Annotated in this window: 57 protein-coding genes and 1 tRNA gene (1 of these 58 running past the window's edge); 12 read left to right on the top strand and 46 right to left on the bottom strand. The window is 63.3% G+C overall.

The features are described from left to right. Positions 1-174: 174 nt before the first annotated feature. From trxA to GX515_11980, 4 genes are all read right to left on the bottom strand, one after another. Complete coding sequence (gene trxA / locus GX515_11965; protein ID HHY33710.1) at positions 175-501, bottom strand: thioredoxin; 327 nt, start codon at positions 499-501, stop codon at positions 175-177. A gap of 183 nt (positions 502-684) precedes the next feature. Further along, positions 685-1107, bottom strand: a complete 423-nt coding sequence (locus tag GX515_11970; GenBank protein ID HHY33711.1) for a metal-sensitive transcriptional regulator — start codon at positions 1105-1107, stop codon at positions 685-687. 353 nt (positions 1108-1460) lie between these two features. Further along, complete coding sequence (locus tag GX515_11975) at positions 1461-1796, bottom strand: cell wall hydrolase (protein ID HHY33712.1); 336 nt, start codon at positions 1794-1796, stop codon at positions 1461-1463. Positions 1797-2254: 458 nt separating this feature from the next. Continuing rightward, positions 2255-3892, bottom strand: a complete 1638-nt coding sequence (locus GX515_11980) for a carboxypeptidase regulatory-like domain-containing protein (protein HHY33713.1) — start codon at positions 3890-3892, stop codon at positions 2255-2257. 336 nt (positions 3893-4228) lie between these two features. Here GX515_11980 and GX515_11985 point away from each other — a divergent pair, with 336 nt between their 5' ends. From GX515_11985 to GX515_12030, 10 genes are all read left to right on the top strand, one after another. Next, a complete protein-coding gene (locus GX515_11985; protein HHY33714.1) occupies positions 4229-6514 on the top strand; it encodes an ATP-binding protein in 2286 nt (761 codons plus the stop codon). Between the two features lie 143 nt (positions 6515-6657). Continuing rightward, positions 6658-7827 carry an acyl-CoA dehydrogenase gene (locus tag GX515_11990; GenBank protein HHY33715.1) on the top strand — a complete coding sequence of 390 codons (1170 nt, stop codon included), beginning with the start codon at positions 6658-6660 and terminating at the stop codon, positions 7825-7827. Continuing rightward, positions 7824-8732 (top strand): electron transfer flavoprotein subunit beta/FixA family protein, encoded by a 909-nt coding sequence (locus tag GX515_11995; protein ID HHY33716.1) that lies wholly within the window; start codon positions 7824-7826, stop codon positions 8730-8732. The genes GX515_11990 and GX515_11995 overlap by 4 nt, the downstream gene beginning before the upstream one ends. A 198-nt stretch (positions 8733-8930) precedes the next feature. Then, positions 8931-10184 carry an electron transfer flavoprotein subunit alpha gene (locus tag GX515_12000; protein HHY33717.1) on the top strand — a complete coding sequence of 418 codons (1254 nt, stop codon included), beginning with the start codon at positions 8931-8933 and terminating at the stop codon, positions 10182-10184. Between the two features lie 672 nt (positions 10185-10856). Beyond that, the gene (locus tag GX515_12005) at positions 10857-12545 is read left to right on the top strand and encodes a twin-arginine translocation pathway signal protein (GenBank protein HHY33718.1); all 1689 of its coding nucleotides are present in this window, start codon (positions 10857-10859) and stop codon (positions 12543-12545) included. A gap of 336 nt (positions 12546-12881) precedes the next feature. Further along, positions 12882-13880, top strand: coding sequence for an ABC transporter permease (locus tag GX515_12010; GenBank protein HHY33719.1), 999 nt, complete (start codon positions 12882-12884; stop codon positions 13878-13880). Positions 13881-13954: 74 nt separating this feature from the next. Beyond that, positions 13955-14764, top strand: a complete 810-nt coding sequence (locus GX515_12015) for an ABC transporter permease (protein ID HHY33720.1) — start codon at positions 13955-13957, stop codon at positions 14762-14764. 40 nt (positions 14765-14804) lie between these two features. Next, positions 14805-15821, top strand: coding sequence for an ABC transporter ATP-binding protein (locus tag GX515_12020; GenBank protein ID HHY33721.1), 1017 nt, complete (start codon positions 14805-14807; stop codon positions 15819-15821). Further along, positions 15797-16813, top strand: coding sequence for an ABC transporter ATP-binding protein (locus tag GX515_12025; GenBank protein ID HHY33722.1), 1017 nt, complete (start codon positions 15797-15799; stop codon positions 16811-16813). Before GX515_12020 ends, GX515_12025 begins: the two co-directional genes overlap by 25 nt. Before the next feature lie 162 nt (positions 16814-16975). After that, a complete protein-coding gene (locus GX515_12030; protein ID HHY33723.1) occupies positions 16976-17728 on the top strand; it encodes a hydrogenase expression protein HupH in 753 nt (250 codons plus the stop codon). 59 nt (positions 17729-17787) lie between these two features. Here GX515_12030 and GX515_12035 read toward each other — a convergent pair whose 3' ends face one another. From GX515_12035 to flgB, 30 genes are all read right to left on the bottom strand, one after another. Further along, positions 17788-18654 (bottom strand): DUF2802 domain-containing protein, encoded by an 867-nt coding sequence (locus GX515_12035; protein HHY33724.1) that lies wholly within the window; start codon positions 18652-18654, stop codon positions 17788-17790. 3 nt (positions 18655-18657) lie between these two features. Further along, complete coding sequence (locus GX515_12040) at positions 18658-19062, bottom strand: hypothetical protein (protein ID HHY33725.1); 405 nt, start codon at positions 19060-19062, stop codon at positions 18658-18660. Positions 19063-19071: 9 nt separating this feature from the next. Continuing rightward, entirely contained in the window at positions 19072-19884 is an 813-nt protein-coding gene (locus tag GX515_12045) for a FliA/WhiG family RNA polymerase sigma factor (protein ID HHY33726.1), read from the bottom strand. After that, positions 19838-20509: a hypothetical protein gene (locus GX515_12050; GenBank protein HHY33727.1), complete on the bottom strand. Its 672-nt coding sequence runs from the start codon at positions 20507-20509 to the stop codon at positions 19838-19840. Before GX515_12050 ends, GX515_12045 begins: the two co-directional genes overlap by 47 nt. Before the next feature lie 150 nt (positions 20510-20659). Further along, a complete protein-coding gene (locus GX515_12055) occupies positions 20660-21586 on the bottom strand; it encodes a MinD/ParA family protein (protein ID HHY33728.1) in 927 nt (308 codons plus the stop codon). A gap of 1 nt (position 21587) precedes the next feature. Further along, the gene (gene flhF, locus GX515_12060; GenBank protein ID HHY33729.1) at positions 21588-22958 is read right to left on the bottom strand and encodes a flagellar biosynthesis protein FlhF; all 1371 of its coding nucleotides are present in this window, start codon (positions 22956-22958) and stop codon (positions 21588-21590) included. After that, on the bottom strand, positions 22948-25029 hold the full coding sequence (flhA, locus tag GX515_12065; GenBank protein HHY33730.1) for a flagellar biosynthesis protein FlhA: 2082 nt from the start codon (positions 25027-25029) through the stop codon (positions 22948-22950). Before flhA ends, flhF begins: the two co-directional genes overlap by 11 nt. Positions 25030-25068: 39 nt before the next feature. Next, a complete protein-coding gene (gene flhB / locus GX515_12070) occupies positions 25069-26148 on the bottom strand; it encodes a flagellar biosynthesis protein FlhB (GenBank protein ID HHY33731.1) in 1080 nt (359 codons plus the stop codon). A gap of 3 nt (positions 26149-26151) precedes the next feature. Further along, on the bottom strand, positions 26152-26931 hold the full coding sequence (gene fliR, locus GX515_12075; protein HHY33732.1) for a flagellar type III secretion system protein FliR: 780 nt from the start codon (positions 26929-26931) through the stop codon (positions 26152-26154). 111 nt (positions 26932-27042) lie between these two features. After that, the gene (gene fliQ, locus GX515_12080; protein ID HHY33733.1) at positions 27043-27312 is read right to left on the bottom strand and encodes a flagellar biosynthesis protein FliQ; all 270 of its coding nucleotides are present in this window, start codon (positions 27310-27312) and stop codon (positions 27043-27045) included. A 35-nt stretch (positions 27313-27347) separates the two neighbouring features. Beyond that, positions 27348-28157 carry a flagellar type III secretion system pore protein FliP gene (fliP, locus tag GX515_12085; GenBank protein HHY33734.1) on the bottom strand — a complete coding sequence of 270 codons (810 nt, stop codon included), beginning with the start codon at positions 28155-28157 and terminating at the stop codon, positions 27348-27350. Positions 28158-28326: 169 nt separating this feature from the next. Continuing rightward, positions 28327-28746, bottom strand: coding sequence for a FliO/MopB family protein (locus GX515_12090; GenBank protein HHY33735.1), 420 nt, complete (start codon positions 28744-28746; stop codon positions 28327-28329). A gap of 40 nt (positions 28747-28786) precedes the next feature. Then, positions 28787-29329, bottom strand: a complete 543-nt coding sequence (fliN, locus tag GX515_12095; protein ID HHY33736.1) for a flagellar motor switch protein FliN — start codon at positions 29327-29329, stop codon at positions 28787-28789. Next, a complete protein-coding gene (gene fliM, locus GX515_12100; GenBank protein HHY33737.1) occupies positions 29329-30324 on the bottom strand; it encodes a flagellar motor switch protein FliM in 996 nt (331 codons plus the stop codon). The genes fliN and fliM overlap by 1 nt, the downstream gene beginning before the upstream one ends. 31 nt (positions 30325-30355) lie before the next feature. After that, positions 30356-31105, bottom strand: coding sequence for a flagellar basal body-associated FliL family protein (locus tag GX515_12105; GenBank protein ID HHY33738.1), 750 nt, complete (start codon positions 31103-31105; stop codon positions 30356-30358). A gap of 2 nt (positions 31106-31107) precedes the next feature. Beyond that, entirely contained in the window at positions 31108-31869 is a 762-nt protein-coding gene (locus GX515_12110; protein HHY33739.1) for an OmpA family protein, read from the bottom strand. Next, entirely contained in the window at positions 31866-32714 is an 849-nt protein-coding gene (locus GX515_12115; GenBank protein HHY33740.1) for a motility protein A, read from the bottom strand. Before GX515_12115 ends, GX515_12110 begins: the two co-directional genes overlap by 4 nt. Positions 32715-32883: 169 nt before the next feature. Further along, complete coding sequence (locus tag GX515_12120; protein HHY33741.1) at positions 32884-33105, bottom strand: flagellar FlbD family protein; 222 nt, start codon at positions 33103-33105, stop codon at positions 32884-32886. Between the two features lie 212 nt (positions 33106-33317). After that, positions 33318-34712, bottom strand: a complete 1395-nt coding sequence (locus GX515_12125) for a flagellar hook protein FlgE (GenBank protein HHY33742.1) — start codon at positions 34710-34712, stop codon at positions 33318-33320. A 97-nt stretch (positions 34713-34809) separates the two neighbouring features. Next, positions 34810-35196: a flagellar protein gene (locus tag GX515_12130; protein HHY33743.1), complete on the bottom strand. Its 387-nt coding sequence runs from the start codon at positions 35194-35196 to the stop codon at positions 34810-34812. A 63-nt stretch (positions 35197-35259) separates the two neighbouring features. Further along, positions 35260-35670, bottom strand: coding sequence for a flagellar hook capping protein (locus GX515_12135; protein ID HHY33744.1), 411 nt, complete (start codon positions 35668-35670; stop codon positions 35260-35262). Positions 35671-35762: 92 nt separating this feature from the next. Next, the gene (locus tag GX515_12140; protein ID HHY33745.1) at positions 35763-38576 is read right to left on the bottom strand and encodes a hypothetical protein; all 2814 of its coding nucleotides are present in this window, start codon (positions 38574-38576) and stop codon (positions 35763-35765) included. Further along, positions 38524-39030 (bottom strand): flagellar export protein FliJ, encoded by a 507-nt coding sequence (gene fliJ, locus GX515_12145; GenBank protein HHY33746.1) that lies wholly within the window; start codon positions 39028-39030, stop codon positions 38524-38526. The genes GX515_12140 and fliJ overlap by 53 nt, the downstream gene beginning before the upstream one ends. Next, on the bottom strand, positions 39027-40400 hold the full coding sequence (fliI, locus tag GX515_12150) for a flagellar protein export ATPase FliI (GenBank protein HHY33747.1): 1374 nt from the start codon (positions 40398-40400) through the stop codon (positions 39027-39029). Before fliI ends, fliJ begins: the two co-directional genes overlap by 4 nt. Then, positions 40384-41127 carry a hypothetical protein gene (locus GX515_12155; protein HHY33748.1) on the bottom strand — a complete coding sequence of 248 codons (744 nt, stop codon included), beginning with the start codon at positions 41125-41127 and terminating at the stop codon, positions 40384-40386. The genes fliI and GX515_12155 overlap by 17 nt, the downstream gene beginning before the upstream one ends. Then, a complete protein-coding gene (fliG, locus tag GX515_12160) occupies positions 41120-42127 on the bottom strand; it encodes a flagellar motor switch protein FliG (protein ID HHY33749.1) in 1008 nt (335 codons plus the stop codon). Before fliG ends, GX515_12155 begins: the two co-directional genes overlap by 8 nt. A gap of 6 nt (positions 42128-42133) precedes the next feature. Beyond that, a complete protein-coding gene (gene fliF, locus GX515_12165) occupies positions 42134-43957 on the bottom strand; it encodes a flagellar M-ring protein FliF (protein ID HHY33750.1) in 1824 nt (607 codons plus the stop codon). A 3-nt stretch (positions 43958-43960) separates the two neighbouring features. Next, complete coding sequence (fliE, locus tag GX515_12170) at positions 43961-44263, bottom strand: flagellar hook-basal body complex protein FliE (protein HHY33751.1); 303 nt, start codon at positions 44261-44263, stop codon at positions 43961-43963. Positions 44264-44306: 43 nt separating this feature from the next. Next, on the bottom strand, positions 44307-44777 hold the full coding sequence (flgC, locus tag GX515_12175) for a flagellar basal body rod protein FlgC (GenBank protein ID HHY33752.1): 471 nt from the start codon (positions 44775-44777) through the stop codon (positions 44307-44309). Positions 44778-44780: 3 nt separating this feature from the next. Next, a complete protein-coding gene (gene flgB, locus GX515_12180; protein ID HHY33753.1) occupies positions 44781-45131 on the bottom strand; it encodes a flagellar basal body rod protein FlgB in 351 nt (116 codons plus the stop codon). Between the two features lie 467 nt (positions 45132-45598). Between flgB and GX515_12185 the strand changes: the two genes are divergently transcribed. Continuing rightward, positions 45599-45793: a small, acid-soluble spore protein, alpha/beta type gene (locus GX515_12185; protein ID HHY33754.1), complete on the top strand. Its 195-nt coding sequence runs from the start codon at positions 45599-45601 to the stop codon at positions 45791-45793. A 145-nt stretch (positions 45794-45938) separates the two neighbouring features. On the opposite strand, the gene GX515_12190 is transcribed toward GX515_12185, so the two are convergent. From GX515_12190 to GX515_12220, 7 genes are all read right to left on the bottom strand, one after another. Further along, positions 45939-46316, bottom strand: coding sequence for a hypothetical protein (locus GX515_12190; GenBank protein ID HHY33755.1), 378 nt, complete (start codon positions 46314-46316; stop codon positions 45939-45941). Between the two features lie 69 nt (positions 46317-46385). Further along, the gene (locus GX515_12195; protein ID HHY33756.1) at positions 46386-46949 is read right to left on the bottom strand and encodes an aminoacyl-tRNA hydrolase; all 564 of its coding nucleotides are present in this window, start codon (positions 46947-46949) and stop codon (positions 46386-46388) included. 35 nt (positions 46950-46984) lie between these two features. Then, complete coding sequence (locus GX515_12200) at positions 46985-47656, bottom strand: 50S ribosomal protein L25 (GenBank protein HHY33757.1); 672 nt, start codon at positions 47654-47656, stop codon at positions 46985-46987. Between the two features lie 33 nt (positions 47657-47689). After that, positions 47690-48637, bottom strand: a complete 948-nt coding sequence (locus GX515_12205; protein HHY33758.1) for a ribose-phosphate pyrophosphokinase — start codon at positions 48635-48637, stop codon at positions 47690-47692. Between the two features lie 19 nt (positions 48638-48656). Beyond that, entirely contained in the window at positions 48657-50072 is a 1416-nt protein-coding gene (glmU, locus tag GX515_12210) for a bifunctional UDP-N-acetylglucosamine diphosphorylase/glucosamine-1-phosphate N-acetyltransferase GlmU (GenBank protein ID HHY33759.1), read from the bottom strand. 182 nt (positions 50073-50254) lie between these two features. Then, positions 50255-50440 (bottom strand): AbrB/MazE/SpoVT family DNA-binding domain-containing protein, encoded by a 186-nt coding sequence (locus GX515_12215; protein HHY33760.1) that lies wholly within the window; start codon positions 50438-50440, stop codon positions 50255-50257. 241 nt (positions 50441-50681) lie between these two features. Further along, a complete protein-coding gene (locus GX515_12220; GenBank protein HHY33761.1) occupies positions 50682-51740 on the bottom strand; it encodes a L,D-transpeptidase family protein in 1059 nt (352 codons plus the stop codon). Between the two features lie 400 nt (positions 51741-52140). Here GX515_12220 and GX515_12225 point away from each other — a divergent pair, with 400 nt between their 5' ends. Next, complete coding sequence (locus tag GX515_12225) at positions 52141-53640, top strand: HD domain-containing protein (GenBank protein HHY33762.1); 1500 nt, start codon at positions 52141-52143, stop codon at positions 53638-53640. 2 nt (positions 53641-53642) lie between these two features. Here GX515_12225 and GX515_12230 read toward each other — a convergent pair. The 5 genes from GX515_12230 to GX515_12250 form a co-directional block, all read right to left on the bottom strand. Next, positions 53643-53717: transfer RNA gene (locus GX515_12230), tRNA-Gln, on the bottom strand. A gap of 149 nt (positions 53718-53866) precedes the next feature. Beyond that, positions 53867-54142 (bottom strand): septation regulator SpoVG, encoded by a 276-nt coding sequence (spoVG, locus tag GX515_12235; GenBank protein HHY33763.1) that lies wholly within the window; start codon positions 54140-54142, stop codon positions 53867-53869. 197 nt (positions 54143-54339) lie between these two features. Then, positions 54340-55146: an NTP transferase domain-containing protein gene (locus GX515_12240; protein ID HHY33764.1), complete on the bottom strand. Its 807-nt coding sequence runs from the start codon at positions 55144-55146 to the stop codon at positions 54340-54342. 174 nt (positions 55147-55320) lie between these two features. Beyond that, positions 55321-56316 (bottom strand): 4-(cytidine 5'-diphospho)-2-C-methyl-D-erythritol kinase, encoded by a 996-nt coding sequence (gene ispE / locus GX515_12245; protein ID HHY33765.1) that lies wholly within the window; start codon positions 56314-56316, stop codon positions 55321-55323. A 220-nt stretch (positions 56317-56536) separates the two neighbouring features. Next, positions 56537-57671, bottom strand: the 3' portion of a protein-coding gene (locus GX515_12250) for a D-alanyl-D-alanine carboxypeptidase (protein ID HHY33766.1). Its footprint extends 92 nt past the window's final position; the window shows 1135 of its 1227 coding nt (coding positions 93-1227); its start codon lies off the right edge, out of view; its stop codon occupies positions 56537-56539.

Consider the following 57671-nt stretch of genomic DNA (forward strand, 5'->3'; position numbering starts at 1 on the left):
CTCGCGCGAGCCGGGTACGACCGGGGTGCGACCCGTGCCGGCCGCGGCCGGCCGCGGCCGGCACGGGTCGCACCCCGGTCGTACCCGGCTCGCGCGAGCCGCGCGGGTCAGACGAGTCACCGCAACACAGGCCGAGACAAGTCAGGCGCGTCTGGAGCGCCCCAGTCATGCGGTCTACAGGACCGCGTCTATCCTCCGCGCAAGCTCATGCTTGGGCATGAATCCCACGAACTTCTGGACGAGCTGACCTCCTTTGAACAGCCCCAGCGTGGGGATGCTCATTATGCCATAAGTGGTCGCGGATATCCTGTTTTCATCCACGTTCAGCTTCGCGACCTTCATCCTGCCCGCATAGTCCGCGGCGATATCCTCGACCACAGGCGCCATCATCCTGCACGGGCCGCACCATTCCGCCCAGAAGTCGACGAGCACAGGCTCCTCCGATTTGAGCACTTCCTGAGCAAAAGTGGCATCGCTGACCTCAATGACTCCCTTTGCCATGTCGAACCCTTCCTTTCTGTGATTTGCCGTGTGGCATCTATGATCCGGCCCTAGCGAGCACGAGTCGAGTATATCTGGAGGATCCGCTGTGTATATGGTCGCAGGGGAAACTCAAACCTATGCCTCGAATTTTGCAACCACCACCGTGGCGCAAGTCACGAGCCGCGAGCCCACGGCCAAAGGTCATGACAGCTTGCTGAAGATCTTGACGAACCTCGCAAGCGCAGCACGGCTCGCCGGGCTTGCTCCCATGTCCCGTGCCACGCAGTCCACGAGGTGGGATCCGGCTATCGCTATGCCGACTTGCGTCACCGCCGCTTTGAGCGCGGCCACCTGGATGACCACCTCGTCACAGCTCCTGCCGTCTTCGATCATCTTTCGGATGCCCCTCGCCTGGCCCTCTATACGCTTCAACCGCGACAAGATGTCGTTGCGAGCGCTCTCGCTGAGCGTGAGAGCATCGAGGTCAAGTGCGTCGACCTCCCTGTTCTCCCAACCAGCAGGGGCTCCGAGGCCTCTTTCACCAAGCCCATCAGGCCCACCGGACTCGCCCGCGTCGGGCTCACCGCGCGGACCTGGGCTCGTCAGCTTGGTTCCCCGGTCCATTGACTTCTCGGGCACGTCCTCTGCCATCCGGCACACCTCGCATCGGTCCATATTACCCTGCCGGGTATAGTATACGGCGTCCGTCTGTGGTGTGTCAAGAAGAACCAGCAAGGTTTTCGAGGCGGGTTCCAATTCATCCTCCGAGAGGTCATACACATGCATAGGCGAGCTGGAAGTCAGACCGCGCATAGCAAAATGAGCCGGCGCCATACGAAGGCATTGAGAAAGCGCCAGATGCTCGTTTGATTTCCAGGTTGGCATCTATAAAGAGCCAACGTCAAAAAGGGCGCGGCTGCCCCTGCCCGAGGCCCCTGGTGGGCGTGCCAAGCGGTGGTGCACGTGTCAATCATTCTTCATTTGAAGAAAACGTGGTTGCCGATGATGGCGGTCACGGGCCGCGTCCGAACCCACGGATCATAGCTCTTGGACGGGTTATAGAAGCCGATCGCGCCCAGCGACGGATCCTCACCGGCCAGCGCCCGGTCGGCGGCCTCGATCGCCTGCTCCGTAGGAGGCAGGTTGATGGTTCCGTTCGCAACAGGCGTGAACTGCACGTAGCCCTGATCGACCTGGTAGATCACGTCCGTGATGGTGTTTGGGTACTCCGGGCTCTCCACGCGGTTGAGCACCACGGCACCCACAGCCACCTGCCCCTCGAACGGCTCGGCTTCCGCCTCCGCGCGGATCAGCCGCGCGAGGAGAAGGCGTTCCTCGGGACTGGCATCGTAACCCTGCCCAGGCGGCGATGGCTCGGCAGGTGACGGTTCTGGAGATGGTGACGGCTGGGGCGACGGAGACGGAGACGGAGACGGGGACGGGCTGGGCTCGGACGGGGCAGGCGACGCGCCCCCCGGGCCAGGATCAGGCGCGGGTGCCGGTTCCGGTGCGAGGCCTGGCTCGTTCCCCGGGGCCGTGACGGGCCTTCCGGTCGCGCTCACCGCAGCGAAGACCAAGACTAGAAGCAGAATCAGCGAAACCGTGTTCGTGCTCATGCCTGGTCATTCGACAACACGCGCCCGATCCATTCAAGTAAATGTTGGCTCGCTTGCCACGCCTGCCTGCCTTGCCCAGCCTCCCCTCTTACCTGGGCTCCGCTTTCTTCTGCTTTAATGGAATCACCGTGAGACTCCTGGGCTCTGCCACGTTCTCAGTCTGTGGACACGGTGAAACCCCACACCGCCGACGCAGATACGGACAAGACTTGGGGCTCATACCCCTCCAGGTTGAGCGTGCCCGAGGCGGGCAGGTTCGGCTCGAGGCTCAAGGCCATGACTCCCCATACGTATTCGCCCGGTTCCAATGGCGGCGAGGGTGGCTGACCTATGAGGCTGTTGTCCCCATACGTGGTCGAAGTCGTAGTGCCCCCGCGGACAAGGCCTACCCACACGAGCTCACGGGTCAAACCAATAACGGGATCCGACTTAACAGCAGCCACGAAGACAACGTACGCCTCCGCCCCAGACACCGGTTCCCAGTCAAAGACCGGCGTGGCACCGACTTGCTTGACATCGGCAGCAATCACCGTCTCATCAGCCGGACTCGTCAGCGACCCCCCCCTCAGCGGCGCTATGGGGGTACGCGACACTGGTGCGCTCTTCGGCCCCTCGCCGGCGCGGTTGTACGCAGACACGGCGTACTCCACTCGCTGTCCCGGGGTGAGCACGGGCGAGCCGTCCATCCACTCCTCCCATTCGCCCCTCAGGACGTCGGCAACGAACCGGCCGTTCCGATACACCTTGAATCCCATCGCGTCTGCTGTCTCATACCGCCAATAAGCGCTTGCGAGTATCACAGCATCGGAACCTGAAGGCGTCCCACGCGCTTTTGGACCGGAACCCTCCCGGAACGCTTTGGCCGTCCCGGCGGGCGCAAGCACCCTGGCGAGCTCGTCGCTCGAAGCCGAGCCGATGTCCCCGGGGCTCCAGGGGAACGTGAACAAGGAATAGTGCATCGTAGTCACCGTGCAGCGGAGGTCTGACGGAGCCACGGGCAACGTGCCTTGAACGGTCTCGTTTTGCACGGTGACCGGGACTATCCTGTATGCCATGTTATAGTTGGAATCGATGACCATGGCCACGAGCTTGTGCTCGCCGTTGTTCCATCCGGTTTCGTTAGGCGAGCCGCTCACCGTGTTCCACTCCCAGACAAGGGGCTGTCCGGACTCCACGACTTGGCTCCCGAACCCCCAGGAGCACTCCGGCTCCGAGTCCTCGTCCAGGAAGAGCAGTACTCCAAATATGCCGCCTTCGTCGCTGGGCGTGACAGTGACTTGGACGGTGCCCGAGACCATCGAGGGGCAGTCGACCGTCACGGTCGGCGGCTCCTTGTCCTGCAGGCGAGCCGTGGCCTGAGACGCGGGTCTCCTCACCATGCGCAGCGCAACTTCGCTGGTGCGGTTGGCCTCCACTTTCAAGCCGTATACTATAGTGGAAGGCCAGTCGGTCTTCGCGACCAGGAGGTCATACGTCCCCGGGCTCACGCTGGTCATAGAGAACTTGCCCACAGTCGAGGTCGTGGCCTGCCTGCTCGTGCCGACCAGCGTCGCTTGCGCGCCTGCCACGCCTGGAGAGGAGGCCAAGAATGTGGCTTCTATCCTCATTTCGTCAGACATGTCGATCTCCGAGACGTACCCTACAATCGTTCCCTTGGACGAGGTGGTGCCTCCGCCACCGCCTAAGCCCCCGAAGCAACCCGCCGTCGCCGTGGCAAGCAAGACGCACAACACCACTAGTCCGCACAGAGCCACCGTCCTCCTCGTCATGCCCCACACAATGTCATGGTGCATCCCTCTTCCCCTCCTATCCGTAATGATGCTGCTGGGTTCCGGAGGGCACGCGGTCCCTTCGGCGACTCGACTCCGTATGCCTAAGCCCAACGCGGAACGTGGCACACCGGGGAGCCCCGAGGCGCTCAAAGACCCCGACGGCGCGTATCCGGTAAACCGTACAGATCTCTCAAGGGTATGTTAAGGGGCCGGAAGTACCGGATACAGTACCGGAAACGGTACCAAGTACGCCTGAGACTGACCGAGACTTTGCAGGTTTCTGCAAACAAACGCAGAATTATGTAACGTAGGAACTGCCAACGGGATCGAAGCCAGGGGGGCGTTGGGGGGAGCCGTATGCCGCCGGGCGATGGTAGCTTCGCTGGCAACGCGTTCATGTTCGTCGGTCGCACCAAGGAGCTTGCCGCTCTCAGAAAGGCCGCCTCCTCCGTTTCAGACTGCCAGGTGTTGAACATTTATGGTCCGGGAGGAATTGGTAAGACACACCTATTGTACCGTTTTGCTGAGGAACTTAGAGCCCAGGGCGCGTGCGTCATCTGGCTCAACGCCGGCGAGATCGAGCCTTCCACTAAAGGCTTCGCCAACGCACTGCGCCTGTCGCTCACGAGGACGGCCGCACACATCTCCCCACCCTCAGTGCCGCGCGCGGGAGGAACCGCAGCGCGCGGGTCGCCTCCACCGGCCCTACCCGCCGTTCCCGCGCAGGCCCCTCCCGAAGAGGAGGAAGGTAACTTGTTGCGAAAGGCGCGGACCGCCGCAAGCGGCACGAGCCTTCAGGGCGCCCTCGGCCTGCTCAATGTAGTGGCAGACGCCAGGCCGACCGTGGTTGTCATCGACGACTACGAGACCTCTCCTCTCCTCGATGGTCTCTTTCGGCGGTCGGTTCTGCCCTCGCTGGACACGCGAATCCTCGTTGTCATCGCGTCTTGGCACCCTCTCAGCCGGCTCTGGGAAGGTGACCCCGCAAGCCTCGCGAGGACCCGGTGCTTGGCTTTGCGATGCCTCGCGCCCCAGGAGGCCGAGGAGCTTTTGCGACAGCGAGGGATCGCGGGGCAGGGTGTCATCGACCGCATCATCCTCTTCGCCGGAGGCCTACCGCTGGCACTCGTCCTGGCAGCGAACGCGGAACTTGACCCGGGAGCCGCTGGGCCTGCGGGCGCGAAGGCGACGCGCGATCGCAGCTACCGGGAGATCTCTCACGAGGTCTTTCGGCGCATTGTCCGGGAGGTCCCTGATGAGCACGTCCTCAGGCTTCTTGAGACGGCGTGCGTGATTCGGCGCTGCAATGAAGAGCTCCTCAGCCACCTTGCTGGCACGCGCGTGACCGCTCTGGACATCAGCAAGCTTACCAGCCTCTCGTTTGTCCACGTGACTGAGGAGGGGCTCACGATCGACGACGAGATCCGCAACGTCGTCCTGGAGGACATGCGCTGGCGCGCGCCCGAGCGACTGGCATCCCTGAGGCGACTCGCGATGGATTGGTTCAAGAAGAGGCTAGGCGGCGCCGGGGCGGATGACAGCGTGGAGTACCTTTTCTTGACCCCCGACCCGCTCCTTCGCCGCTATTTCTTCACTGAGTGGGACGACGTCGGCCTCTACCGCGATGCCGGCGCGCCCAAGATCGAGGAACTGACAAGCGTTTACGGAGAGTGGCTGCGTGACTACCTTGGTCAGAAGGATGAGCGTCCTGAAGAGATCCACCAGATCTCAAGGCTTTTCGCGCTGTACCCGGATAGGTTCATAGCTGTGAGGGAACGCGACGGCCGCCTCGCCGGCTTCACTTGTCTCATCCCCGTGGAAGAACGTTCGCTGCCGGTCCTGCAGGCATCAGAGGTAACGTGGCTGTGCGTGGACCACCTTCCGGGCCTGCGCAGCGCATCCCACATCCTTCTCTTCCCCTTCATCACGAGGAGCGCCCACGCTTACCAAGCCAGAGCCGCGTTGGTACAGGCGGTCTTCGAGTGGCAGGCCGAGCACGAGGCGCACGCCGTGTTCGTGACATGGGTGCACGAGGAAACGGCGGCTTCAAGGGCAGAGAAGCTCGGCTTCAAGCGGCTTCAAGAACCTGTTTGCACAGCGTACGGGCCGGCTATGCCTGTGAGCTATTACTGCCTTGACCTCACCAATAGGTCCGTCCAGAGCTGGCTCGCAGAAATGCTCGGGCAGGAAGAGGCCCCACGGGCAACGAGCCTCTCGTTCCAGGAGATCGTTCAAGAGACGGTCTTCTGCCTCCGCCACTTCTGGAATAATGAAAAGCTGGAACTTAGCAAGATGTCCCGCCTCCGCATTGTGGCACACCGCCTCGCTCGCACTTACACGCCGGAGAAGGCCGGCGCCGCCACGGCCGGTGAGCGTCCGGCCGCCGTGTCAGACGCCATCCGTTCACTTCTCAAAGACGCCATCGCACTCTTGGCCCAAGGCACGGGACGTTTCGCCTTCCGTTCTGGAGCAGACCAGGCAAGGCTCATTCGGCTGGCCTATATCGAACGGGCCGGGTCCCATGAGCGCATGATGGAACGACTCGGCTTGCCGCGGACCACTTACTACAGGCGGCTGCGCCGCGCCCTCCACAACATCGCCGCCATAGTTGCGTCGCTGGAACAGGATGCGACAGGCTCGTGACACGCACCGCCAGTCGGCTTACCTTGACACGTCCCCCTCTGCATGCTACACTGCGGTTAGCAGCTCATATTAGGAGCAGGTGCTAATCTTCCCTTGCTCGGTGCCATTCTGACACGGCACCGCACCGTGAGGAGGCGGGAGCGATGAATTACTTCCTCACTGAAGAGCAGCAGATGATCCGCGACCTTGCGAGGAAGATCGCGGAAGAAAAGGTTGCGCCGCGCGCAGCAGAATTCGATGAGGCCGAGGAGTTTCCGTGGGAGCTCATCAAGGTCCTCGCCGACGCAGGCCTGTTCGGTGTCTGGGTCCCCGAGGAATACGGCGGCCTCGGGGGAGGCGTGTTCGAGCAGTGCCTCGTGGTCGAGGAGCTTTCCCGAGCATGTGGCGCAGTGGCCGTCTCGTATGCCGCGAGCGCGCTCGGAGGCTTCCCCATCCTGCTCTTCGGGACCGACGAGCAAAAGCGCAAGTACATGCCGGACATCGCGTCCGGGGCGAGGCTCGCCGCGTTCGCCCTCACAGAGCCCGGCGCGGGGTCGGACGCGTCGAGCATCCGCACCACGGCGACGCGCGACGGTGACTACTACATACTGAACGGCACCAAGCAATGGATCACGAGCGGGGGCGAGGCCGAGATATACACGGTCATCGCCACGGTCGATCCGTCCAAAGGCGCGCGGGGGATGACCGCCTTCATCGTGGAAAAGGGCACCCCCGGCTTCGAGTTCGGCAAGAAGGAAAAGAAGATGGGCATAAGGGCCTCCGCCACGCGCGAGCTCATCTTCCGCGACTGCCGCGTTCCCGCCGCGAACATCCTCGATCGCGAAGGCAAGGGCTTCATCGTAGCCATGCGCACCTTCGACCGCACTCGTCCCGGCGTGGCGGCCCAGGCCGTCGGCATAGCCCAGGGTGCTCTCGACAAGGCCGCGAGGTATGCCACGGAGCGCGTCCAGTTTGGCAAGAGGATCGCCGAATTCCAGGCAATCGAGCACATGCTCGCGGACATGGCAACTCAGGTGGAGGCGGCGCGCGCTCTCGTCTACGCGACCGCGCGCATGATCGACGCCGGAGAGCGTGATTTCTCCAAGGAGGCTTCGATGGCGAAGGTCTTCGCGTCCGACGTCGCCATGCGCGTGACCACCGACGCGGTCCAGATATTCGGAGGATACGGCTACATGCGCGACTACCCTGTGGAGAAGATGATGCGGGACGCCAAGATAACCCAGATCTACGAGGGCACCAACCAGATCCAGCGCTCCATCATCGGGGGCGCCGTGATCAAGGAGGCCATGAGGGAGGCCGCGAGGCGGAAATGAACATCGCCGTTCTCATCAAGCAGGTCCCTGAGACCACCGACGTGAAGATAAACCGGGAGACGAACACCCTCATGCGTGAGGGTGTGGCGTCCGTCATAAACCCGTTCGACATGTACGCCATCGAAGAGGCGCTACGAATCCGTGAGAAGCACGGGGGCAAGGTCACCATCATAACCATGGGCCCGCCTCAGGCCGAGGAGGCGTTGCGCCAGGCCCTCGCCCTCGGCGGGGACGAGGCCGTGCTGCTCTCAGACAGGGCGTTTGCCGGCGCGGACACTCTTGCTACGTCATACACGCTCGCGAAAGCCATCGAGAAGCTGGGCGGTTTTGGCCTCATCATCTGCGGAAAGCAGGCCTCCGACGGCGACACGGCCCAGGTGGGTCCGGAGGTCGCGGAGAACCTTGACATCCCTCACGTAACGTATGTCCGCAAGATCGAAGAGCTATCCCCTGACGCAGGAGCCGCAGCCGGGCCCGGCGGGGACGGCTTGGGAGGCGCCAGCGTCGGACCAGGGCGCGATGCCTCTGCAGATGCCTCTGCAGTCCGCGGAGGTTCTGGCGACCGCGACCGTGGCTTCATCCGGGTCCAGCGTATGACAGAGGAGGGCTACGAGGTCATCGAGTCGCCCCTCCCGGTGCTCATCACGGTGGTGAAGGAGATAAACGAGCCCAGGATGCCCTCGATAAAGGGCATGCTCAGGGCGAAAAAGGCGGTCATCACTACCTGGAGCGCGGCGGACCTCGGCGCTGACCCCGGCCGCGTGGGCCTTGCGGGCTCACCGACGCGCGTCATCAAGGTTTTCACGCCCGAGCAGAGACGGGCGGGTGAGATAATCGAGGGCGCAACGGTCCAGGAGAAAGTGCGAACCCTTGTGGCGAAGCTCAAGGAAACCCACCTGGTTTAGCGCCCCATTACACGCCGGGGGCCCATGCATGGGAGCAGGCTCCCGGTGCTCACCGGCTGCTCGCAGGCTCGCAGGCCCGCAGGGTCGCGGACCCGCGGGGCCGCGGGCTCGGGGAGGCCTGGCGGGTGGTGGAGGCTGAGCCGATGGTGGATGCCGATGGTGGATGAGGTGCGTTCGGATTGGAGAGGAGCGGTGGAAGTGGCTGTGCGTGTTGTTTCGGATAGATGCACAGGGTGCGAGGCGTGTGTCGCCTCGTGCCCGTACGGGGCCATTGCGGTGCAGGACGGCGTTGCTGTCATGCTCGAGAACTGCATCCAGTGCGGGGCGTGCGCCGGGGCGTGCCCGGCCGAGGCCATCGAGATCGATGAGATGAGCCCCGGCACCCGGCCCGAAGCCGCCGGGGAGAGGGACAGCCGGGCGGCACGGCCCGCCAGCGGTGAAGAGTTTGGCGATAGTGGCGACAAGTGGCGCGACGTTTGGGTGTTCGCGGAGCAGCGCAAGGGAAAGCCTTCGAGCGTCGTGTACGAGCTCCTTGGCGAAGGCCGAAAGCTCGCCGACGATCTGGGCGAGGAGCTTTGTGCGGCGCTCCTCGGCCACGACGTGGACGAGGCCGCAAATGATCTGATCGCGCACGGAGCGGAGAAGGTGTACGTGGTCGACGACCCGGCCCTCGCCGATTTCCAGGATGAACCTTACGCGCAGGTCATAGCCGAGCTCGTCAAGGAGTACAGGCCATCCATCTTCCTCCTTGGCGCGACTACCATAGGGAGATCCCTAGGCCCGAGGGTGGCGGCAAGGCTCAGGACCGGTCTCACCGCCGACTGCACGGGGCTTTCCATCGATAGGGAAAAGCGCTTGCTCCTTCAGACGCGTCCCGCCTTCGGTGGGAACATCATGGCCACCATCATCTGTCCGGACAGCCGCCCGCAGATGGCGACAGTGAGGCACAAGGTGATGAAACGCGCGGCGCGCGACAACGCCAGGCGCGGCGACATCATCAAGCTGGTCAAGGAGGTCCTGCCGCCCAGGGCGAGGCTGGTCAAGGTGGTCGAGGAGACTCAACAGACGGTGAACCTCGCCGAGGCCGACATCATCGTCTCCGGGGGCCGTGGTCTCGGAAAGGCGGAGAACTTCAAGCTCATCGAGGACCTCGCGCGCGTCCTGGGCGCCGCCGTAGGGGCGTCCCGCGCCGCGGTGGACGCCGGGTGGATACCGTACGCGCACCAGGTCGGGCAGACCGGCAAGACCGTGTGCCCGAAGATATACATCGCGTGCGGCATCTCCGGTGCGATCCAGCATTTAGCCGGCATGGGGTCCTCCGATATCATCGTGGCCATCAACAAGGACCCGTCCGCACCCATATTCAATGTGGCGACTTACGGTATCGTGGGAGACCTCTTCGAGGTGGTGCCCGCGCTCACGGCGGAGCTGAGCAGAGGCAGTAGTGAGTGACCTATGGGTATGGTATGGGCTGGGCATGGACCGACCACGCCGATGCGGAGCCATGATGCCGTTGAAATCGCTGGAAATACGCCTGCCTCCCCTTGACAAACCTGGAGACTCGTAATAGCATCGTTAAAAATACATCTTCAAGGGACTTTGAGGCGAGTGAGGTGATCCTATACAGCTGTAGTAACGGGTTCGACTTGGGTCACGATCTCTTTTCGTTGATGGCATGGCATAGCGTGGCTACAGCAGCTTTTCAGCCCACATCTGCAGCCTGATTGTGGAACGCGAAGCACTCGAGGAGGGAGAAGAGTTGATCATACGCAGTATACAGCTACTGCCGTTCAAGATTCCTTGCGTCGCGCCTTCATCGACTGCCCCCGAGCCGGGGCGCTCGCTCCCGGGAGCAGCCCGCATCGTTCTCGTAACCTAGGCACGCGTCTTTCTCATTTCCGCGGGCCCTTATACAACCGACATCGCGGCGCGCTCGCGAGCGCCTCGATGCCCCGCGAGTCTTGCTAACCAAGGCTCCTGGTGTTCCTTTACCACCTGGAAGGCCATTTGGTCACCCATAGGGTACCCGTAGCACGGCTCATAGCACGGTGTGAGCTACGCACACACGAATTCACGAACCGAGGAAGCAGAAGGGGTTGAGAGATCGTGAGAAGCAGAGCACGGATGAGATGGGTCAAGTGGATCATGCTGACAATCATTTGCGTTGCGACCACAGCCGGGACGGCCGCCTTCGCGGCGGGCGGCGGCGCGAGTGACACCGCTGAGAGGGTCATTCGGCCGATTTACATTCTGACGAGGCCGCAGTCGTCCTCGCCGGACGAGTTCGAAAGCGCGACGCTCATCGCGAACGCCATGAAGCAGGTCGGCCTGGACGCCCGCGTAAAGGTCGTGCCCTGGGAGCAGATGGCCGACGTTGTGTGGTACCAGCGGGACAAGTGGGACATGAGCGGCTGGCAGATGACCGCCCGCCCAGAGAGGCTAGACCCGGACGAGTTCATCTACAACCTGTTCCATTCCAGCACCGCACAGGACGGCTATAACTTCGTGGGCTACATAAACCCGGTGTACGACAAGGTCGCCGAGCAACAGCGGGTCACCATGGACCCCGAGAAGCGCAGGCAGCTGGTGCTAAAGGCTCAGCAGATACTCGCGGACGACGCCGTGTATGATTTCCTCGTGCACCAAAAGATCGGCTTCGTTTACAACAACAAGGTATTCGCGGCTAACTCAATCAAGAACATGGCAGGCCTGGGCATCAAGAACTTCTGGACATACATCTACGCCACCCCAATTGGCTCGCAGAAAAGCATGATCCTTAACAGCAACGACACGGTCCAGGCAGTCAACCCGTTCTACATCAGCGGCACGGTGGACTCGTGGGTGACCGAGCTCATCTGGGACCGTTTGATGCGCATGGGCACGGACGGACTCCCGAAGCCCTGGGCGGCCGAGTCCGTTAAGTGGCTGTCCGACACCCAAGTCAAGGTGGTCCTCCGCAAGGGCATGAAATGGCACGACGGGAAGCCAGTGACCGCGGAAGACGTCAAGTTCTCCTTCGAAGCTCCCATGGGCGACAAGGTGCCCATGTACAAGCCATTCGTCAGCAATATAGACAAGATCGAGATAGTAGACCCGAACACTCTCATTTTCAGACTCAAGCAGCCTTCGGCAACCTTCGAGACCGCCTCCCTCGCGAAGATCAATCTAGTTCCGAAGCACATATGGGAGCCCGTCCTCAAGGACCTTGCTAACAAACCGGAGACCGCCGAGAGCTACCAGGAGAAGGTGCCCATCGGGTCCGGGCCGTTCAAGTTCAGCAGCTGGAAATTCTCGGAGGAGATCGTTCTCGAGGCCAACCGCGACTACTTCCAGCCTCCGAAGATCGACAAGTGGATCTGCCGGTTCATCCCGAATATGGAGGCAACCCTCGGCATGCTCCAGACAGGAGAGCTCAACTTCCTCGCCACCTACGTGGGTGACCCGCAGATTCTGGAGCAGAAGGTCAAGGCGAACCCGAACTTGACGATGGTGTACGCTGTGGACCTCGGGTTCAGGTTCTTCGCTATGAACCTGCGACGTCCGCCATTCGACGACGTCGCGTTCCGGAGGGCCATCCTGGCGCTGACCGACCGGCAGCTGATCGTGAACGCTGTGTGGAAGGGATTCGCCGTGCCCGCAGACTCCGTGGTATCCCCAGCGCTGGACTTCTGGAAGAACAAGAACCTCAACTATCCGCAGGGCGGGGTGAAGGCCGCGAAGGAGATCCTGAAGTCCGCGGGTTACGAGTGGGACAGCAAGGGCAGGCTGCTCTATCCGAAGGGCAGAAAGGAAGAAACGCCCCCAGCGTCCTGACGCTCGTTCGGGGTCTTGCTGCCGCCTGCCGCGGCCCTCGCCTTGAGCGCAGGGCCGGGGCCGCGAGCCTTTGCCGTTGATGCAGAGGATGTCGGGCGCGTCAGGCTGTCAAGGATGTCGGGGTTGCCGGCGGTTGCGCGAGCGGCGTCAATATCCGGCCGCTGGCCTGATGGGCGATGGGCCGGGTTTTGGCAGGGCGCCCGCCCACCTCGGAGCGGGGCGGGGGCGCCGCCCGCGAGTGCAACACCGGCAACCCTGGCCGAAAGAGCCTGTGGAGGCTTTGAACCTTCCGGGTTCCTCGAGGCGCTGGGAGACGCTGGCAGAGAGGGATACGTCATGAGGTTTAACTGGAAGTTCTTCGCGCAGAGATTCGCCCAAATGCTTCTTACCCTGTGGATCATCGTCACCATTCTGTTTTTCCTGTTCCGTCTGATGCCCGGCAACCCTCTGGTAGCGTACATAGATCCGACGTTCACTCAGGAACAGCAGGAGATCCTCATACGCCAGTTCGGGTTGGACAAGCCACTATGGCAACAGTACTTTGTTTACCTGGGCAACCTCCTCAAGGGAGAACTCGGTGACTCGTTCTTCTACAAGGACTCTGTCGTCGACGTGGTGTGGAAGGTCCTACCGAACACCGTCTATCTAATGCTCCTTTCCCTCGTGATCGCGTATGTCATCGGGGTGCTCGGGGGCATTGCCCTGGCGTGGCGGCGCGGGCAGAGGTCCGAGACGGTTGGGATCGTCTTAACCCTTCTCACCAGGTCCAGCCCGGAGTTTTGGGTAGGGATGATCCTTCTGGCGGTCTTCTCGTTCAAGCTGCACTGGTTCCCGTCCGGGGGATCTTCGCCTGCTGGCATCGTCTACGGCTCCGAGCTTGAGAAACTGCTCTCGCCGTCGTTCTGGCATCACATGTTCTTGCCGGCGCTCACGCTCGCTTTGTACCTGCTCGGCCTTCCGCTCCTCCTTATGCGTTCCAGCATGCTGGACGTCTTGGGCGAAGCGTACGTAGACATGGCGCGGATGAAGGGCCTGAGCGACAGGCGCATCATGTTCAAGTACGCCGCGAGAAACGCCGCCTTGCCGGTGGTAACCGCGATGGCCGTTGGTGTGGGCTACGCTATCGGCGGGAACGTGGTCGTAGAGACCGTCTTCAGCTGGCCGGGACTGGGGAGGCTGCTGATAAAGGCGGTATCGGCCAGCGACTATCCGCTCTCCCAGGGGGCTTTCCTGCTTATCGCCGCGGTGATGGTGCTCATGAACTTCGTGGCTGACATTCTTTACAGTGTGCTGGATCCACGGGTAAGCCTCGAGAGCAAGGGGGCGAGCTTGTGAGGGCACGTCGACTTGCTTTCTTGAAAAAGGCTCTAGCTGATACGTATGGGTTTTTGAGGCGAGACAAGTTTGCGATGGCTGGCGCTATGATCTACCTCTTTTTCATCCTGGTTGCCGTGTTCGCGCCATACATCGCGCCTTACGACCCTCACGAGCTGATCATAGAGGGCAGCGACCTGGCGTCAGACCGCCCGCCGTCTGCGCAGCACTTGCTCGGGACGACCAACATGGCGAGGGACATTTTCTCCCAGCTCGTGTATGGGGCCCGTCCCGCCCTTACCGTCGGGTTCAGCGCCGCGTTCTTCGTCGTGGTGCTGGGGACCCTCGTAGGGCTCCTCGCAGGATACTTCAGGGGATGGGTCGACACCGTCTTGATGAGACTGGCGGACGTCGCCTTCGGAGTGCCGTTCGAGCCCTTCGTAATAGTCCTGGTCGGCTTCCTCGGGCCGAGCACGTGGAATATAGTCCTGGCCATGGCGCTCCTGCTCTGGCGAGATACCGCGAGGGTCATCAGATCTCAGGTCTTGACGATCCGGGAGCGGAGCTTCATCGAGGCCGCGAGAGCGTCCGGCGCGTCTCACCTGCGAATCATGTTCGTATACATAGCGCCGAACATCCTTCCGCTCTCGCTCCTCTATGGGTCGCTCGCAATGGGCTGGGCCATCCTGACCGAGGCCGCTGTGAGCTTCCTGGGCTTCGGTGACCCTAACGTGATAAGCTGGGGATACATGTTGCACGACGCCTATGTGTCGCAGGCTTTGTCCCGAGGCGCGTTTTACTGGTTTGTCCCGCCCGGCCTATGCATCATGCTGACGGTGATGGCCGGGTTCTACCTCGGACGCGGTTCGGAGGAGATCCTCCATCCAAGGCTGAAAAACGTTTGAACCATTCGATCAGCTGAGAATTCAAGTGGAGATGGACAGGATGCCCTTACTAGACGTCAGGGAACTCAAGATCTACTATAGGACGACCCGGGGATGCAACAAGGCCGTGGACGGCGTCTCCTTCAGTCTGGACGAGGGGGAGAGCATCGGGCTCGTGGGAGAGAGTGGCTGCGGCAAGAGCACGTCGGCAAGGGGAATCATCCGCGTCATGCCGCGCAACGCCTATATAGCCGGCGGCGAAGTGGTTTTCGATGGCGAGGACCTCGTGCGGCTGCCCGAGAGCCGGATGCGCGAGATTCGCTGGAACAAGCTCTCTCTCATCCCGCAGGCCGCCATGGACTCGCTCAACCCGGTGTACCCGGTGGTGGACCAATTCGTGGAGGTGCTGTGCCTGAAGGGTGGCATGAGCCGGAGGCAGGCGCGCGAACGGGCTAGAGAGCTCTTCCGTATGGTCGGCCTCGACGGAGAACGCCTCACCTACTATCCTCATGAGTTCTCGGGAGGCATGAAGCAGCGCGCGGTGATCGCCCTAGCCCTCGCGTTGAACCCCAAACTAGTAATCGCCGACGAACCCGTGACCGCACTCGACGTCATAGTACAAAGCCAGATCCTTCGGGAGTTGAAGAGGCTGCGCAGGGACCTGGGAATCTCGTTGATAATGATTACACACGACGTCTCGGTGGTTGCGGACATCTGCGAGTCCGTGGTGGTGATGTACGCGGGCAGAGTCGTGGAAAAGGGAGCGGTCAGGGATGTGCTCAAAGGCCCGGCTCATCCCTACACGATGGGATTGAAAAACGCCTTTCCCGACCTGCGAAACCCACGAAGGACTCTCATATCCATCGAGGGGTCGCCTCCGGATTTGGTAGACGCGCCCGAGGGGTGCAGGTTCGCCGCAAGGTGCCCGTTCAGAGAAGCCTCGTGTGAGGAGAGAGCCCCGGAACTAGTCGAGGTGTCTCCCGGCCATTATTCCGCCTGCTTCCGTCTGGACGACATCGACTCGCTGCGGCGGAAGGCAGAGGAGGTGGAAACGTGGCAGAAGGTGGCTATCTCGTAGACGTGCAGGACATCACCAAATCCTTCCCCATCCGGCAGGGATTGTTCCTCAGCAGGCAGAAGGGCAGCGTCCTCCATGCGGTAAATGGAGTGAGTTTCAGACTGAAGCGGGGCGAATCCTTGGGTCTTGCCGGTGAGAGCGGCTGCGGCAAGACCACCACAGGCAGGATACTGTTGAAGCTCTGTGAGCCCACGGGCGGAAGGTACTTCTTCAACGGCAAGGACGTCACACACATGAATCACGGCCACGAACTCAAGGAGTTCAGGAAGCAGGCTCAGCTCGTGTTTCAGAACCCCTTCGAGGCCTTGAACCCAAGGTTTACGGTGTTCCGTTCCATAGCCGAGCCGCTCATCATCCATAACATAGGAAGCAAGAGCGAGCGAGCGGACTTGGTAAAAGAGGCGCTAGAAATGGTGAACCTCAAGCCCGCTGAAGCGTTTTTCGACAAATACCCGCACCAGATGAGCGGCGGGCAGCTTCAACGGGTCGTCCTGGCCCGGGCTCTCGTGGTCAAACCAATGTTCATCGTGGCGGACGAGCCCGTTTCAATGCTAGACGTCTCCATAAGAGCGGGCGTGCTGAACCTCATGGGTGAGATCGCGCGGAGCATGCGGCTCACCACGGTGTACATTTCACACGATCTTTCGCTGATCCGGTACCTGTGTGACTACACGGCGATCATGTACCTCGGCCAGATCGTGGAGATCGGGCCGACCGAGAAAGTGCTGTGCGAACCAGAGCACCCCTATACTCAGGCCCTGATCTCGGCGGTGCCCTCCCCCGATCCCGATTTCAAGGGGGGCGAACTGAAGATAACGAGCCATGTACCAAGCCCGGTCGACCTGCCCCGCGGGTGCCTGTTCCAGGACCGTTGTCCTTACGTCGAGTCCATCTGCAGGCAGGTGCAACCAGACCTTCGCGAGCGCGGGGCGAGCCACGCGGTGAGGTGCCACATGGTAAGTGGGGCCATAGAGGCGGCAAGCACGGCATAAGGACGCGTGCGCAAATCTCATGCGCTGCGTGTTCCGTGGTGCGCGGCACGTGGTAGGTGAGACAGGCGTACAGGCGAGGTGCCGGAGGAGCGACACGCCTGGGGCTGCTAGTAAAAAGCATAGACGTCGCACCTACTTGGAACCTGGGAGGAGGAGTTCAGGATGAAGATCGTATACGTCGTGCCCGGCACAATGGACGAAAAGGAAATGGCAAGAAGAGGAAAGTTGCTTCGCGAATGGGCCGCCCCTGGCGTTCAGGTGGACATCACCGGGGTGACGGAGGGGCCCGCGTCCATCGAATCGATGTATGAGGAATACCTTAGCGTACCAGCAACCGCGAAGAAGATGTTCGAGCTCGAGCAGCACGGGTACGATGCTGCCATCCTCGGGTGCGCAGGGGACCCCGGGCTCGACGCAATGCGGGAGATCACATCAAAAATGCTGGTGGTCGGCCCCGCTGAATCGAGCTTCGTCGTGGCGGCGATGCTCGGCTACAAGTTCTCGCTCCTCACCGTCACGGACAGCATGATCCCGAGCAGCTACGAGCTGGTGCACAAGGCGGGCGTAGCCGCCAAGCTGGCCTCCGTCAGGGCGGTCAATGTGCCCGTCCTGGAGCTTGCCGCCAATAGACAGGCTACCCTCGAGAAGATAATCGCGCTTGGCCGCCGGGCCATCGAGGAAGATGGGGCGCACGTGTTGGTCTTGGGCTGCATGTCCATGGGGTTCCTGAACGTCGCGGAGGACGTTCAGGCCGCTCTAGGCGTCCCGGTGGTGAACCCGTCCAAGGTCGCCTTGAAGGTAGCCGAGGCCCTCGTCGGGTCGAACCTGCGCCACTCCAAGAAGGCGTTTGCGCTTCCACCGAAACTTGCCGCGGGCAAGGTGGGCTCCATCGATGACCTGTACGTAAGGCTCTGAGCGGGAGAAAAGCGGCCAAGGTCAAGGACCAGGGTCAAGGATCGACTCGCTGCGAGAGGCTAGTGCGATTGTCCGTCCCGTGAGGCCGCGCAAACCCCGGATAGGCTCGTAAGGCACTGCTTTCCGTAAAGCTCGAGAATGAGCTGGGCTTCGCCACGGCCTATGCCCGCCTGTCTCGCGATCTCAGACAGCGTTAATCCCTGGTCGGCGAGGCTGAGCACGAGAGCGTGCTTCCCAGAAACCCTGGGGCCGCCCGTCAGCGCCTGGTCCGCCCCTGCCTGCTTCACCCGTGCGCAGGCGGCCTCCGGTGCCGCGCTCGCATCCCGCTCCCCGCCCGCTGCCCGCCCGGCGCCTGCCGCCGGTTCGAGAGTCACGGCCTCCGCCACGCCCGGGCTCGTACCGGCGACACCCATGTCGGGCTGGCTCGCGAGCTGGCGCGCGCCTTGATCATCCAACGGAGCGCTGGTCATCCCACACGTGCCCGGAGACGGCCATGCCCCCTCCTCCGACTGGGAGCCGGACCGGGAGCCTTGTTGGGCTTCGCGCTCGAGCGCGGCCACAGCCCCCTTGAGCTGCTCAATCCTATCCTCCGCCTCGTCAAGGAGCCGGGCGGCGGCCGCAGCCCTCTCCTCGAGGTCTTGGATCGCCCTTGCCGCGGCCTCCTCAATTGCGCGAGTGGCCTCGCCAACGGCATCCTCGAAACGTGCTGGATCGCCGGCGCTCTTCACGCGGTCGCGCCTGCCGCGCCCGTGGCTCCCGCGCCCGCCCCCATCACGCCAGCTTGGAGCGGGCGCGGCCTGCTGCGCCGCGCGGCGCTCGCCGAGCATCATCCCCAGGGAGAACACTATGAACAAGATGCCCACCACGATGACGGCCAGGGCTGCAAGGACGTCCCAGGGCACCCGAGATAGCACTAAACTGTCCACGCTCTATACCTCCACGTCGATTATGCGCCCGGGCAGCGGGGATTCGCCGCCCGTCCCGGTCGGAGCGGTTCTGGCCAGAGCGGTTCCGGGTGCGCCGGTTCCGGACGCGCCGGTTCCGGCTGGCGCATCCGACGCGTCTCCGGTTCCACGCTCCCGTCGCGCCCCTGCCTGCTCGGAGCCGGCCCCTCCCGAACCCTTGCGACGCCGCTCTTTTTCGTCGCGGATTATCCCTTCTTCTGCCCTGGGCGACGATGTCACCTGAGAAGACCTCTCCTCGGCGCGCTTCGAAAGCTCCGCCGCGAACGCCTGTTGTCCCGTGGCACCCGCCTCGTTCTGCACTCGCTGGACCCGTTCGGCCTCCGTAGCCCGGGCCACAGCGTTCTGGACGTCAACCGAACGCACGGACATCTTCATCGCCTACCCTTGATCCCCGCGCGGCACCAGCCTCGACCTGAGCCTTAACACCGCGCGGGTGTGGAGTTGCGAGACTCGCCCCTCCGAAACCCCCAGTATGTCTGCTATCTCCTTCACGGTCAGCTCATCATAGTAGTGCAAGGTTACCACGAGCTTCTCGCGCTCGGGCAGCTCATCGATGGCCTTCGCGAGCCGCGCCTTCAGGTCCTCGACCTCACACACGGCCAGTGGGTCGGGGCTTTCCAGGTCCGGGACGGCGTCCAACAGGGTTACGTGGCGCCCGTCCTCGCTCATCTGTATCATCTCATCAAGGGAGAGCACGGCGCCGCGTGAGGCGTCCGCTACCATCCTCTGGAACTCTTGCAGGCTCACGCCGAGCTGCGCCGCGGCCTCCTCGTCGGTGGCGGGCCGGCCGAGCCGTCTTTCGAGGGCCGCGTACGCTCGCGCAATGCGCCTGGCGTTCTGGCGCACGGACCTCGGGACCCAGTCCGCTTCCCTCATGCCGTCGGCCATGGCGCCCTTGATACGCGTGGTCGCGTAGGTCTCGAACTTCACGCCCCTGCCGGGGTCGAATTTCTCGAGAGCCTCGATGAGCCCGATGACACCCCACCCCACCAGGTCCTCGTATCCGACCACCGCCGAAAGCTTCATCGCCATCCTCCCGGCGAGCACGGGAACCATAGGTAGGTAGCGGGCGATGAGTTCGTCCTTGGCCCCGGGGTCCCCTCCCGACTTGTACCTATCCCACAATTCCTCTGTAGCCACGGTGTCACAGCAACCCCTTGCGACGGAGTTCGATTTGCCGCTGCAACACATACCTCGCCAGCATGTCCCGCTGCCGCTCGTCGATCTCCTTGAACTCCACTGCTATCTCTTGGACCCTGCCGTTCTCGGTCTGTCCGGTCGACAACCTCACCACGACGCCCTTGACGGAGACCTTGCCGCACGGGAGCTCCAGCTCCACATCGACCTCGGAGCCGATCTCCAGGTCATGTCTGGACTGCCAAGTCACGATGAGCGCGCCGCCCCCGGACACGTTCATGACCGTTCCCTTGTGCGGAACGAGCCGCCCCTTGGTCCTGTCTCCGTGGTCGACACGCCGATACCGCGCCGGAAGCGAGACGTCAACCCGCGCGTACCGCCGTCTCTGGTCGCGGACAACCTCCACGGGCTTTGTCAACTGCAGCATCGGAAACGGATACACGATCACGGACTCCACTACGGTATCCAGCTTGTACACACCGTCCTGCCGCACCAACTGGATGCGCACGGGGTCTCCCTCATCAAGCCTGAGCACTGCGCGCCTGTGCGTGGGTGCCGCCACCACGACCGCATCAAGCCCGATGTCTTCAACCCGGCTTGGGTAACTGCCGGCGTTACGCCCTTCGAGCACAACAAGGGTGATCTTTTGGTTCACTCTGAGCACGTCCTCGACTTCCACGATGGTTACCCTCCCGGGCTCACCTTCTCGCCGCCATAACAGGCTGGACGGTCATGCCGTCGCCTGTCGCCTGTCGCTTGCCGCCTGCCACTTGCTGCCCGCTGCTTGTTGCGTGCTGTGTGCTGCGTGCCGTCGCGCGGCGGGCAAAGCTCACGAACGCGCGGCGATCCTCCCGAGGAATCCCGCAAGACCGTGACCGGCGAAGCCCCGGATCGATGCGCCGTCCAGACGCCTCGCCATAAGCCTCTCCGCTATCTCGCCGACGGCTCGTGAGGCAGGGCTTGACGGATATCTCACCACGAACGGCGCCTGCTGCATCACCGCCTTAGCTACGAGCGGGTCGCGCGGCACGAATCCCAGCAGCTTGAGATCCACCGAGAGAAACCTCCCGGCAACGAGGGTTATTTTCTCGGCCGCATCTTGTGCATCCTGCAAGTCCCTCGCCATATTCACTATGAGCATCACCGGCGCGGCAGGGTTCTCGTAGGACACCACTTTGATGGTGGCGTATGCGTCCGCTATGGAGGTCGGTTCGGGCGTCGTGACCACGATGATCTCCTCGCTGGCCGCGAGAAACCCCACCACACCTGACGAAAGCCCAGCCCCCGTGTCGACGATGATAAAGTCCGCTTCGTTCTCGAGAGCGGCAAGCGCGGAGACGAGCACCGCCCGCTCCGACTCGGGCAGGCGCAGGAGGGAAGTCGCTCCCGAGCCGCACGGAATTATCCTTATCCCGGCCGGACCCGCCACCTCGATGTCGGCAAGGCTTACTTCGCCGGCAGCTACGTGGGCCAGGTTGTATCTGGGGACGATCCCGAGCATGACGTCGATGTTGCCGAGACCCAGGTCGGCGTCGAGGACGACCACCCTCGCGCCGTCCGAAGCGAGCGCGATCGATGTGTTCAGCACTATACTCGTCTTGCCGACCCCGCCTTTGCCGCTCGTGACCGCGATGACCCGTGGCCGCGGGGCCGCGTCGTCATACGCCCCGTCCCAACCCGGGTTCCCGCGCACGAGCCCCCCGTTCCGCGCCCCATCCCGTGTAATGCTGCGAAGGCCGCTCGCCTGGTCGTTCATGTCATCTCCCACCCGTTCCCTTGAGTCTATCTCCACCGTCGGTCTTCACCGCGATTTCGCCGTCCGCCTCAGCGTCGTCCACTCCGCCGCCGAGGATCCACCTGGCCAGCCTGAAGGGGTCGGCCACCTCGATGTCCTCAGGCACGTTCTGCCCGTAGGTCACGTATGAGATCGGCACCTTTACTGCGCTCGTCACTCCGAGGATCGGACCAAGCCGCGAGGTCTCGTCGAGCTTGGAGAAAATGAGCCTGTTGACGCCGCACGGGCTGAACCTCTCCACTATGTCGAGAAGGTCACGTGGTCTCGTGGTCATGCTGAGAACGAGATGCGTCTCATCCACCTGCGCGGCTTCGAGAAACGCCCGAAGCTCCGCCATGTGCATGCCGCTCCTCGGGCTTCTCCCGGCCGTGTCAATGAGCACGAGGTCGCACCCTTCGTGGGCCGCGAGAGCCTGCCTCATCTCGGCAGGCGTGTATACGACCTCGCACGGCACCCCGATTATCTCCGCGTACGTGCGGAGTTGTTCGACAGCGGCTATCCTGTATGTGTCGGCCGTCACGAACGCCACTTTCTTTTTCCCAAAGAGCGCGGTGAGCGCCGCTATTTTGGCGAGGGTCGTGGTCTTGCCCACACCTGTGGGCCCGACCAAGGCAACTACCTTGCGCGACCCGGAAGCGAGCGCGACTCCCCCCGCCACGGGAAGCGTGGCGGTGACGAGGTCCTGTACAAGCTCGTACGGGGACTTTCCCGCCACCTGTGCCTCACGCCATTTCATCTTCGCGGCCTGAATGAGTGCCTCCGCGAGATCAGGATCAACGTCCATGTCCAGGAGACGTTCGTGGATCTCCACGAGGCGCGCCGCTGGCGTGCTTTCGTAGGCGCGCCCGGCGGCGGCAACCGCAACGCCGGCTGGGGTGGCCTGCGTGGGCGCGGCGGGCTCCACCCGGGAACGGGCACCGGACCCGGCGGAGCTTGCACCGGCATCCCTACGGTCGTCACCGGCCTGGGGGTCGCCACCACCGCGGAATGCACCGTCCCGCTCCGCCCGCTCCGCCCAGCCCTCGTCGCTCTGCCCGGCCACCGCACGGGCGTATGCGCGGGCCGCGGCACCGGTTCCCATTCCCTGCCACGTTCCAGGCCCGGCGGCTCCGGTCCCGGCGCTTGCACGGCTCGTTCTTGCGAGCCCGTCCATTTCAGGGACATTTACATCGAGCGCGGCGATGACCTCAAACCGCTCCCCGCCGAGGAGCCCCGCGAGCCTTCCCCTGCGAGCTTTCCGGGTATGTAGTATCACTGCATCGGGCCCGAGATCTTCGCGCACGGTGTCGAGCGCCTCCTGTATGGTGCGGGCCACGTACCGTTTAATCCTCATTCAGGCTCACCGTCCCGACAGACCTAACCTTCTGGTCCCTGGTGATCTCGTTATACGACAGAACCGCCACGTCCGGCAGCACTCTTTCCACGATCCTCCTTATGTACGGGCGCACTCCTGGCCGGGTAAGGAGTACCGGCTGGTATCCCTCGGTTGCCATCTTCTCCACCGCACGAGAGACAGCTCGGGCGACGGATTGGACGAGCCCGGGTTCAAGAGCGGGCGGCTCGCCCACGCCCGTGCCCACGCCCAGGCCCGCACCCGTGCTGCGCCCCTCGACGGCTCTCGCTATTTCCTCTTCGATCTCCGGGTCGACCGTGGACACCACGAGCTCCCCGTCGGCGTTACGATACTGCCTGCATATCACCCGGGCCAACGCCGCTCGCGCGTGTTCCGTGAGGACATCCACATCGCGCGTCTCCCGCGCGTGGTCGCCCAGCGCCTCGAGAATCGTGGCTACGTTTCGGATAGGCACCCCTTCCCGGAGCAGGTTTTGGAGGACCTTTTGAACGTCGCCCACGGTCATGAGGTTCGGAATGAGCTCCTCGACCACGGCGGGCTCTGTTTTCTTCACGTTATCTATGAGGTTCGCCGTGTCCTGCCTGCTGAGGATCTCCGCGGCGTGCCTCCTGATGACCTCCGTAAGGTGGGTCACGATGACGGATGTCGGGTCCACCACCGTGTAGCCCGCCATCTCAGCCCTTTCCTTGTCCTGCTCGGATATCCAGAGCGCAGGAAGCCCAAAAGCCGGCTCGGTCGTCTCGATGCCTGACACCGGCTCCACCACGATCCCCGGATTCATGGCAAGGTAATACCCGATCATGACCTCCCCGCGCGCCACCTCCACGCCGCGGATCTTGATGGCATAACCCGTGGGCCGGAGCTGGATGTTGTCTCTGATACGGATGTGGGGAAGCACGAGCCCCAGGTCCACCGCGACTTGACGCCTCACCATCGTAACCCGCTCGAGCAGGTTTCCGCCCTGGCTTTCGTCGGCAAGGGAAACGAGGCCGTATCCGATCTCGAGCTCGAGCGGGTCCACGGCCAGCAGAGACATGACGTTTTCAGGCTGCTTGGGTGCGGGAGGTGCTTTCGCGGCCTCCTCGGCCTCGCTTTTCGCCCGCGCCCGCTCCGCGCCGGCCATCGCGTACGAAAGCGCGCCAGCCGCGGCAGCTATCAAGAAGAACGGCACCTTCGGAAGGCCCGGCACCATGCCGAACAGCACCAGCATGCCCGCGGCGATGGCCACGGCCCTCGGTTGTGCGAGGAGTTGGGTCGCAACCTCCTGGCCGAAATTCGATTGCGCCGCGGCGCGGGTCACAATGATGCCTGTGGCCGTGGAGATGAGGAGCGCCGGGATCTGCGACACGAGGCCATCTCCCACGGTGAGGAGGGCGAAGGTCTGAAGCGCCTGCATCACGGGCATGCGTAGCTGGACCATGCCGATTATGATGCCGCCGATGATGTTAACGAGGGTGATTATAACGCCAGCGATGGCGTCGCCCCGCACGAACTTGCTCGCGCCGTCCATGGCGCCGTAGAAGTCCGCCTCGAGCTCGATCGCCCGCCTTCTGGCCCTCGCGGTCTGCTCGTCGATGAGGCCAGCGTTGAGGTCCGCATCGATGGACATCTGCTTGCCCGGCATCGCATCCAGGGTAAACCTCGCGGCTACTTCGGCGACGCGGCCTGCGCCGTTCGTGATGACCACGAACTGGATGATCACGAGGATTATGAAGACGACCATGCCCACCACGTAGTTGCCGCCGACGACGAAATTGCCGAACGCCTCGATGACTCTGCCAGCATACCCGTGAAGCAGGATCAGCCTGGTAGACGAAACGTTGAGCGCAAGGCGGAAGAGGGTGGCGACGAGGAGAAGCGATGGAAACGAAGAGAAGTCAAGGGCGTCGCGGGTGTACATGGTGAGCAAGAGCACCACCAGTGAGAACGTGATGTTGAACGTGAGAAGCACGTCAAGGACGAACGTGGGCACGGGCACTATCATCATCACGAGGATGATGACCACTGCCACCGCCACCAACACGTCGCTGTGTTTCGACAGCCTGTTCATGCTCACGCCCTCAACCCTGCCAACCGCCACTTAGAAGCGTCACCTCCAGCTTCCTGCGCGCCCGGCTCTCTTGTTGAGGTAATAAACGTACGCAAGAATCTCGGCGACCGCCTTGTAGAGATGCGCCGGGATCTCCTTGCCGACGTCCACGGCCTTGTACAGCGCCTGCGCAAGGGGCTTGTTCTCCACGATCGGCACACCGTTGGCTGCCGCGATGTCGCGGATCCTCTGGGCCATCAGTCTCGCGCCCTTGGCCACGACCTTTGGTGCCTTCATGGTGCCGGGGTCATACTTCAGCGCAACAGCGAGTCGCACCGGGTTCGTGACCACGACGTCCGCCTTCGGCACCTCCTGCATCATCCTGTGCGTTGCGATCTGGCGCTGCCGCGCGCGGATCCGCGCTCTCAGCAACGGGTCACCTTCAGTCTGTCGCAACTCCTCTTTTACCTCCTGTTTCGTCATCCTGATGCTCTTCTCGAACTCCCATCTTTGATACATGTAGTCGAGCGCCGCCAGCACCGCAAGCGCCACCGCCACACGAAGGCCAAGCTTGAAAGCGAGGTTGCCCAGGGTCGCGAGTATCTGGCCGGGCTCCATGGCTCCCGTGGCGACGAGCGCGGGATATTCCTGCCGCAGCGTCACGTAGCCGTAGTACCCGACGATGGCTATCTTGGCGCATGATTTGACGAGCTCCGCCAGCGCCCGCCCCGAGAAGATCCGGGCCATTCCCGCCACCGGGTCGAGCCGCGAGAGCCGCGGGGCAAGCGGATCCAAGGATAGGACCAACCCGACCTGAGCCAGGTTCGCAACGAGCCCGACCACGAAGCCGGTAGCGATAGCCGGCCCAGCGGCCTTCGCGATGGCCACGAGGACATTCAGCGCAAGCACGCGGAGACCCTCCTCGGAGACATCCGGGTGTGCTAACGTGTCGCCGAGCAGCTGGGTCATGAAGCCTCCGAGCCCGGCATAAATGGCCCCTCCCGACGCGCCGAGGACTCCGAGCGTTGCGAGGAGAATCGCCGCAGAGTTCACTTCGACGCTCCTCGCCACCTGCCCGCGTTTTCGCGCCTCCTGGCGCCTTCTTGGCGTTGCGGCCTCGGTACGGTCGTCGCGTGGCATCGCTTATCTCCCACCTCCCAAGACCCCGAGGATGCTCCGCTCGAGGCCGCTGAACGAGCCCCTCACGACCAGGACGAATAGAGGCAACGCAACCACGAGTGTGAGAAGCCCCACCCCGATTTTGAGCGGGAACCCTACGATGAAGATGTTCATCTGCGGCACGGTCCTCGCGAGCATGGCCATGACCAGGTCTGTCAAAAGCAGCGTGCATGTGACCGGAGCGGCGATCTTGAGAGCCACGACCAAGGTGTCGCAGAAGAGCCTCGTGACCCCGGCCTCAAGTCTTGCCGTGAGAGCGAAGCTCGAGATGGGCACGACTGCATAGCTCTCCACGAGTCCCGACAGGACCATGTGGTGGGCGTTGAACACGAGAAAGAGCAGCATCGCAAGGAGGTACTGAAACTGGCCCATGACGGTGACCTGCGTGTTCGCCACAGGATCCACCACGTTTACCAGGCCGAAACCGACCTGGATGTCCACGAGCTGCCCGGCGAGCTGCACGCCCACCATGACGAGCGATGCTATGTAGCCCATGACCGCGCCGACCAGGATCTCGCGGCCCACGCATATTGCGTACGCGACCACGTCCGCCGGGTAGCCGGTCGCAGGGGCTTGTACCAGCGGGAACGTCACCAAGGCAAGCAGCGCGGATAAGCCCGCCTTTACCTGAAGCGGCACGTTACGGCTCCCGAAAACAGGCGCGAACCCGAAAACCCCGCCTATCCTCGCGAGCACCAGGAGATACGTTTGCACATTGGTGATGGCCGCATCGACGACGCTCACAAAAAGGCACCTCCGCAGGCAAACAAACGCTGTGGCCGCGCTCCGGCCCCGTCCTCCCTGTCCTCGCCCCCCGTCCCCACGCTCCTTCGCGGACGGGGGGAAAGGCGGCGTTCACGGCACGTAATTTGGCAGGTTGGTGAATAGCTCGCGCGTGAACTCGACGAGCGTGCGCATCATCCATGGGCCGAACACCACGAGCGCCACGACGACCGCGAGGATCTTCGGCACGAGGGCCAAGGTCATCTCCTGGATTTGCGTCACGGCTTGGAAGACGCTCACGATGAGGCCCGCCACGAGCGCCAGCACGAGCACGGGCGCGGCCACCTCAAGCGTCACGAATATGGCGCGCTGACCTATCCCCGCTATGACTCCCTCTGTCATTTCCCGTCACCCCCGAAGGCTTGCCGGCTCCCCACTCAGTGGAAGCTGCGCAACAACGAGCCGATAACCAAGTTCCACCCGTCAACCATCACGAACAGCAACAGTTTGAAGGGCAGTGAGATCATCACAGGCGGCAGCATCAACATGCCCATGGACATGAGGACGCTCGCAACCACCATGTCAATGACTAAGAACGGCACGTATATCAGAAACCCGATCTCAAACGCGGTCTTGAGCTCGCTAATGGTGAATGCCGGTATGAGCACGAGCATCGGCACTTCCGACGGGTTTGCCGGCCTTTTCGCCTTGGCCAGCGCGGTGAACAGCGCGAGATCCTTCTCGCTCGTTTGCTTCAGCATGAACTCCCGGAACGGCACCGCCGCCCGGTCGAGCGCAACCTGCTGCGAGATCTCGCCGCGAAGATAAGGCTGAAGCGCTTGCTCGTTCGCGGTCCCCAGCGCGGGCGCCATGACGAAAAACGTAAGGAAGAGCGCAAGGCCGATGAGGACTTGGTTCGGCGGCACCTGCTGCGAGCCCAAGGCGCTCCTGACGAATGAAAGGACAATGACGATCCTCGTGAACGAGGTGAACATGATGAGAATGGCCGGCGCGAGAGTAAGCACCGTCAACAGGATGAGGATCTGAAGAGAACTGGACACGTCTTTCGGGCTCGTCGCGGGCTCGACTCCGATGTCGATTCGCGGGAGCGGCATGAGGCCTCCGACGTCGACCGAAGGCACCGGAGCCACGGGCGCCTCTGCGGCCTGGACCGTCTCTTCACCGGATGACACGCATCCGCCACCCGCAATGAGCGTGACAACGGCACCCAGCGCCACGCCCAGCATCACGATGAATGCCGACGCTCCCTTCTTGGCCGCGGCGCTCCTACTCAGCACCGCCACGCCGCTCTGGCGACGCGACCGGCAACGTCTGTCGCATGCCGAACCGTGGCAGTGCGCGCGCCGTCTCCCGCGAACGTCACCCTCGCCCTGGAGGCTTTCGGTACGTGTTTTGCTACAAATCGACGCCTTGGTCATCCGGGCCCTCTCCTCGAGATCTTGCGCCTTCGAAACGACGCGTGTAAGCTTCGAGAATCTCGTTGAACCTCCGCCCCTCCTTGGACTCCACCTGCGACCCGCGGTCCTTTCGACCTCCGTCCTCCCTGCTTCCCAACGATCGCGCGTCAATCTCCGCCACCACCGAGATTTGCGAGCCTGTGGCACCGAGCACGAAGAACCTCTCGCCGAGCCGCACGAGGTGCAGACCCCTGCCGGGCCCGAGCGGCAAAGACTCCCGCAGCTCCATAGCCGGACGGCCGCGCACGCCCACTCGTCGCTGTTGCAGAGAGCGCAGAACCAGCCCGGTAAGGTATATGAGCGCGATGACCACAGCAAGGCCTACCACGAGCCGGATTCCCAGAACGATCGGGTTCACTGCCGCCGCCATCCCCTTTCAGGCGATCCACTCAGCCATCTCAGCTCTTCGAGCTGCTCAGCCTATCCGCAGGGGCCACGATGTCCACCACGCGGACACCGAAGTTCTCGTCGATGACCACAACCTCGCCTTTCGCGACCAGCTTCCCATTGACCAGGATGTCCACGGGTTCACCGGCCGCCCTGTCGAGCTCCACCACGGAGCCGGGGCCAAGGTCGAGGACGTCTCGTATGGTCATGGTAGTCCTGCCCAGCTCCACCGTGATCGGGAGAGGCACGTCAAGCAGCAGATCAATGTTGCTGTGTCCTGCCTGGCGTGACTTCTCCCCGAACGGCGCGAACTCCGCCTTTTCAAAAGCCCTTTCCAGACTGCGCTTGCCATCCTCGGCACCGGAACCCGACGCCCTGGCGCCTGCGACACCACCGGGACCGGGGTCAGGCCCTGTCCGGGCGCTGCCTTCCCCGCTTTCGGCGTCATTTCCGGATATCGTGCCAACGTTTCCCGCATCCGCCGCCTCTATAGGCCCTGATGCGCCCGGGTCAGATGGGACGCCGAGGTCCTCATCGAAGAGATCGTCGGTCATCACAATGTCCCTCCCCTGTCGTGAAGCACGCGCGATACCTGAAAAGCGAGCCTCTTGCCGATCACCCCAGGCCGCGCGAGGAACTTGGCTCCGCCGCCCACACGCACCAGGAGATCCTCGCCGCGCCTGGAGTCAAGCCTTATGATATCTCCCGGCGCGAGGTCGAGGAAGTCGCCCACGAAAATGGTGGCTTGGCCCAGCTCAACAGTCACGGGCACCTGCACCGTCGCAAGACGCTGGCGGATAGCTTCAGCGGATGCGGCTTCCGTGCCCCGTCCGACTTGTTTCTTGAACCACCGCGTCGCCACGAGCCTTGGCAACACTGGCTGGAGCACGGGGTACGGCAGGCATAGAGTCACGTTTCCATCAACGTCCCCTAAGGCGACCTGGAGTGACACGGCCGCGACGGTCTCGGTCTCAGCCGTGACTTGAGCGAACTGCGCGCTTGCGACGATATTCTCCAGCCGCGTCGAAAAGGCGATTACGTCAGCCCAGGACCGCGCCAGGATGTCCAGGACCCTGCCTGCAAGGTCCTGCATGAGCCGTTGCTCGATGTCGGTAAGCTCGCGCGGCTTACCCTTCGCCTGCCCGGGTCCCCCAAGCACCCTATCAAGGATCGCGAAGGCCAGCAGGGGATCGAACGCCAGGATGGCCTCGCCGTCCGGCGGGCTTACATTGAAAACCGCGATCACGCCGGGACTCGGCAAGGACGACGAAAACTCATCGAAGGACAGCTGTTCGCACGACGCCAGGCTGACCCGCACCGGAAACCTCAGGTACGTGGACATCCACGTCGAAAGCGACCGGGCGAAGGTCTCGTGGATTATCTCGATGGTGCGAAGCTGGTCCTTGGAGAGCTTGTCGGGTCGGCGGAAATCGTATGGTCTTACCTGCTTCGCCCTGCGACCTTCACTTTTCACGGCCGGCTGCTCTTCCTGCTTGGCGAACGATGAAAGCAGCGCGTTTATCTCTTCTTGCGAAAGGATCTCGTCCAAGTTCCCGCCCCCGCATCTCGGGTTGCCGAAGCTACTGGATAACAAACTCCAGGAAGTACACGCCCCTCACACGGGGCGGCTTCAAGCCGTCGCCCGAAAGCGCCTTTTCTATGGCATCGGCCACGCGGCGGCGTATCGCATCCCTTTTCGAAACATCGCTAAGGTCCTCGAGGCTGTACGAAGACAGCACCGCAAGGATGGCGTCGCGAACTTTGTACTCCACCGCCCCGATCTCGGTGCTGACCTTCTTGTCAGCGCACTCGACGCTGATGGAGGCCTTAAGATACCGCGTGCCGTTCGTGCCCGCCACGTTGACTATGAAAGGCTCGAACGAATACGTCGGGCCCGGCTTGGTCGCAGCCGACTCCGAGGTGGTTGCCTCTCCAGCACCTGTCGCCGCCTGCCCGCGCAGACTCCAGGTGTAGAAGATCGCGCCCCCGGCCGCTGCAAGACAGAAAGCCAGGACGGCTACCACCAGAAGCGGGGAGACCCTGCGCCTCCGGCCGGCTACCCTCCGCTGTTGGTCCTGCATGGCGCGAAGGTCGCGTGCCGATAACGTGCCCCCGGGCCTCTCTGGAACCTCCCAACCCTCTCTCACCGGCGGTTGTGGTCCGGACGCGGGGACCCCAGCCTGGCCTCGCACCGCGTACCTCCCCCCCTCCGGGCTCGCCTCTCCAACGACGACCTTCCCGGTGGGAGCGGTGGGCGTGCGGCTCGGCGCGCTCGTAGTTACGGCTCGGCTCGGCCCGGACCTCTGATAGTTCGCGATACCTGTAGGCAAGCTCAATCCCCCTGTTCTTTGCTCGACTCATTCGGACCCAGTAACTTCTCCTTTTCCTTCAAGATGACTATGTCCACTCTGCGGTTAAGCGCCCTGTTGGCCTCGCTTGTGTTGGGTACCTTCGGCCGGTATTCGCCGTACCCCATCGCGGTAAACCTTTCAGGAGCGAGGCCCGCTGTCTCAATGAAATACCTCAGGACCGTGCACGCCCTCGAAGTCGAGAGCTCCCAGTTCGACGGGAATCTTTCGGTGCGTATCGGCAGGTCACATGTGTGTCCCTCGATCCTGATATCGTTCGGGATCTTGCGCAAGATCACCGCCACTTCCGAAAGAACGCGCCTCGCCTCGGGGCGTAGGTCTGCCTGGCCGAGGTCGAAAAGGACCTTGTCCATGAAGCTTACCACGAGACCCCGTTCCGTGACCTCCAGATGCACATCGTCTGTCAACGCCTGATCCTCGAGAAACGACTCAAGCTCCTGCATGACCCCTTCTAGCTCGACCTCTGACTTTCCCGACGGTCGGAGGTCGCTCGGGGGCTTCGGGACCGGCATCTCACCCGGGTTCAGGACCTGCGGTCCCCCGGTGAGCACGCCGAGTGCACCCTGAAGCGATATGACCGCCTGCCGGAACTTGATCGCGTCGATGGACGAGAACGCGAACAGCAAGATGAAGAAAGTCAGCAGCAACTGGGTCATATCGGCATATGATGTTATCCACGGCGGGGACCCTGAGGGCCCGTCATCATCGGATCTCCTGCGTCTCATGTCTTCGCACCAGCTGTTTCCTTGCCCGCCGCGGCCTCCGCTCCCGCGGCGCCCGCCGCCGCAGTTGCGTGCGACCCTTTCTTGTAAACTACTTTCGCTCTAGTTGCGGGAGGCAGGAACGCTCTGAGCTTCTCCTCAACGATCCTCGGGTTGTCTCCTGACTGGATCGCTAGGATGCCCTCGATGAGGATCTGCTTCTCGAATGCCTCCTCGGACGCCCGAACCCCGAGCTTCCCCGAGAGGGGAATGAATACGAGATAAGCGAGGATCGCCCCATAGAACGTGGTAACGAGGGCTACAGCCATCCCGGGACCGATGGAGCTCGGGTCGTTTATGTTCCGGAGCATCTGGATGAGTCCTATCAGGGTCCCGATCATGCCGAACGCGGGCGCGAATAGCGCCATCTGGTCGAACAACTTGCGTCCCATCTTGTGGCGCTCCTCGATGGCGTCGAGATCGGCCTCGAGGATCTCCCGTATCACCGCGGCATCCACGCCGTCCACCACGAGCTGCAGACCGTGCCTTAAGAAGTCGTCCTTGACCTTGTCGAGGTTGTTGTCGAGCGCGAGGAGACCCTCGCGCCGTGCAAGTTCGGCGAGGGATATGATCTGCATGATCGTGGCCGTAAGCTCCGATGGACGCCGCGTGAACGCGATCTTAGTGACGCGCAGCACGTTTTTGATGTCGTCCAACCTGAAGTTTATGAACGTTGCGCAGACGCTCCCGCCGATGGTGATCATCACCGATGGGATGTCGATGAAGCTTCGGATCGACCCCCCCATCTGGATGGCGGTGACGACGAGCGTGAATCCCGCAATGATCCCAATGAAAGTGGCAAGGTCCATGTTACGCCCCCGCAACTCGCATGGCACTCGTGTGACGGTGCCGTTCTAGTGATGCATGCCTCGCTCGCTCTACTCCTGAGCGCCCTGGCACAAGACGTCCACGTCCATGGGCGCGTCGTCGCGCCGGAATCCAGGCTCCCGGCTGACGCTTTGCCGACCCTTTCCGCGCCTACGTGGCCTGCTCCGCGCCGGAGGCGGGAGCCTGGGGCCCGAGCGCGATCGCTCTTTTATACCCGACCACCGCCGTCACCACATCGTCCACGGCGTCCTTCACGACAAGCTTCTTGCCCGTTGTGAGCGTGATGATGGTGTCGGGCGTCGCCTCCACCGTTTCTATGAGGTCCGCGTTAACCACGAGTTCCGAGCCGTCTAGCCGGTGTACCCTAATCATCGCAAGCGCCGCCTTTCCTCTCGCGAGTGCTGTCTTCGGATCTGCCGTCCAGTCCTCCGCTCATACGAGGCCGCTTGCTCAAAACCAAGAGCAGAACGCGAATCACCCACGCCCGAACAAGGCGGCCCGTGGGCCCGCCCCGCACCGTGTCCCATAAAGCCCTGGTTAAGGGCCGGAGGCGGAGGAGCCGGGCGGGCCCGCCTCAACCCGTGTTAACGCTTGAGACTCAAGAGATCCTGCAACATCTCGTCCGCTGTGGTGATCACCCTCGAGTTCGCCTGGAAACCGCGCTGCGAGATGATCATGTCGGTAAACTGCTTTGCAAGGTCGACGTTGGACATCTCCACCGCGCCGCCGATGATCTTGCCCTTGCCGTCCTTCATCGGCTCGCCGATTATCGGAGCGCCCGAGTTAGGCGATACCTGGTAGAACCCTCCACCCATCCGAAGGAGGCCGCCAGGGTTCGCGAAGTTCGCGAGCACGATCTGCGCCAACGTCCGATACTGACCGTTAGAGTAGATGCCCGTGATTATCCCGTCCGCGTCCACGGCGAAGGTCTCGAGAGTCCCGGCAGGGAAGCCGTCCTGGAAGCTCATGGACACCGACGAAGGCTCCGCGTATTGCGTCAGGCTTTCGAGATCAAGGCTGACCCGCTGAGGAGCCGACCCGTCGGTCGGCATGATGTCGAACTGAGGCGGGTAGTCATACCACTGATCTTCCGGACGTCCTGCGTTGTATTTGGCACACGCCGCTTCAGTTGCAGCAGGATCGAACTTACCGGTATTCGTGAAGATCAGGTAACCTTCGCCTACTATCTTGTTCTGGCCGTCCGGAATGAGAGGGTCCATTACCTCCCACTTCCAGGCACGCTCGCCAATATCGTCACTGGAATCATCGGGGTCGCCAGGAGCACCTGTGGCAGGATCCACATTGGGGTCGAGCTTCTTGAAGGTGATAGGCAGCTTGTGCAAGAGCCCGAGCGAGTCGTACACCTGGAGCAGTCCCGAGAATTTCCCACCGGTCTCGGCCCCAGTGGTGGGATCATAAGCATAGGGATCTGCCTGGGAATCAAGGTTCCCGCGCAGAATCGCGTTCTTGGTCGCTGCAGCCTCCATGACCTGGCCTATGAGAATCTTGATATCGGTCGGTGGTTGGGTGCTGTCGATCTCCCCGGTAGCGGGGTCAACCGGCTTCCCCTGCACCCTGTAGCCCGTTGCCGGGCTTACCAGCACGCCGTCAGCGCCTATTTGGAAGCTGCCGTCGCGCGTGAAGTAAGTCCTGAGCCCATCGCTTAAGACGAAAAACCCGATCCCGTCTATGGCAAGGTCACTTGGCACCTCGGTCACCTGGATGTTGCCCTGAGTGTGCCAGGTATCTATGCTCCTGAGGCTTGTCCCGAGGCCAACCTGCATAGGGTTTATGCCACCCCTTCCTCCCTTGACCGGCGCGCCACCGCCGCGAATCGTCTGCACCAGAAGCTCGTGGAACGTCACCCTCCCGGCTTTATAGCCGGGGGTGTTGATGTTGGCGATGTTGTCGCCTATCACATCCATCCAGACTTGATGCGCCCTTGAGCCGGATACTCCGGCAAACATGGACCGTAGCATTGTCTCACTTGACCTCCTTCCTTCTGTGGCCGCCAGTGTCGCCGGCGGCCCGGGGCCCCCTCGGAAGAGGTCCAGCCCCATGGCGCGGTCTTTGGCTTCACACTATCACCGCACTATCAATGTTGGTGAAGACGTTCTCCTTGATGTGCTCGCCGTCCACCGCCGTGATGACGGTCCGATTCCTGATGCTCACGACGAGGGCGAGATTGTCCATGAGGATGAGCGACTCCCTTGCACCTTTGGCCGAAGCCCTGTCCACCGCCTGGGCGAGCTTCGCCATGTCAGCCTCGGAAAGCGAGATGTTCCTCGTTCTCATGCGCATCTGAGCGTGGCCGGAGAACCTCACGCCCTGCCCTTCGATCTCCTTCCGGAGGACCTCTCCGAAGGACGGGGCCGCGGCCGTACCCGCGTCTCGAATTGCCTCGTTCCGAACGCTCCCGGCACCCCCGACGCCCCCGGCGGGCGCTGTCGCTCCGGAGCGCACCTGGAACTCGGGCGGTATCCTCTCAACCAAAGCAACCACTCCTCGAGGCAACGTCTCCCGCGTTTACGATATCTCCGTAACGTCGGTGACGAGGACTTCCTTCCCTTCGACAACGAGGTACGCCACGCCGTCCTCGAACTTCACGCCGGAGACCGTGCCCGTGACGACCTCGTCGTCCACCGTGGCGGTCACCTTTCGGCCGATGAGTGCCGTGGCCTGCGTGGCGTGCTGCATCTTCGCGAGGCCCTCCATGGCGGCGCTCAGGTTCTCCATCTGTTCCAGCGTGGAGAACTGCGCCATCTGGGCCACCATCTCCTTGTCGTCCACCGGCTGGAACGCGTCTTGATAACGCAGCTCGGTGAGGAGCAGCTTCAGGAACGCGTCCTTCCCCAGCTCGGTCCGGGTGGCCTCGTCCGAAGAGGTCTGTGTAGTGGTGTCGTACGCACGCGTACTGGATGTAGCTGCAACGTTCATCAGAAACCCTCCTTTCCTTCTGGAAGTGAAGTGACCCGGCCGCCTGCCGCGTCTCTCGGAAGCGTGCGGGCAGGTGCCGCGCTCGTAATCCGCTATGCCACGCAATCCACAAGGTGGACGCTTCCCGCAGACGGCCTTGAGGTGGCGAAAGACGTCGCTCCGCGCAGCGCGCCTGACCTGCCCGCTCTCGGCGCCGCCTCCGCGAGCCCGTGCCCCGCGCTGTCCCCGGGCCACCGCGAACCGCCCCCGCTCCACGCGACCCCTGCTCCGAAGCCGCTGGAGACGGCGACCGCCCCGAGGTCAATCCCTTTCTCGGCAAGCGCGGCCTTCAGGTCGCCGAGCCCTGCCTCGATGAGCTGCCTGGTCGCTGCGCTCTCGGCCCTGATCTCCGCCACCACCCGCCCTTGCTCACTGGTTACCTTGAGGTGCACCTTGCCCAGGACGTCGGGCTTGAGGTCTATCGTCATCTCCGCCTCGGACCTTCCAAGGCGGAGCTGGGCCCGCTGGACGATCTGGTCGATAACGGCCCGCGCCGTGACCGGTGTCTCGCGCTCGTGCGCCTGAGGACCGTGAGTCACCTGACTGCTTATCTGCTTAGCCTCGTGCGACGCAGACGAGTTCGGACTCAAGGGCGTCGCAGATGGCTTGTCCAACGCTGTCTCGGAGTTCTCACGCTCCGCGGCCCGTCTTCGCGCCGTGCCCACCGAGTCGTCGGCCGCCCTGTGCCCGGATGCCCCGAGACGCTCGGACGCGGGTCTTTCTGTTGACACTTCCACGTCGGGAACGGCCGTCTCTTGTACCGGAGGGCATTCCTGCCGGAACAGCGCGTCGCTCCCCGCGGTATCCTCATGCTCCTTCCGGGTCGCCAGCGCGTTGCGCTCTCCGGCTGCGGCATGCGGGTGATGCGCGCCATCCACCCGGGCATCCCCTGGACTACACGGCTCAGTATGGGGTGCTCGACTCGGCTCCTCCACCCTCGCCTTCGCCTCCACCTCCGCTCCCGAGCGGGACTCCGCCGGCGTCTCGCAGCGGATGGCCTCCTCATGGCGCCCGTCACCAACATCGGTCTTCCCGCAGGCCGCATCATCCGCCCGTCCCGCACCCGCCACGGCTTGCCCGGCGGGAGCTCCGGGCGGGACAACCGCATTCCGAATGGGGACGTCCCGGGCGGCAGCCTCTCTGGGAGTCGTGTCCTGGCCCCCCGGAGGTGTAGCACCCAGCGTCTGCGTTTTCGCGCCAGCGTCGCAGTCGCCGGATTCAGCCTGACGCGGCACTGACACGCCCGTGGGAGCAGCGCCGACACCCTCCTCCCCGAGCCGCAGCACACGCGGCACACGCGCCATATGCCCCGCGTCACTCGTGTCGTCGCGCGCGGTCTCGACCCCGCCTCCGGCCAGAGCTTCCGCAGTGGCACTGACCATTGTCCTCTCGGCTCGCGGCGGACGCGCGCCCGGCTCTGCGGCCGAGCCACCAGGCACAAGCCTCATCGCTCGTGTTCGCGAGCCAAACGAGGCTGTCCTTTGTGCGTTTCCGACGACCGAACCGCGCCCGGAGGTGATCTCCACCCCCGCGTCAGCCAGGAGGTCGTCCGGGAAGCCTCTCGAGGAGCTGGCTGCTCGTTCCGACGTATCTCGCCGCCCGGATCCTGGCAGCCGCGCCGGTGCTCCGTCTGACGAGACGATCCCCAGCCCTGTCGTGGCCTCCGGGCTTTGTCCGCGTCCAGGTCCCAAGCTGCTGCTTGTTCCTCCGAGCTTCGCGGTAGGCTGCTTCGGGTTAGCGGTTGCCTCGGGACTCTCGCCCGCTCCCGCGCCCGCGCCTAGATCGGCGCCGGCGCGTACATCCACGACGCCGGCATTTTCGCCTGCCGCAAGTTTCCTCGTGTCCCCGTTCTCACGGCGCCCCAGCCGGTGGGCAGCCTGGCCGTCACCGAAAGATGCGGCCTTCGATGCGCCATCGGAGCCCATGGGAGCCACCCGGGAACGGGCACCCTCCACTGCCGCCTGCCCGCGTTCAGCAGCGCTTTCGTCGAACGAACCGTGATGATCCGCGCCCACGTCGTTGCCTGGGGCGAGCTCATCTCCTCGCGCCCCCCGTACAGCCGCGACGCCTCCCTCCTCCGCCTGCTCGTCAGCCCGCGCCGGCGCCTCCTGCCGCGCGTGCCAGGAGAACCTCTCGTGCGTCTCGCCCACGTGCGCGTCACGGGAGGAAACCGCTTCTCCGGCTCCCGCCGCCGGTCCCTCCACGGGCTGCGTGCCACTCGAGGCCGCACCTACTGCACGCGCACGCCGGGATTCAGGAAACGCCGTCGCCGTAGACGCAGGACGTCCACCCACGCGCCGCGCGAGCGCCTCGGCTCGCCCGGTCTCGGCTGACCGCCCCGCAGAGCTCGCAGGCATGGTTTCCCGACCAGCCGCCCCCAGAGAGGCCGAAGGCATGGCCGCGGCCGCTTGCGCGGCTTGCGCACCCTGCACCTGCGCCTGCCCCTCTCCCTCTCCAGAGTCACGGCGCTGCGCCTCGGCTGATCCACTGTCAGCCACACCGAGCGTAGCCTTCACCCCCGCTTCGCGCAGGCCGAGGCCGGCCTCTACGGGCGGGTCCTCCTCCGCGCCGCCCTTCCCACGGGCCGTCGCGCGCCCACCGCGCCCACGCGGCTCCCCGGGCGCGGCCGCCGCCGGGCCCGCGAGCGAGCGCCCCCGGGCGCGGGTTTCGAGCTCCGCCGCCAGCTCCGCCGCGAAGTCCGCGCGGGCATCGACCCTTTCCCCCGTCTCCGGGTCCTCGGCCGCAGCCGCGCCGGCCGCTCCTGCCAGGCCCTCCGCGCTCGTCACGAGCCTGCCCACGCCTGCCGGGCGCGGCTCAGGACCGATCGCCTGCGCCTCGTCCAGGCATATGGAAAACAGTATCTCCACTCAGGTCTTCACCTCCTTTCCGCGCGTACCTCATGGTCCCCACCTCATCGAGGAACGCCTGTTCCGACCGGGATACCTCCTCGCGGTAGCGCGCGTATGCCCGCTCCCTCAGCTTCTCGACGACCTTGCGCGCGCGCCGCGCTGCAATGAGCGCCTCCCGCTTCAGAGTCTCCTCGCGGACCGCGCGATCCACGGCCGCCCGTTGCTCCTCGATGCGACAGGCCAGAAACCCTAGATAGCGGTGGTAGGCGGCGATCCACTGGACGTCCAGGGCGCCGTCGACGTTCGCCCGCAGGCCCTCGAGGGTCGCGCCACGAGCGGCTCTCAGCTTCTCAAGCACGGCCTTCTCACGCCGGACCGCTTCCTGGGCTCGTGCAAGCTCCTGCCGGAGCGCATCCTCCCTCAGCCGTCTCACTTCCAGCAGCTTCTGCAGGCGAAACTTGAATCTCCTCATCGTCCGAACATGCTTCGCAGTCTCGAAACGGTCTCCTTATAATCCGCCTTCTCGTTGATCCCTTGTTTCAGGAAGGCGTTTATGTTGTCGATCATCGTCATGGCCCAGTCGATCTTCGGGTTGCTCCCGGGCACGTAGGCCCCAATGTTTATGAGGTCCGCAGCCTCCCTGTAGATGCTGAGCGCCTCGCGCATTTTCGCGGCCGCCTTTAGGTGCGCCTCGTCTGTGACATCCGGCATCACCCTGCTCACGCTGGCGAGGATGTCTATCGCTGGATAGTGGTTCAACATTGCGAGCTCCCGCGACAGGACAATGTGGCCGTCGAGAATGCTCCGCGCCGCGTCAGCCACAGGCTCGTTCATGTCGTCCGCCTCGACCAGTACCGTGTAAAGGCCCGTGATGCTGCCCGAGGATGAGTTCCCGGCGCGCTCGAGCAATCGAGGCATCATGGAGAACACCGACGGGGTGTAGCCGCGGGTGGTCGGCGGCTCTCCGATGGCCAGCCCCACCTCGCGCTGGGCCATGGCGAGGCGGGTCAGGGAGTCCATCATGAGCAGCACGTCCCGCCCGGTATCGCGGAAGTATTCCGCGATCGCCGTCGCGAGCAGGGCGCCCTTGAGCCGCACGAGGCTTGCCTGGTCCGACGTGGCGACCACCACCACAGACCGCCTGAGCCCCTCGGGGCCAAGGTCCTTCTCGATAAACTCGCGGACCTCGCGACCCCTCTCCCCCACCAGCGCTATCACGTTCACGTCGGCGGAGGTGTTCCTCGCGAACATGCCCAGGAGCGTGCTCTTGCCGACACCACTCCCCGCGAAGATCCCCAGCCTCTGCCCCTTGCCGCACGTGAGCGCCGCGTCGACCGCCCGCACGCCCAGCGCAAGAGGCTCCGAGATCCTCGCCCGCTCGAGCGGCGGCGGAGGCGAGTTGAGGAGAGGGTACTCGGCCTCTGGCTTGATAGGGGCTTTCCCGTCTATCGGCTGGCCGAGGCCATCGATGACGCGCCCGAGAAGCCCCTCGCCCACAGGTGCCATAGCCTCGCGCCCGCTTGCGACGACCTCGCTTCCGGGTTCGATGCCGTTCCTGTCGCCGAGGACCATGAGGAGCGTTTTTCCCTCCCTGAAGCCCACGACCTCCGCCTGGACCGGCATCCTCTGTCTTCTCGTGTAGATTCGGCAGACCTCGCCCACGTGCGCGGGCGGGCCCATGGACTCCACCACAAGCCCAATGACCTGCACGACCCTGCCGCTCACCCTGAGCGGGTCGCACGCCCTGACGGCCGTCTGGAATCTCGATATGTCCACGCCCCTTCCGGCTCCGCCCCTAGAGGGCGAAGCGGAGGTCACGGCGGGTTCAGAAAGGAGCGGCATCGCCGTTACCAAAGAAAGCCCTCCTCACCTCGCGCAGCTGGGTTCCGAGCCGCGCGTCCACCGAGCCGAAATCCGTCTCCACGATGCATCCGCCGGGCTCCACCCTGGGATCCTCCACGATCTCGATGGACGTGACGTCATCGGCGATCCTCATGATCTCGTCGCGGAAGTCCTTCACCCGGTCGAGATCCCACGCGCTCACCCTGATCTTGATGGGCCCGCCGGCCTTTGCCTTCTCCACAGATTCCCGGACCATCCCGAGGACGACCGACCCATCCAGGGACACCTCGTGCTTAAGGATCTTCTCCGCCACCTCGATGGCGAGCTGGGCTACAGTGTCCTCCGCCGCTCTTACGGCGCTCTCGGTGGCCTGTGCCACCCCGCGCGCCAGGGTCTCCAGGTACTCTAGAAGATCCCGCGCGTGCTCAGTCACCCTCGCCGCGGCTTCCGCTCGCCCTTCCTCGTAGCCCTTGTCGTACGCCTCTTTCAAGATCCGCGCGCGCTCCCGCTCCGCCTCCTCGAGCCTGGCCTTGGCGGCCAGCTCTGCCCGCTCAATGAGGGACCGGGCAAGCGCGGCAGGATCGACCTCCGCATCCACCGCCCCGCGCCTCCATCCACGCGGAGAGGCCGTGGGCCCAGACAAGGTGCCAAGAAAGGCCTCCAGCTTCTTGTCGCCGATGAGGTCCGGATTTTTCCAGACTTCTTCCGCCTTGATGATCCTAGACAAGAACCTCGTCCTCCGCGCCTCTTGCGATGACAATGTCGCCCGCTTCCTCGAGCCTGCGGATGATCGTGACTATCCGTTGCTGAGCCTCTTCCACCACTCGGAGGCGCACGGGCCCCATGAACTCCATGTCCTCGCGCAGCATCTCCGCGGCGCGCTCCGACATGTTGCTGAAGATCCTCTTCTTGACCTCCTCGCTTGCGGCTTTGAGTGCGAGCGCGAGGTCTTTCGTGTCGATCTCCTTGAGGAACGTCTGTATCGCCCGGTCGTCGAGGAGAGTGATGTCCTCGAACACGAACATGAGGTTCTTGACCTCCTCAGCCAGCGCCGGGTTTTGTTCCTCCAGTTCCTCGAGGATGGTCTTCTCAGTTCCCCGGTCCACGCGGTTCAGCACGTCCACGAGGGCCTTCGTGCCCCCCGCGAAATTGTAGCTCTGGCCGCCGATGGAATAGAGCCGGCTCTCGAGGACCTTCTCCACCTGGGCGACTACCTCCGGAGCGGTCCTGTCCATCTCGGCGAGCCGCACGGCCACCTCGGTCTGAAGCCCCTGGGGGAGCGCTGAGAGCACCACCGCAGCCTGCTCTGGACGAAGGTAAGCCAGGATGAGCGCGATGGTTTGAGGGTGCTCATTCTCGATGAAGTTCACGAGCTGGGCCGGATCAACTTGTCGGGCGAAGCTGAACGGCTTCTCCTGGAGCGACGCGGTTATCTTCTCGATGATCTCGGCGGCGCGGTGCGGGCCGAGCGCACGCTCCAGTACCTGCTTCACGTACTCGATGCCGCCTGTGGCATACTCTTGAGCTTCACATTTCTCGTAGAATTCATCCAGAACTTGCCTGCGGATCTCGGGCGGCACGTTGCCGAGGCTCGCGATCTCGAGAGTAAGCTGCTCGATCTTGGCCTCGTCGAGGTACTTGAACACCTCCGCCGACATCTCCGACCCAAGAGCCACGAGAGCTATGGCTGCCTTTCTCTTTCCGCTGAGTTCAGTGGCTGGCGCCAAGGCCGGTCACCTCTTGTCCTCGTCCATCCACCCGGATATCACCCTTGCGGCCGTCTCAGCCGCTGGCGCAGGGCGCGTGGGGAACTCCTGCGGGGCCCGCGCCGGCTCGGCCGGCCTCCCACCCTCGGCCTCTTCGCCCGCGGCGGCCACTGGAGGAGCCGCGACCTCAGCCCCTCCGGCTCCGGGCCCAGGCGCAGGCGCAAGGGCTGGCATTGCGGGAACGGGCACTGGGATAGGCCGCCCCGGCCCTCTCTGACGCACCACGGATATCACGAACCCGATGAGGAAAAGCGCGATTATCCCCGCGAGGATGTACTCTATGTTGGCCACGAGCACCTCGCCGATGTTCAAGGGCTCCTTCGCCCCCTCTTCGCCCGCAGCCCCCGCTGTCCCGCTTTCCGCGGCCAGCGGCGCGCCGAACTCCATGGGCTCCACGATGAGCGAGTCGCCCCTAGCAGGGTCGATTCCCACCGCCGCACCCACCGACCTTGTGATGGCCTGAAGCTGCGTATCACTTAAGGGAGCCGCCACTATGGCCGCTACCGAAAGCCTCTTCACCTCGCCGGGGGCCTTGACCGTGTGTTCGACCACCCGGGATATCTCGTACCGCGTGGTCTCCTCGGACCTCTCCTCTCCGCTCACCTCGCCGGGACGTTGCCCAGTGCGGTAAACACCGCCCGCGACCGCCTGGGTGCCATCAAGCACCGCGCTCGCGCTGGTGCCGGATGTCCCTGCCACTCCTGCTGACCCCGCTGCCGCACCTGCCCCTGTTGCCCCTGTTGTCCCCGCCATCCCTGCCGACCCTGCCGCGACCGAGCCAACCGTGGAGAGCGTCCCGGCCCCGGAGGCGCCTGCCGCGTCCACGTTCGACGCGGTGCCCGGCACCCCGGCCGCGGCCGCGGATGAAGTCGAGCTAACCTCGTGAACCTTGGTCTGCTCGCGGATCACGCCGAGCCCCGTGGGCATAGGCTGGAAGAGCTCGCTGTTTTGCTCCCGCCGGTCGAAGTTGATCTCGGCATTCACGCGCACCACGACTTTCCGCGGTCCGAGCACCTCTGTAAGCATGCTCTCGACGCTCTTCTCGAGATCCTTTTCGTAAGCCCTCTTGGCCTCAAGCTGGGTAAGCGTGAGCGACGTCGCCACCCCTGTGTCGGAATCGTCGCTCGCGGCGTAGAGAATGTTCCCGTCCACATCCAGCACCGTTACGTTGCTGGGGCTCAAGCCTTCGACGCTCGACGAGACCAGCCTCACGATCCCCTCCACCTGTCCCCTGGACAACGTCGCGCCGCTACGCAGTTTCACCATGACTGAGGCCGTGGGCGGCTTTTGCTCGTCGGTGTATAGTTCGGGCTCCGGTATGGCGATGTGAACCCGGGCGTCCTCGACCTCGCGGAGCTGGAGTATGGTGCGGGTAAGCTCGCCCTGGAGCGCCCGCTGGTAATTCATCTTCTGGGTGAACTCGGTGACGCCGAAACTCGTCCTGTCGAATATCTCGAATCCTACGGTGCCGCCTTTGGGCAACCCCTGGCTCGCTAGGCTCATGCGCGTCTCGTACACGTCCGAGACGGGCACCATGATGGTCGCCCCGCCATCGGAGATCTCGTAGGGAACATTCATCTCCCGCAGCTTGGCCACGATGTCCGCGGCGTCGCTCGCCGAAAGGTTCGTGTAGAGCGCCACCATCTCGGTCTTGCCCGCTCTGCTCAAAAGGAGGACCATGGCGATCACCCCGAGGGCAACCGCCAGCAGGACCATGAGCTTTTGCCCGGATGTCATTTGGTCCCACAGCGAGCGCGCCTGGCGCCCGAGGTTCTGCCCGATGGCTGCCATGGCTTACACCTGCATCCTCATTACTTCCTGGTAGGCCTCGACGATCTTGTTCCTTATCTGCATCGTGAGCTGCAGCGCGACGTTGACCTCCTCGACTGCGATCATGACCTGGTGAAGGTCTTTGAGCTCGCCCGTGGCAAGCTGCTGGGTGAGCTTGTCGGCGTTTCTTTGAAGGTTATTCACCGTATCGATGGCGCTGTCCAGCATCTCCTTGAAGTCCTCAAGGGTGGCCTGGGCGCCCGTCGCACCGCCGCGGCTGAGCTCGTCGAGGGTCTTCCTCAGCGTTGAGCTGACCTTGATATCCATCGCACCACACCGTCCTCAGAGCACATCCGTGTTCCTTCACTTACTAAGCCCTGCCAATGTCCAGCGCCTTCATGGCCATCGTCTTCGCGGCATCAAGGGCCGTGACGTTGGCCTCGTAGGCTCTCGCGGCCGATATCATGTCCACGAGCTCTCTAACCGGGTCGACATTGGGCATCGCCACGTAACCCTGGGCGTCCGCATCCGGGTGGCCGGGATCATACACCATCCGCGGCGGAGACGGGTCCTCCACTATCGCGACCACGGCAACGCCCCGGCCCGGGGCTCCGGAACCAGAAAGCCGTGCCCCGACGCTGCCGCCCGTGCGCGTCGCACCGCTCTCACCTGTGGCCTCGCTCTCGAGGGCGCGGAAGACGACCTCGTGTCTTCGGTAGGGGCGCCCGTCCTCTGTGCGCGTGGTGTTGACGTTCGCAATGTTGTTGGCAATCACGTCCATGCGCAGACGTTCAGCGGCAAGCCCGGTTGCGCTTATCCTGAAAGAGGAGAAGATACCCACGTGTTACCGCCTCCCCTCACTTATGACATACTTGAGCAAGCTGAATCGGCTCGAGACCAATTGCGAGATGGCACTGTACGTGATGCTCGTCTCGGCCAACCGCGCGTTTTCGAGGTCGATATCCACGCTGTTGCCATCGGCCCTCACGGCAAGCTGGTCTTCCTCGATAACCGGCCGAAACGCCGCGAGATCACCGCGGGACGCTGCCGCCTTGAGCTCATCCTCAAACCGCACGTACTTGGCCTTAAAGCCCGGTGTATTGACGTTTGCAATGTTGTCCGCTATCACTTCATGCCGAAGAGACAGCGCGTCGAGAGCTTTCGACAGGATCGTGAGGGTGTTGTCCCCAAGAATGGGCTTCATCGTCTCCCTCCTGTTGCCGTCTGCGCACGGCGCACGGCGGCCTAGGTCGTCTGGGAACACGAAGAGACATGGACTCGCTTAAGGCACTAGCAATTGTGATGCCAGCTTGAACGAGGACAGCGTTCGACAGGAACCGCGCAGCACACCAAAAATGGGGTAGGTCGAGAGAGCCGCTTCGCCGCTCACCTCCGCCGCACGAGCAAAATTTGCTCACATCCATGTATTTCTTTCGCCGCAGCGCCGGACACTGTTCGTCATCGCAGCATCGGACACCGTTCGCCATCGGGCGAGTGACAGGACCACTGTGCTCTCTTTTTGAGGGGACGAGGCTCGGAGGGCGGGACTTGCACGCTGGAAGGCATCGGAGGTTCATGGCGATCTACTTAGAGCCGGGCGCCCCAAATAGACCCTGACATCTTCCGACTGGACCGGGGGACACTAATGATGGAGGTGGAGCTATGGGTCGAAATCGCAGCATTGTCTCGGATGAGGTGAAGTACGAGATCGCGCGCGAGCTCGGCTTCGCCGACAAGATCCAGGTGGACAATGGCGTGTACGACTATGGCAACATCACCACGCGAGAAGCCGGGCTGATAGTCCGAGGTCTCATTCAAAAGGCCGAGGAGCTCATGGCCAGGCAGATCGGGAGATAGGGGCTAACGCCCCTACTCTTCCTTTATGCCTCGTGTTGCAAGCTTCAAGAGAGTGCTTCAAAAGCGGCGGGAAAGAAGACGCGCAGGCGTAGGCCTCGACCTGCGGTTATGTCTGAATCATGGCCGGGCCGCGCACGGTTTCATTTTAGCCCTGAGCCTCTCCAGCGGGCTGGGACGCGCTTGCCGCATCGGGGTTCAAGTCTCCAAGGGGGCGGACTATCGTCTCCTGGACCTCAGCGAACAGCTTGGCGAACGCAACCTCAGCATCCAAGAATTCCCTTATATACGGATTGTATGAGATTATCTCGAGAGACCGATTGAACGCGTCCAGTTTCTCTTGGGGGACCTCCTCGCCCTTCCGGGCGAGCGCCTCGATATCCCGTCTCATTTTCTCGAAGTCCCGGAACATGATCCTCGCGGCCTCGTGAGACTCTATCTCGTTCCTAGCGTTTCGCACCCGCACGAACTCTGGACACTGCTTCAACGCATCCGCGAGCTCTCTCGCTTTCTCAATGACGGACATGCATCGCCCCACCACCATCGAGCAGCAGAGACTCTCTCGCCCGCCGCATGGCGGACATCATCCCGTTGTTCATGAGCCGTTGAACCTGTTCATGGCCTCGTCGATCCCGGAGCTGATCCAGACTTCCACGGCGTCGGCGGCCCTGCCGAACGCCTCTGAGACCGTGGGAAGCTCATCGCGGGTAAACCAGCCAAGCACGTGGCTTATGGCGTCGTCGGCAGGGCCCGGCTTCCCTATGCCCACCCTCAGCCTCGGAAACTCCTCGCTGCCGAGCAGGGCGATTATCGATTTCAGGCCGTTGTGACCTCCATCGCTGCCTTTCGGCCGCACGCGTATGCGACCCGGATCCAACGCCATGTCATCCACGACCACGAGGATATCCGGCAGCCCGATGCCATACCAGCCCGCGATGGCGCGGACGGCATAGCCGCTGCGGTTCATGTAAGTAATGGGCTTGGCAAGGAGCACTTCTTCGCCAGCGATCTCTCCCTGCCCGAGGAGCGCGTGGAATCGCCTCTGCCCGACCCTGATGCCTTTCCTCCTAGCAAGGAGGTCGATCACCATGAAACCCACGTTGTGCCTGGATCCCTCGTACTCGCTGCCCGGGTTGCCGAGCCCGACAACAAGCTTCACGAGCGTCCTCCGCCTCTTATCGTTCTTGCCTCTCGTCAGCTTGCCTCGCCGGGGGTTCCGGCCGCTCCGGGCCCGCCGGCCCCGCCAGCAGCAGCAGCCGCCTCGCCAGCTTCAGCGGCAGGCTTCTCCTCCGCGGCCTTTGTGGGCGCCGCCACGGCCACCACAGCCTCTTCCGCGTGCGTAAGCGTACGGACGCCATGCGGTAGCTTGAGATCGCCCACCTTAATGGAGTCCCCGATCTTCAGGCCGGACACATCGACCTCGATCCTGTCAGGCATTTCGGTCGGCAAGGCATGGAGCTGGATCTGCCAGAGCAAGTGCTCCAGAACGCCGCCGTCGTTCGGGCGTCTATCCTCGCCCACAAGCACCACCGGGATCATGGCGCTTATGGCTTCAGTGAGGGACACCTCCTGGAAGTCTGCGTGGATGATGTCACCTTTTATGAAATCTCGCTGAACCTCCTTGAGCACGGCGGTTTTCTCGACGCTGTCGCCCCCGTCGGCGCCGATGACCAATTTGACCAGCTTGCCGGCGCCGAGACCCGCCTGCACGGCCCTGTGAAACTCCCGTTCATTCAAGGTGATGGGAGTCGAGCCTTTCCCTTTGCCGTATATCACCGCCGGCACCTCACCCTTTGCGCGCGCCCTGTGCGCCGCGCCTTTGCCGGTCTCACGTCTCAGGTTCGCCTTCACAACTACCTCTTTCACGTCGTAACCGCTCCTTCCGAACTCTTCCTTCACCTAATCAAAGAGGATCGACACCGAAAGCTCCTCGTAAATGCGGCGGATGGCCTCGGCCAACAGAGGCGCGACCGAGAGCACCTCCATCCGCTCCGGGCGTCTAGACGCGTCGATGGGTATCGTGTCCGTCACGATGGTCTTCTTGATACCGGACGCCGTCAAGATGTCTCGGGCCGGCCCCGACAGGAGCGCATGGGTGCAGGCCGCGTAAACCTCGCGCGCGCCCGCGTCGTAAAGGGCGTCAGCCGCCTGCACTATTGTACCGCCGGTGTCTATTATATCATCAATGAGGATGACAGTTCTCCCTTTTACATCACCGATGATGTTCATCACTTCGGACACGTTCGGCTCCGGCCGCCTCTTGTCGATGACCACGAGGTCTGCGCCAAGCTTCCCGGCCATCGCGCGCGCCCTCGCCACGCCTCCGATGTCCGGCGACGCGACCACGCAGTCGGCAAGCCCGGCCTCCTCGATGTAGTTGGCCAGGATCGGCATGGCGAGAAGGGGGTCCACGGGGATGTCGAAGAACCCTTGGACCTGGCCCGCGTGAAGATCCACCGTGAGCATCCTGTCGCACCCCGCCGTGACGAGCAGGTTCGCCACAAGCTTGGCGGTTATCGGGTCCCGGGCCTTCGTCTTCCTGTCCTGCCTTGCGTAACCGTAGTACGGTATCACGGCTGTGACCGTCTTGGCCGAAGCGCGACGCATGGCGTCGATGATTATAAGGAGCTCCATCAGGTTCTCGTTGACAGGTGGGCAGGTGGGCTGGACCACGAACACGTCCGTGCCTCTGACACTCTCCTCTATTGCCACCCTTATCTCGCCATCACGGAACCTGTCCACCTTCATGGCCGCAAGGCCTACCCCGAGGTGGGCTGCTATCGCCTCCGCCAGGGCGGGGTGAGCACGCCCCGTGAAGATCTTCATTTTCTTGTAGGACGGAAGCATCATGTGGATTCCGCCTAGCTCACTCATCGCGCAAACCTCCTGACTCCCCTCTGGATGTGTTCTTCCGCCGTTCGAGGCGCTTTTGTACCCAGCCCGGGATCTCTTTCTGCAGGCCGCGCGCGATGCCGAGCGCGCCTTCCGGGACATCCCTAGTAATCGTGGACCCCGCAGCGACGTACGCACCCCTCGCGATCTTGACAGGAGCCACGAGATTCGAGTTGCTGCCGATGAACACCCCGTCTTCGATTATCGTGGGATGCTTCTGCCAACCGTCGTAGTTACAAGTGATGGTGCCTGCGCCGATGTTCACCCCTTCACCGACGGTGGCATCCCCGAGGTACGTCTGATGAGGCACCTTGCTGCCTTTCCCTATGGTAGACTTCTTGATCTCCACGAATGTGCCGACCTTCGCCTTCTCTTGGAGCACGGTCCCGGGACGCATGTAGCTATATGGTCCCACCGTCGCGCCTGGCCCTATGACGGACTCCACGACCACCGCATTCGACACGGAGGCCCCGTCAGCCACCTGGGTGTCCACCATTCGCACGAACGGGCCGATGGTGCATCCCTCGCCAATGACCGTCTTCCCCTGAAGGAACGTGAACGGAAGGATCACGGTGTCGCGCCCGACCTTCACGTCGGCGTCTATGAACGTCGACTTCGGGTCCATCAGCGTTGCGCCTTCCAGCATGACGCGCTCGCGCACCCGGTCACGGAATATGCCCTCCGCCTCGGCGAGCTGCACCCGCGTGTTTATGCCGCGAGCGGAGAGGGGGTCGCGGGCCCTCACAACCTCCACACGGAGCCCTCTTGATATCATGATGCCTATCACGTCGGTGAGGTAGTACTCACGCTGCGCATTGTCCGGAGCCACGTGTCGGAGCGCGTCGAAGAGAGCCGGCGCCGAGAAGCAGTAGATGGAGCTGTTGACCTCGGTGATCGCCGCTTCGTCGGGCGACGCGTCCTTCTCCTCGACGATCCTCACTATCTCTCCCCGTGGCCCCCGCACGATCCGGCCGTACCCGGTGGGATCATCGAACACGGCGGAGAGCATGGTCGCGGCCGCCCCGCTCTCGTTATGCTTTCGCACGAGCGCAGCGAGGTCGTCGCCGCTGAGGAAAGCCGCATCACCCACAACCACGGCGACGGTGCCGTCATAGTCGCCGAGAGCGCTTCTTGCAGCCATGACCGCATGCCCGGTGCCGAGCTGTTCGGCCTGGAGGACGCACTCCCCCCGAGATCCAACAACTTGCTTTACCAGGTCAGCGCCATGGCCAACCACGACTATGATCCTCGCAGCTCCGGCGGCCTCCACCGCGTCGAGCACGTATAGCAGCATTGGGCGTCCGCATATCTCGTGCACTACCTTTGGAACCCGTGATTTCATCCGGGTTCCGAGGCCGGCGGCCAGCACGATCCCGACGAATCTCTCCATAATCACTCCCCCGAAGATGATTCGGCCCGGTACAGTCCCGGTACAGTCCGGAAACATATTCAACGCTAATACAAGGTTTCCTCCCGAGCGGGCACACAAAACACGGCGAGAGGAGTCGGCTTCCACCCCCCTCGCCTGCAAACAGCAACTCACGGAAGAAAGGAGCTAAGGATACCCGGTGCTCAGTCGTTGGCGCCGTACTGCCCGCACATCTCCTTGACCTTGGCCGCGACGATTACCCCGTTCTCCACTGTGAAAGTCAGGTCGTCAAAGGGCTGGAGCCCAAGACGCCTCCGCACCTCCTCCGGCAGGGCGATGGTGCCCCCCGGCAAGACGCTCGTGACCACCCGCAACCCATTCTCACTCAACTCCTGTCCCTCCTTCCCTGCCCACTCATGGCATGAGTTGCCATTCCCATTCTATAACAGTTCTGGGCGGAATTCAAGGATGGAATGTAGAAAGCCTCGAAGAACTTCGATTTAATGCCGAATACACACTGATAGCGCGGCTTTGCGCGCAGAAACGGCGCCCCGCGTGTTTCCTTGCGGTCACTCGCCGTGTTCACCAGACGGCGCGGCCTCTGCGCCGTCTGGGTCACTCCCTCGCGCTTCACTCGAAGAGATAGAGCCCGAGGGCGTCGTAAGTGTCTGGGGTCACCACCCCTGTCACGCGCAAGCCTCTCGACTGCTGGAACGCCTTCACTGCATTCGCGGTAGGCTCCTCGTACATTCCGTTTTCGGGCCCAGGATCGAACCCCAGCATCCGCAGGCGCCTCTGAGCCGCAAGCACGTCCGTCCCCCGCTCTCCAGGGCCGAGCTCACGCCGGGGGTTACGGAGGGGTCCGAACGGGTTTCCACATATCACGACGGGCGTGCCGATCTCCACCCAGTCGAAAATGAGTTCCACGTCGTGATTGAACATCCTGATGCACCCGCCGCTCACTGCGTCCCCGATGTACCACGGCTTGTTGGTTCCGTGGATGCCATACTTGCCCCAAGGCACGTCAAGGCCCATCCACCTCGTCCCGAACCCGCCGCTCCACGCGCCCTTCGACACAACCTTCCACTGCCCTTGCGGCGAAGGTGTCGACGGCTTGCCCACCGCGCAAGGAAACCGCTTGTAGGGTTTCCCGTCGGAGAGCACGGTGAGCGTCCGGTCCACAGTATCTATGACGATCTCCACGCGGCCTGGCGGAGGAGGGACGGGTGCCTGCGCCACCGGAGAGGCCACGGTCCTTCCGAGGGCAATCCAGGTCCGCGGGCCGAGGACTCCGTCCGGCTCAAGCCCCCTGCTCCTCTGAAATGCGGCCACGGCCGCGGCGGTCAGAGGCCCGTAAACCCCGTCAACAGGGCCCGGATCGAACCCGAAGCTCGCAAGGTATGTCTGGAGACCCGCGATGTCGGCACCCGAAGGGTACGGGCGCACGGGCCGGATGACCTCGTCCTGCTCGCACGAACACGAGTAGAAGGGGGTTTCCTCCGCCTGTCTCACCCGGTGTATGGCTTGCGCCTTTTCAGTGTCACGCTGCTCCTCTGCTGCGCCTTGCGTCTTGGGCATTTGAGACGCTCGCGACGCCAGCCCGGCTCCACCGGTGGGCTTCGCCACGAGATGGCCGAGCGTAAGCGCCACGGCAAGCGCCAGTGTCAACACAAGCCAATGGCGGTGCATGGATCGACCTTCCTCCGTCTACAGCCAGCCCCTAGCCCCTACCACGCCCAGGACGCCACCGACGCCCAGGACGGCCTTCGTCCCTCGCCAGCCGCTGAGCTGAGAATCGCACAAGTGTATTATGCCCCGTCCCGGCCCGAGCCCCGCAGCACTCGCCGTGCCGCGCCCCGCTCCCGGAATCCGGAGGTCACGCGAGCTGACGAAGCGTGTTGACGGAGTTTGAGCGGCCTGGGTATACTTGGGGTGGTCCTAGCGGTGCGCTTAACGCCCGCGCTCATGGGGCTGCGTGAGACCGCTGAGCTTCCCCAGTACGTGCCGGTCTGGCCGGGCACGGCGATGGTCTTGCGCGATTCAGCTGACCCGTGTTGCCGTAATAGGGTTAAGGGGGCGACTCTGATCCGTGGCGAGAGCTCACTTCGGCGACCAAGGCCGTAAGCCCCACGAGCGCGTGGTCAGCATGAGCATCGATGTGCCGGAGCACGTCGCTCTCGTGGTCCGGGAGCTGGAGGCAAGGGGCCATCGCGCGTACGTGGTGGGCGGAGCCGTGCGGGACTCCCTGCTTAATAGAGTACCGAAGGATTGGGACGTCTGCACCTCGGCCATCCCCGACGAGGTCGAGCGGATCTTCGGGGGAAGCGCGGTATCCACGGGCAAGCGGTACGGCACCATCACCGTCCTTGCGGATCGACATGAGGTCGAGGTGACCACGTTCCGCCGGGACGGCACGTACAGCGACGGGCGCAGGCCCGATGTGGTCGTGTTCTCGTCTGACCTCAGCGAAGATCTCGCCCGCCGGGATTTCACAGTTAACGCCATGGCTTACGACATCGGGCGAAGGGCCGTCATCGATTGCTACAACGGCCTCACCGACCTAGAGAGGCGTGTTATCCGCACCGTCGGGGACCCTCGTGCCCGCTTCCAGGAGGACGCTTTGAGGATGCTCCGGGCGATCCGACTCGGAGCGGAGCTCGGATTCGCCGTCGACCCTGAGGCCCTTAAGGCAATCGAGGACGGCCATGAGTCTATCACCAGGATCTCGTGGGAGAGGATTCGCGAGGAGCTCTCCGCGATGGTCGTCTCACCCGGCGCCGGAAACGCCCTGCGCATGACCGAGAGGACGCGCCTCCTGCGACACATCCTGCCCGAGCTGCAATCGTGCCTCGCCGTGCCGGCAGCAGGATGGGCCGGCTCGGGGCCTTGCGTCGAGAACGTGTTCGAGCACAGCCTCAAGGTGACCGACCTCATAGAGCCGGTCCTGCATCTCCGCCTCGCAGCTCTCCTTCACGACGTCGGAAAGCCCTCGACCATGGCGCGCGACCACAGCGGCGCTCTAAGGTTCTTCGGCCACGACAAGGTAGGCGCCTCTCTCGCGCGCCAGGCGCTCGAGAGACTCCGCTACCCGGGCGAGCTCGTTCGAAGAGTCGCGTTGCTCGTTGAGAAGCACATGTTCTCCTACGACCCGGCCACCAAAGACAAGGGCATCCGCCGCATTGTTGCGGCCCTCGGCATCGACACGATCCGGGACCTAGCCAAACTGCGTGAGGCCGACAGAGCCGCGTTCGGCGCAGGGCCGGGGCCCGGCGCCAACATGGCAGCGTTCCTCGCGAGGGTAAGGGAAGTGATGGCCAAGGGCCCGGCGCTTTCAGTGCGCGACCTCGCAGTGAACGGGCACGATGTCATGAGGGTGCTCGGCGTGCCTGAAGGCCCAGAAGTCGGTGAGGTCCTTGCGAAGCTTTTCGACGCCGTGCTGGACAACCCGGAACTCAATTCGCGCGACCACCTCTTGGGTTTTCTGCATGAAATGAAAACGCAGGGAATGAAAACGAAGGACGTGCCCAGGAAGGCCTTGCAACGCAGCGAGAGAGAGCCAGAGGGGAAGGAGCACCGGGGGAGTACATGACTTGGCTGGGGCGGGAGGATTCGAACCTCCGGATGCAGGATCCAAAGTCCCGTGCCTTACCGCTTGGCTACGCCCCAGCGCGAACCGGCAAAACCGCATATCGCTTGCGGTTCCCAGCATTACGAGTATAACAAACCGAGTAGGAGACGTCAAGACGAACGCGAAGTCTGGCCCCGGCCGCGGGGCGGACGTCATCCCGGGTTGGCGAGCCCCGGCGGATGCGCTTCTAGCTCGCCTCACCCTGGAGGCCAGTTTCGCTCTGGTACGCGGCCATGACGGCCCTGTTGATCTCGTCCCGCGCCTCCTTCGTTATTGGATGCGCGATATCCCTGTAACCGCTCGTGCCCACCTTGCGGCACGGCATCGATACGAAGAGGCCGCTGGGCCCCTCGACCACTTTGAGTTCCTTGACGACGAACGCGTTGTCGAAGGTTATGGACGCTATCGCCCGCGTCTTCCCATCGCTCTTCACCGGCTTGATTCTCACCTCTGTGATGTTCAATCCCGGTCACCGCCTTCCATAAGCAAGTACTCATAATGGGTTGCATGGGGTTATTCCACATTTTGGCATGAATTCCTGCTTATGCCATACGAGATCTCGTCTGATTTGGCGGCTGATCGGGTGCCCCCCGCTAGGCCCCCGGCGGGCGTTTCCCGGCGCGGCCCGCAGAGGCCAGTGGAGGCGAGCGCAGAAAGCCCTCAGGCCGGTGAGGTCACGAGCCTCCTGACAAGCTCCAGATCGCTGGGCTTGTCGACGTCCACAGCGATCTCCGGAAACTCCGAGATTATCGCAACGCCCTTGACGCCCGCGATTTCCTGGAGCCTCCTCTCAACGTCGTGAATGGAGAGCCGCTTCAGAATGAACTTGACGGTGCACCGGAGGCCGAGGAAGGCCGCCATCATCCAGGGCTTCTTTCGCGTGGCGACGGCCTGTTCCAGAAGCCTGCCGCACGCCTCAAGCCCAGAGGGCGAGGCGAGGATCACGTTCCCGCCGGTAAACGTCCCTTCCGCCACGGTGAGGTATGTGCGCTTCATCCCTGGGAACTTCGACTCGTTCGTCTCCTTGCTGAGAAGCGGATAATGGATCTCAGCGGGGTTCGCGTCGGCTTTCTCGAAGAAGTCCTCCAGGGCTTCCGCCGTCAGAAGGGGGAGATCCGCCGTAACGATCAGCACCTTATCCCGCGTCGCTAGAGCTCTGATGCCCGCGTTAAGGTTCTCGACAATGGAGCCGGCCCGCTCCACCAGAATGGCCTCCTCGGATGGTATGACTTCCTGGAGAGCCTGCTTCGGACCTACCACGACGACCCGACCGATCCTCGAACACCCTTTGACAGCGCGTAGCACATAATGTATCATCGGCCTTCCCGCTATGTCGATGAGCGCCTCGTAACGCGCGCTGTCACAGCTTGCAAGCTTTCCGTCGTTGTCCGCTCCCGCCAGGATCACCGCGTCTACCACGCACACCGTCTCCTTTCCAGGCCCCTCCATGGCCTCCCACAGTTTCACGCCCCCGCCCCCGCTAGCATCAGGAGGCGGGGCCTGTCGGAGGTCACCTGCACGCTACCGCGACGTTTGCGTTACTATCACAAAACCGCTGTGTACGCTGCCGCCGCTGCCCGCCGCTGCCCGCGGACGACCGGTCTCGCAGGACGAGCGCGGCCTATCACTCGCGGCCTATCACTACTCATTATAACGCTTCCATCGCCGCACCGGGACACGCTCGAGCCCGCTCGGAGCCGAACAGCACACGAACGTCGTGTCGTACGTTTCGCGGACCATTCGCCTCATCTGCCTCGCGCTTTTCTCGTCCTCGGCTATGCCGAACACCGCGGAGCCGGAGCCCGACATACCTACGCCCAGCGCCCCCGCGGCGAGCAACGCTTGCTTTACCTCTTCTATCTCGGGAACCATGCTCGTCGCGGCCCGTCCTAGGTCATTCGCGAGCCTAGCCGCGATGCGGCGCACGTCGCGAGCGGACACGGCCTCCAGCATTGCCGGGGTCGCGCGCCCGACGTTGCCGCCGCCGCCGGACGAGGCCTCCTCGCGGGCTTCCACCGCTTCGTCGGCAACAAGCTGGTCGTAAACTGCATAAGCCTCAGCCGTGCTTATCCTCCGGCCCGGCACGACCACGACGAACCAGACGCCCTCAAGGGCGGGAAGCCTCTCCACGAGCTCCCCCTTGCCCCTCACCACGCCCGTTCCCCCTGTGAGGCAAAACGGCACGTCCGCACCCACGGTCGCACCTATCCTGGCAAGCTCCGCCTCATCGAGGCCAAGCCCCCACAGCTCGTTAAGGCCGAGGAGCACAGCAGCGGCATCGGCGCTCCCGCCGCCGAGCCCAGCCCCCGTCGGGATCTTCTTTTTTATGTCCACCCATACTGCGGCCCCGACTCCTGCGAAGCGTGACAGCGCTAACGCGGCTTTGAAGGCAAGGTTCTCGTGGCCGAGGGGCACGAGAGGATCGTCGCAGGCGAGCGTAACTCCGAGCTCCCTGCCCCGCCCTGACACAGGACGCACGGGGGTAGACCCGAGAGCCACGCCGTCGTACAGGTCAATGGACTGCACCACCGACTCGAGCTCGTGGTACCCATCAGGTCGCCGGCCAACAATGTCGAGAGTGAGATTGAGCTTGGCCCGCGCAACGATGAGAAGCCTTTTGTCATCTGCTTTTGCCATTGCGTTCTAATAGATTATGCGAAACACAGCGAATTCCTGCTTCGCTTGGACTGGGCCTGCACCTCGCCCGACCTCGCTCTCGAAGCCTCGACGGCACGCCGAGGACGCCGCACGCACAGCTCACAAGCCCCGCAGGCCGCCCCCCGGCCGCGGGGCTGCTGTAAGGCAAGGCCCGAGCTGCAAGGCCCGAGCTCATCGCGCGAGCGAGTTGCCGCTTCGCCTACCTGCGCAGTCCGAAAAGCCCCCGGAAGAAGTCGCGAATGGCACGGACGATGACGGTAACTATGTTAGCCCTTGGCACGTCCTCCGTGGCCACAAGGTCGACCCTCGCGAGCTCGCGGCCGTCCAGGGACGCCACGACGGCGCCGAGCTTATCGCCCTTACGGATGGGGGCGCGCCGCTCGGCCGATTCGATGGTCGTTTCAACAAGGTCCTTTTTGCCCTTTTCCACGAAAGCCACGAAATCCGTGCTGGCCGCAGCTGGGACTTCCTCGCGCCGGCCGTTCGGCACGCGGATCTTTCCCACCACGTCGCCCTTTTTGGCCACGGCCACCCGGTCGAACTCGCGGAAACCGTAGTTCAAGAGCTTTATCGTGTCCTGGATGCGGTCCTCGTTGGTGGGCAGGCCCATGACGACCGAGATGAGCCTCACGCCGTCCTGCTTCGCCGTGCCGGCGAGGCAGTACCCGGCTTCGTCGGTCATGCCGGTCTTGAGGCCGTCCGCCCCGGGGTACCGGAGTATCAGCTCGTTGGTATTCCTCAGAAAGGATTCCTCCTGCCGCACCCGCGGGCCCGTGCGCGCCAGAGTATCGGTCCAGACGCTCGTCCATTCAAGCACCTTGGGGTGTTTCGTGACAAGCTCGCGGGACATGATCGCGATGTCCCTGGCCGTGCTGTAGTGGTTCGGGGCTGGGAGGCCGTCGGGGTTTTCGAAATGCGTGTTGTTCATTCCCAGCTCCTTTGCTTTCTCGTTCATCTGGTTCACGAAATCCGCGGCGCTTCCGGCGATGAATTCTGACACCGCGTAGGCGGCGTCGTTTGCGGACACAACGGCGATCGCTTTCATCATGTCACCCAGCTTCATCTGCTCGCCTTCTGCGAGCCAGATCTGGGAACCGCCGATCTGGCTGGCCTCGGTGCTGGTCGTGACCACATCATCCAGGCTCACTCTCTTCGAATCCACGGCCTCCATGGTGAGGAGCATCGTCATGACCTTCGTTATACTCGCGGGTGCCACACGAAGATCAGCTTCCTTCTCGTACAGCACCTGGCCCGTCTCAGCGCTGGTGAGCACCGCGGAGGGCGCCTTGAGCTCCGGAGGCGCTGCCGCTCCTGCCAAGACCGGCGCAAACGCC

The sequence above is a fragment of the Bacillota bacterium genome (assembly GCA_012842395.1).
Classification (GTDB): Bacteria; Bacillota; SHA-98; order UBA4971; family UBA4971; genus UBA6256.

Coding starts and splice junctions, on each gene's coding strand:
- fliQ (HHY33733.1), bottom strand. CDS start 27,312: ATGACAGAGGGAGTCATAGCGGGGATAGGTCAGCGCGCCATATTCGTG.
- GX515_12185 (HHY33754.1), top strand. CDS start 45,599: ATGGGTCGAAATCGCAGCATTGTCTCGGATGAGGTGAAGTACGAGATC.
- GX515_11985 (HHY33714.1), top strand. CDS start 4,229: ATGCCGCCGGGCGATGGTAGCTTCGCTGGCAACGCGTTCATGTTCGTC.
- GX515_12120 (HHY33741.1), bottom strand. CDS start 33,105: ATGATTAGGGTACACCGGCTAGACGGCTCGGAACTCGTGGTTAACGCG.
- GX515_12020 (HHY33721.1), top strand. CDS start 14,805: ATGCCCTTACTAGACGTCAGGGAACTCAAGATCTACTATAGGACGACC.
- GX515_12110 (HHY33739.1), bottom strand. CDS start 31,869: ATGAGACGCAGGAGATCCGATGATGACGGGCCCTCAGGGTCCCCGCCG.
- GX515_12040 (HHY33725.1), bottom strand. CDS start 19,062: ATGTCCGTGCGTTCGGTTGACGTCCAGAACGCTGTGGCCCGGGCTACG.
- GX515_11990 (HHY33715.1), top strand. CDS start 6,658: ATGAATTACTTCCTCACTGAAGAGCAGCAGATGATCCGCGACCTTGCG.
- trxA (HHY33710.1), bottom strand. CDS start 501: ATGGCAAAGGGAGTCATTGAGGTCAGCGATGCCACTTTTGCTCAGGAA.
- fliE (HHY33751.1), bottom strand. CDS start 44,263: ATGGATATCAAGGTCAGCTCAACGCTGAGGAAGACCCTCGACGAGCTC.
- GX515_12220 (HHY33761.1), bottom strand. CDS start 51,740: ATGCACCGCCATTGGCTTGTGTTGACACTGGCGCTTGCCGTGGCGCTT.
- flhB (HHY33731.1), bottom strand. CDS start 26,148: ATGCCACGCGACGACCGTACCGAGGCCGCAACGCCAAGAAGGCGCCAG.
- GX515_11995 (HHY33716.1), top strand. CDS start 7,824: ATGAACATCGCCGTTCTCATCAAGCAGGTCCCTGAGACCACCGACGTG.
- ispE (HHY33765.1), bottom strand. CDS start 56,316: ATGGCAAAAGCAGATGACAAAAGGCTTCTCATCGTTGCGCGGGCCAAG.
- fliP (HHY33734.1), bottom strand. CDS start 28,157: ATGCTGGGCGTGGCGCTGGGTGCCGTTGTCACGCTCATTGCGGGTGGC.
- GX515_12015 (HHY33720.1), top strand. CDS start 13,955: ATGGCTGGCGCTATGATCTACCTCTTTTTCATCCTGGTTGCCGTGTTC.
- GX515_11970 (HHY33711.1), bottom strand. CDS start 1,107: ATGGACCGGGGAACCAAGCTGACGAGCCCAGGTCCGCGCGGTGAGCCC.
- GX515_12125 (HHY33742.1), bottom strand. CDS start 34,712: ATGCTACGGTCCATGTTTGCCGGAGTATCCGGCTCAAGGGCGCATCAA.
- GX515_12030 (HHY33723.1), top strand. CDS start 16,976: ATGAAGATCGTATACGTCGTGCCCGGCACAATGGACGAAAAGGAAATG.
- GX515_11980 (HHY33713.1), bottom strand. CDS start 3,892: ATGCACCATGACATTGTGTGGGGCATGACGAGGAGGACGGTGGCTCTG.
- GX515_12205 (HHY33758.1), bottom strand. CDS start 48,637: ATGCTTCCGTCCTACAAGAAAATGAAGATCTTCACGGGGCGTGCTCAC.
- GX515_12005 (HHY33718.1), top strand. CDS start 10,857: ATGAGATGGGTCAAGTGGATCATGCTGACAATCATTTGCGTTGCGACC.
- GX515_12115 (HHY33740.1), bottom strand. CDS start 32,714: ATGGACCTTGCCACTTTCATTGGGATCATTGCGGGATTCACGCTCGTC.
- GX515_12190 (HHY33755.1), bottom strand. CDS start 46,316: ATGTCCGTCATTGAGAAAGCGAGAGAGCTCGCGGATGCGTTGAAGCAG.
- GX515_12055 (HHY33728.1), bottom strand. CDS start 21,586: ATGAACGACCAGGCGAGCGGCCTTCGCAGCATTACACGGGATGGGGCG.
- GX515_12135 (HHY33744.1), bottom strand. CDS start 35,670: ATGAACGTTGCAGCTACATCCAGTACGCGTGCGTACGACACCACTACA.
- fliN (HHY33736.1), bottom strand. CDS start 29,329: ATGACCGACGATCTCTTCGATGAGGACCTCGGCGTCCCATCTGACCCG.
- flhF (HHY33729.1), bottom strand. CDS start 22,958: ATGAGGATTAAACGGTACGTGGCCCGCACCATACAGGAGGCGCTCGAC.
- fliF (HHY33750.1), bottom strand. CDS start 43,957: ATGGCAGCCATCGGGCAGAACCTCGGGCGCCAGGCGCGCTCGCTGTGG.
- GX515_12010 (HHY33719.1), top strand. CDS start 12,882: ATGAGGTTTAACTGGAAGTTCTTCGCGCAGAGATTCGCCCAAATGCTT.
- GX515_12045 (HHY33726.1), bottom strand. CDS start 19,884: ATGTGTTGCAGCGGCAAATCGAACTCCGTCGCAAGGGGTTGCTGTGAC.
- fliJ (HHY33746.1), bottom strand. CDS start 39,030: ATGAGGAGATTCAAGTTTCGCCTGCAGAAGCTGCTGGAAGTGAGACGG.
- flhA (HHY33730.1), bottom strand. CDS start 25,029: ATGAACAGGCTGTCGAAACACAGCGACGTGTTGGTGGCGGTGGCAGTG.
- fliI (HHY33747.1), bottom strand. CDS start 40,400: ATGCCGCTCCTTTCTGAACCCGCCGTGACCTCCGCTTCGCCCTCTAGG.
- glmU (HHY33759.1), bottom strand. CDS start 50,072: ATGGAGAGATTCGTCGGGATCGTGCTGGCCGCCGGCCTCGGAACCCGG.